Genomic DNA, 57671 nt, shown 5'->3' on the forward strand with positions numbered 1-57671 from the left:
GAGGCGGCGCGGGTAGCGGCTTCGGCGGCGGAGCGGCGGCGTAGCCAGCACCCGTTCCAGCGGCGGCCCCGACGGAGTGTTCGTCGAGGTCGCCGTTTTTGGCGCGAGGTCGTCGGTCTGCCTCCTCGATTCTGGCACGAATTTACGGGTATGGCACAGATTTTGCAGCAAGAGTAAGGCCGTGAATCGCAAGCAATAGCAAAACGCCTGGTCGCGAAAACGTCTCCGCCCAATTTCCCCAATCGCTTCTGCCCAACCCGTAAATTTGTGCCAGATTTTTCAAGGTCGAACCGTTGGTAGCCGATTGCATTTGTCGTTCGCAGGTGTGTGAAATTCAGGAACAGCTGGCTCTTTGTCTGCGTTATCGCATATCGCTGGCTCATCTCTAGTAGTGCGGGATTTCGGAAATCCCGTGGGTTAGCCTTCGAACATGGCTTCGCGCATATCTGTTGCGTGATCGATTCGATGTGGTTTCGGGCCACTACCAGTAAGGCGATTATCGCCGTCGAAGATGCCATGAGCAAGACGTAGGCCTATTCCGCGATAATCTTACGATCGGAACCTGCAAGGGCGTCGAAGCGGGCTTGCAGGTTCCGACCATGCATCCGCATCCTGGGCTTCGCCTCATGGTTCCGATCTCCTTGCGGAAGCGTTATCGTCCGGGAAACAGCAGCCGGCGTTCTGCGGCCAGATCGTTCACCGTTTCTATCTGCTTGGCGGTCTGACGTTGGACGGCTTCGATGAAGCGCTCGTCAAGCTGGGCGTTGAGACTCAACACGTCAGCTATGTCATCGAGGAACCCGTCGAGTGAGGACGAATCGTACCACGACAGGTCCTCCACGAGCGCCAGCTGCTGAGAAGGATAGGGGCGAAACGGATGGGCCTCCCACAAGTAGCGCCCATGCTCCAGCTCGTCCGTGGTCGCGCGGCTGTAAAACCCGCATCCGTTGTCGAACAGGGGTGCCACCCGATACCGATCGAGGGTCTCCACCTCGCGCATCAAGCCGAAGTTGTGCGTATGGCGGTCGAAGTTCGCCATAAGATGGTCGGCAACGATCATCTTGCTCACGGCGCGTCCGAGGTTCGACACGCCCAGCGCTTGCCCGGCTTCAAGGTATCCGCGATAGAGGTCGCGCCCCTCCGTCACTCCGGAGGCGGTAAGCACATCGGCTGCGGGGATGAGCTCGGTTTCGGACGTTATGAAGGTTGGGCACGTCGAATAGGCGCGCCCGTGCCGCTCGGTCAGCGAGTATGCAACGAAGTCTTCATCGTCCAGGAGCCGTGCGAGCAGCTTGGTTGCCAACAGCTCGTTGTACGGCTCGCGGTTCTCGTTGCCCGTTCCGCTTTTCACCAGGAGGTTCGTTCCGTCGCGGTGAATCCATGTCTTCGACAGCATGCCAGGCGTGGCGGTGTCGGGCGAGTGGGTTATGCGGGCGGTCGAGGTTCCTGCAGGGGCAGAGCCGCCGAGCAAGGTTTCGCCCAGCGCTTCTTCGTAACCGTTTTCGAAGTAATTGACGTCATGCCAGTCCACGTCGATATCAACGGGCTTGAACCAATACTGATCGGACAGATTGAGTCCCCAGGAATCGAACATGAGGTCGATGCCATGTCGGGCTGCCAGCTCGCGCAACACGGGGGCGAGGTTCGGACGCATATCGGGAATGGAGCGTGAGGCGATCCATGCAGCTAAATCGTATCGGTTCGGCGTTCGCTCTCGAAGGCCGATGCCTAATGGCTTCCAGGCGATTCCTTCGCGCGGCACGATATCGGCCGTTTCGCGCGTGCGTCGGTTGTACACGAAATCGAGCACCGGATGGTTGCGATTCATCAGCGTGAACGGGGCGAGGTTGCGCTCGTTCTTCTCGTTCATCTTCGGGCGGCCTGCGGTTCTGCCCCGCTCGGCTCGCTCGTGGACGGAGCGCTCGTCAAGCATCCAAGATCGTCCGAATCGCTGGGCCTCGAGATCTCCAGACGCTACAAGCGCGTTCACGCGTCTCATACTGATGCCCAAACGCTGCGCCGCTTCCTTGGTCGTGTACATGACTCCTCCCATCCGTTCATTTCCTAAAATTATACCAAACAAAGAATAAATAATTCTCAGATGCTGTAGAAAAAATATTCCTTAATCGGAACATTTTCTGGAGGTGCCTGACGGTCGTATGGAACACTTGCGCGGTTTTGTCCCGAAGGATTTGCTCCTTTCGTCGAATCGGTGACCCTTCGCCGGAAAGCTTCGCGCGCTTTAGCCGATTGGAGTACAATGGGCGAACGAATAAGGAACGAACCCGCACGTCAGGCTGGGGCCGGGCGCCATGCAAGAAGGGATGCGAACATGGCAGACATCACCGAAGTGGATTACATCTGGAAGAACGGGGAGATGATCCCCTGGGCCGAGGCTACCACGCATGTCTTGTCCCACTCGCTGCATTACGGCTCCGGCGTGTTCGAGGGCATCCGCTGCTACCAGAATCCCGAGACGAAGAAGAGCTACGTCTTCCGTCTGCGCGACCATATGGAGCGCCTGCATCGCAGCTGCAAGATCTCTCTGATCGACCTGCCGTACTCGGTGGACGAACTGTGCGACGCGACGATCGAGCTTATCCGCAAGAACAACCTGCCGTCGTGCTACATCCGTCCGATCGTGTACCGCGGCTACGGCGTGATGGGCGTCGATCCCACCGGCGCCCCCACCGACGTGGCTATCGCCGTGTGGCCGTGGGACACCTACCTGGGAGACGGTGCGCTCGACAACGGCGTGGCCGTGGGCGTGTCGTCGTGGCGCCAGCGTACGAACAACTCCATTCCGCCTGCGGTTAAAGCCACCGCTTCCTACATGAACTCTATCCTGGCTAAGCTCGAGGCGAAAGAGCACGGCTATGTTGAGGCCATCATGCTGAACGAGGCGGGGCTCGTGTGCGAGGGCACCGGCGAGAACCTCTTCGTCGTGCGCGACGGCATCTTGTCCACGCCGCCGCTGTCCGACGGACTGCTGGAGGGCATCACGCGCGACACGGTGCTGTGCCTGGCCGACGACCTGGAGATCCCCGCCATCGAGGAAAGCCTCACGCGCAGCGACCTCTACATCGCCGACGAGGTGTTCATGACCGGCTCCGCCGCCGAGCTCACGCCCATCGGCAGCGTCGACGGCCGTGTGGTGGGCAAGCCGGGCGAGATCACTCGCTTGCTGCAGGATCGTTTCTTCGCCGTGTGCTATGGCAACATCGAAGAGTACTCGGAATGGCTGACTGAGATCTAAGTCATAGGTTGGTATGTCGCGAAGCCCCCACCGTCCGCTGCTTGCGGCCGGCCGGAGGGCTTCGCTTTTTGAGCGAAGGAGCGCCTCTGTGAATCGAATCCTCACGTATGACAGCACGCTGCGAGACGGAGAGCAGTGCGAGGGCATCACGTTGTCGCTTGAGGACAAGCTGCGCATTGTCGAGCGCTTGGACGCGTTCGGCGTCGATTTCATCGAGGGCGGGTTTCCGGCATCGAACCCGAAAGACATCGCGTTCTTCCAGCGCGTGCAGGAGATGCCGCTTAAGCATGCGCGCATCGCGGCGTTCGGCTCAACGTGCAAGAAGGACGTCGCCGCCGAGGACGACCGCGGGCTGGCCGACCTCGTGGCCAGCGGCGCCCCGGTGGTCACCATCGTGGGCAAAACGTGGGACGAGCAGGTCACGCGCGCGCTGCTGACCACGCTCGACGAGAACCTGCGCATGATCCGCGATTCCGTGGCCTACCTCAAGGCGCAGGGTCTCACGGTGGTGTTCGACGCCGAACACTTCTTCGACGGCTACAAGGCGAACGCCGACTACGCGATGGCCTGCGTGCGCGCGGCAAGCGAGGCGGGCGCCGACTCCATCGACCTATGCGAGACGAACGGCGGCGCGCTGCCTCACGAGGTGGATGCCGTCGTGGCCGCGGTCGCGCGCGAGCTGCCCGGCCAGCAGCTGGGCATCCATTGCCACAACGATTCGGGCTGCGCTGTGGCGAACTCGCTTGCCGCTGTGCGCGCCGGCGCAACCCAGGTGCAGGGCACGGTGAACGGGTTCGGCGAACGCGTGGGCAATACCGACCTGCTCACCGTCATCGCCGACCTCGAGCTGAAGATGGGCTGCACGTGCGTGGGCGAGGAGCGGCTGCGCGACCTGACCAGCGTGGCGCAGTTCGTGGCCGAAACGTGCAACCTGTCGGTGCCGAACCATCATCCCTACACGGGCGCGTCGGCGTTCGCGCACAAGGGCGGCCTGCACGCCAGCGCCATCGCGCGCTTCCCCGAGGCCTACGAGCACACGCGTCCCGAGGCGGTGGGCAACACGCAGCGCATGCTGGTCAGCGAGCTGGCCGGCAAGGCATCGCTCATCGCGAAGGCGAAGAACTTGGGCATCGATCTGGCCCAGCACCCCGACAAGACGCAGGAGATCCTGGACGACATCAAGCGCCGCGAAGCGGTGGGCTACTCCTACGAGGTGGCCGACGGGTCGCTTGCGCTGCTGCTGCAATGGCATCTCGGCGCGTACCGGCCGCACTTCACGCTGGAGAGCTTCCGCGTCATCGTGGACGACCACGAGGACACCGGCGCGCTGGCGAAGGACGCCATGTCGGAAGCCACCATCAAGATCCACGTGGGCGACCAGCGCTTCGTGGCCACGGGCGAGGGCGCGGGTCCTGTCGGCGCGCTGGACAACGCGCTGCGCATGGCCATCGTGGCGTTCTATCCTGAGGTGGCCGACATCGAACTGGTGGACTACAAGGTGCGCATCCTCGACGAGAACGTGGGCACCGACGCCATCACGCGAGTCGTCATCACCACGCGTGACAAGCGCGGCAGCTGGGGCACGGTGGGCGTGTCGGAGAACATCATCGAAGCATCATGGAATGCGCTGGTCGACTCCATCGAGTACGGCCTGATGCGGATTGGGGAGTAGCATGAGCGATCTCAGAACGCCCGAAGTCGAAGACCTCCTGCGCGTGTTCGCGGCGCTCGACGACGAAGACGTGATCTTCTCCCTGCTGGAGGACTTGTTCACCATTCGCGAGATCAAGGAAACGTCCCAGCGCCTGGCCGTTGCGCGCCAGTTGGATGCCGGCAAGTCCTACTCCGCCATCGAAGAGGCCACCGGCGCGTCGGCCACCACCATTGCCCGCGTGTCGAAGTGCCTGAGCTACGGTGCCGGCGGCTACAACGCCGCTCTGAACGTCCTGGACGACGCCGAGAAGAAGCGCCGCTAGCGCATCGGTTCGCAGCCCGAAGAGCTCCGCTGCGGCTGCATACGGGACGGCGGGCTCCTCTGGTTTCTTACGCGAACGGCGTCTCCTGCTCGGCTTCGCGCAGCAGGGCGGCTCGGGCTTCCACCAGGTCGAGCAGTTCTTGCTGGGTGTGCACGCCCAGCTTGTGGTAGATGCTCGACGTGTGGCTTTTCACCGTCTCCTCCGACACCACCAGCTCCTCGCTGATGTGTTTGCGGTTGCGACCGCGCGCCAGCAGCGCGAGCGTGTCCGCTTCACGCGGCGTGATGCCGCTCTCGACCACGATCACCTGCACGGCGGCATCCAGGCTATCGTCCGAACGCGCGGTTCCGCCCGGTTGCGCGATGCCCCAGCCGGTGGTCAGGTTGAGGTTGCTCATCATCAGCAGCGCTGCCATCAACAGCACGAACGAGACCACCGTCGCCATCACCTGCATCCAGTAGCCGGCCTGCTCTTGTTGGACGAGTATGCTCGCGGTCGATCCTCCGATCAGCTGTCCCAGCATGAGGCAGCCTGTGGGCAGCGCCACCACCCAGGTGGCGGGCAGGTTGAACGTCTTGGTCAGGTAAGCGCACAGGCCCCACATGATGAGGTGCACGTAGCAGAACCCGACGAACTGCACCGACTGCCCAAGCGCCGGGATGGCGCCAAACAGCGCGATGAACAGCGCGCCGGTTGCCATGATGCCGAATCCCACCTGGTAGATCAGGTGGTTGAAGTCCATCTTCACGAACACGGCTGTCAGCAACAGCAGCAAGGCGGCCACGACGAAACTCAGCGCGTTCAGCAGCACGGTGTTCGACCCGTCCGCCTGCACCACGGCGCTGCCCAGCAGCACGCCCAGCGCGAGGCCGTGCAGCAGCGCCGTGACCAGGAACTTGTACGGGGTTCTCAGGGTGGCGTTCATGCCGTGGTCGAACAGCGTTTTGCGCGGGAAGCTGCGCATGGCCCGATACCAGCAGACGGAGAGCGGCACCGGGATCGCAACGAACAGCACCTGCCCGAACGCAAGCGGCAGAAACGACAGCAGGCAGATGAGCAACGCCGAAAGCAGCATGGCCACGATGCCGTGGAACAGCACCTCGCGCGGCCCCAGGTAGCCGAACACGCGCCCCCATTCGATGAGCAGGCACGCCGTGCCCAGTCCGATGCCGAGCGATCCCAGCGCGTACAGCGCGGCGCCCGTCGCCTGCGCGAGCGAGGCGTCGCACAGCTCGATCCACAGGTACGACAGCAGCGCCCCGCACGCCATGACGGCCGCGATGGCGCCGATGTACCAGCGTTGCCGGAACACGACGTTCGTTCGCTTGAACCACGCGCCCAGCGTGAAGTACGCGACGGCACTCACGCCGACCGGCCCGATCCACGAGGGGAACAGCAGCCCGGACTCCAAAGCGACGGAGGGGAAGAACAACGGCCCCTGGAAGGCCATGTTTACCCACGTCCAGTACAGCGTGAGCGCCGCCAGCAAGAACGGCCTCGCCGCGATGCTTTCCGCAAGCCGATGCAGCACGAGCGAGCGCTCGCGCTGTTCGTTGATGAGCGCATGGTGATTCATGACCGAGTCCCTCCCCTTGATCAAGCGCGTCTCACGGTACGCTTCGGTAGAACATCCGTCCTCCCCCGAGCCGGGGGAAACCGTCGTTTCGAGCCGCTTCCCCCGCTGACGGGGTGGCGTTCGCGTCGTTTCGCTCGCACACTGGCCCTTGACGGATCGCTTGCGAGCGTAGGCAACACAGCATAGCGCAAGGGGGGCTGATCCGCGCCGCTCGATGCGAGGGAACAAGGCGGCGAAGGGACGAATCATCAAGGAAGGGAGTTCGATATGTTCAAGAACACTGCGGGCGAGGGCGTGCGGATCGATATGTCGCGCCGTTCGTTTCTGACGGGCGTGGCCGGGGTGGGCGCCATCGCGGCGCTCGGCGGTTTGGCGGGATGCGCGCCGTCCCAGGAGAAGGCCGACACGTCCAACGCGAAGGCGGATGCGGCATCCGGCCCGAAGACCTACGACAAGGTGGACAAGACCTACGACACCGATCTGCTCATCGTGGGCGGCGGCGGCAGCGGCCTGGCCTGCGCGGTGCAGGCGGCGCTCAACAAGACGAACTTCATCCTCATCGAGAAAGGCTCCGAGCTGGGCGGCAACGCCAGCTTCGTCGAGGGCATGTTCGCCATCGAGTCGAAGATGGCCGAGGAGCAGGGCATCCACGTGACGCCGTCCGAGATCATCGAAGCCGAGCTCGAACGCGGCCAGCATCGTCAGAACGGCGCGCTGTGGATGGACCTCTGCACGAAGTCGGCCGAGAACATCGAGTGGTGCCTGGAGCAGGGCGTCATGTACAGCGGCGTCATCGACGAGTACAACGGCGGCCTGTACCCCACGTTCCACTGGTTCAAGGACGGCAAGTGCAAGATCGGCTACGTCGACCCCATGATCAAGCGCGTGGACGAGCTGGGCATCGAGGTGCACCTCAACACGGCGGCCACGTCGCTCATCCAGCAGGACGGCGCCATCGTGGGCGCGTATGCGGAAGGCGACGATGGCGTGGTGCAGTACAACTGCAAGGCGGTCGTGTTCGCCACCGGCGGCTTCGGCGGCAATCCCGAGCTCATCAAACAGCAGGGCTGGGACATCGAGAACCTGTTCGTGGTGGGTTCGTCCAACGCGGCGGGCGACGCGTACCGCATGGCGCTGGAGGTGGGCGCGAAGGACTTCATGAACGACTCCGCGCAGAGCATCCTGTACAACATCCCCGCGCTGCCGCCCATCGACTTCCACAAGGACGCGCTCAACCCTGTGAACGGCTACTTCGGCATCGCGGCGGGCGGGCCCGTGCTGTGGGTGAACGAGGACGGCGACCGCTACACGCGCGAGAACCTCACCGACGACAACCTCGTGCTGCAGTGCATTCCCGGCAAGGGCAACTTGGCGAACTACGCGGTGTTCGACCAGGGCATCTTCGACACGTTCTTCGGCACCACCGACGATGGCCGCGCCATGTTCGAGGACGCGGTGGCCGGCGACAAGACCGAGACGCTGTTCAAGGCCGACAGCATCAAGGGGTTGGCCGATGCGTGCGGCCTCGATGCCGACGCCCTGGCGAAGACGGTCGAGCGCTACAACGAGCTGGCGAAGAAGGGCAACGACGACGACTTCGGCAAGCCGGCCGAGAAGATGGTCGCCATCGAGAACGGGCCGTTCTACCTGGCCAAGCTGGGATACAGCTTCTTCTTCGAGGTGGGAGGCATCGCCACCGACAAGCAGCGCCGCGTGCTGGACGTCGACTCGAAGCCCATTCCCGGCCTGTACGCCATCGGCAACGACGGCAACATGTTGTACCGCCACGTGTACACCATCAACATGCCCGGCACCGCGTTCGGCAACCAGGTGAACTCGGGCCGCGAGGCTGCGAACAACGTTGCGGAGTTCCTGAAGGCGTAAATCCACTCTTTTCCGAAGCTGGGGCGCGGAATCTCTCCCTCCTCGCCGTCGTCCCGGCTTCGGAATTCTGCGTCTGGGCGCAAACGGGCACCCATGACAATTATGCGAGCAGAAAAGAGCCCCAGGCGGCGGAAGGATTTTCTGTCACCTGGGGTTTCTCTAGTTGCTCTGCGAGGGCGGCTGCCGTTTCGCCCTCCCGGATTGTCATGGGTGCCCGTTTGCGCCCACGACATGGGATTGCTGCGTCGGATTGTCATGGGTGCCGTTTTGCGTCCATGACATGGAACCTTGCGGCGCGCGGAATGGCTCGCGTCACCCGGCGACGGGCGCCGCGTCCTCGTCCGGCCTTGCGGGCGGTTTCGCGGCGCTTCCGTCGCTCGACCCGCTCGCCGGCAGCGCCACGGGATCGCCGTACTCGTCGATCGTCCCGTTCGCACGGCCCTCGATGTAGGCTGTGCGCGCCTTGCCGCGCCTAAACGTCACGGGCGCCTTCCCCGAGCTCAGCTGGTAGCAGTACCAGAACACGAACGGGATGCCGATGATGCCGTTCGCCATGCCCCACCAGTACATCACGTCGGGGCTGAACCATGCAGCCGAGTTCATGATGGTGGGGAACAGCAGCGGGAAGCAGCTGCGCAGCAAGAGGTGCGCGCCCAGCGTGTAGATGCGCCCGGTGATGTACAGCTCGGGACGGCGCATGATGATGGGGTACAGCTCGGCCGCAGCCAGGATGCAGCAGGTGGACGCGAAGAACTCGTGTCCTTCGGCGTACACGAAGCACGCGTTCCACGTGGTGTACAGGAAGTTCCACATGGGGACAGTGTAGGACAGGATCTCGCCGTGGCTGGACGTGTCGTACTTCCAGTACTTGTCGCCGAACGGCATGGTGACGCACAGGATGAAGCCGGCCAGCGCGTTCATCATGTTGCCCATCTGCATGTCGCGCAGCGTGGCCTCGGCAATGTTGCAGAACACGATGCCGTACAGCGTCCAGCGCACCCAGCGTTTACGCATGAGCCGCCAGAACGGCGTGTCCTTCTGCTGCACGGCGGCGATGCGGCCCAGACCTGCGAAGATGAGCGGCAGGATGACGGAGAGGTTTTTCGCCCACCGGAACCAATCGTCTCCGGGGATGTTGATGATCCATAGCGGAATGGTGACGAGCGACACCACCCACACCCACATGGACGTTCGATAGTGCCGTCGCATGAACTCGGTCAGCAGCATGAGCAGCACGGTGTACACGACCATCGATATGGGAGTGATCCAGACGGGCACGGTCATGAGAAACCCCTTTCCCCAGGTAGCGCTATTATTGTCAGTCTATCATCGGGGGTGGTGCCGCTTCTTTCACAAACGACCTCTTGATGTGAAAGACTTCCACGCCCGAGCTTCGTATACTCGCTTCAAGGCGCTGTGCGTCGTCGATGGGACGAGGGCCATGTGTCCGAACTGCCGCCAGGCAACGGCGGGAAACGAGGGAGCGAAGGGGGCTTCATCATGGGTATTCTGTACCAAGCGGCCGACCCGCTGTACTGGGTCATTTGGCTGTTCATTTTGTTCGCGCTTATGGCGTTCAACGAGTTGGGACGCACGTCGCTGTGGGCAGGCATCGCGCTGTTCGCGGTTGTTCCCATCGTGCTGACCGTCTTCGTGTGGCCCATCACGGCGGCTCCCGGCAACGAGTACGGCACGGGCACGTGGTTCAACTGGGTGAAGACATATTCGGCACTTGCCGGCTGCTTGGGCTTCATGGCGCTGCGCTTCGTGAAGTGGCGCGGCGCGGACGGCACGACGCACCACCTGTACGAGAAGCGCTGGGCGCTGTGCTTTCCGCCGCTCATCCTGGCCGTCAACATCGCCGAGGCCGTCGTTCGCGACTTTCAGGTGTTCAGCTTCGGCCTGTGGCAAGGCGGCGTGGTCGAGAACCTGTGGACTATGTCGGGTCCCTGGAACATCATGAACGGCATTGCCGGTATCCTCAACATCGTCACCATCTGCGGCTGGTTCGGCATCTTCATCTCGAAGGATTCGTCGAAGGACATGATCTGGCCCGACATGATCTGGGCGTGGATCATCGCCTACGACCTGTGGAACTTCGCCTATACGTACAACTGCATCTCCGACCACTCGGCCTACGCCGGCCTCGCGCTGCTGCTGGCGTGCACTATCCCCACGTTCTTCATCAAGAAGGGCGCCTGGTTGCAGCATCGCGCGCAGACGCTGGCGCTGTGGATCATGTTCGTGATGACCGTTCCGCAGTTCGCCGATGTGCTGGCGCCCATTCCCACCACGCACAACCCTACGGCGTTCTTCGCGGTCAGCTTCCTGGCGCTTGCGTCGAACGTGGCGTTGGCGGCGTACCAGTTCCGTAAGATCCGCAAGCTCAAGTTGAACCCGCTCAAGGACGAGCTGTACGCCGACACGAAGTCGTATCAGGAGCTCGAAGAGGCAAACCGCTAGAGAACCCCGTATAATGGACGCCAAGCGTAATCGTTGCGCGCGGCGTCCATGCGCGCCTGAACGCAGGAGGGCGCGATGCGGCTCGACAAAGAGAATCAGGGAATCCGCCCGCCGGGGCGCGAGCGTTCTGCGGTCGAAAGCAGGAGGCTCGGCGGCCCGGCGGGCGAGATCATGCTGGCGGCGCGCACGTTGTTCGAACGGCGCGGGGTGGGGAAGACCACGGTGAAGGACATCGCCGCCGAGGCGAACGTCACGCGCGAGCTGGTGTACTACTACTTCGAGAACAAGCAAGCCGTCATCGATGCGGTCATCGACGATTATGTGGAGGACCTCGTGGAAAGCGTGCTCGTGTGGAACGAGTCGCGCGTGTTCGGCGACACGGCAGGGTCGCTGCGGTCGTGCATCGCGGCGTTTCGCCGTGCACTGTACGACGCGAACGGGCTTCGGCCCATGATTCGCGTGTTGGAGGAGCTGGGCGTGCGCGACGCCTTCGACGTGCGCGCGGTGCGCGAGACGGTGGATTGCCTGAGCGGTCGGGTGCTGGTCGAATACGCCGAGTACCATCAGGTCGAGATCGAATTCGTATACGAGATGTTCTGCGTGGTGATCTTCGGGCTGGTAGGCCTCGTGAAGATCGACCCCGACATCAGCGACGAGGCTCTCATGAAGGTGGTGGAGCAGACGCTGCACCTCGACATGGAGCCGCTTGCGCTGGATGTCTCGGCCAAGCGGCAGGACAGCGCATCGGTTTAGGCACCCCCCCTGTTCTTTTAGATGACGCCAAAATCGTGTATTCATCTGCGACTACGTTCAGCGCGTGGAGATCGCGTGACCGTTACCCGGTCGTGCTATAGTTGTTGCGAATTCGTTGTTCGCTGCGGTGCCGAATCGTCAAAATACGAGCATGAGAGTCAAGCATGAGGCATACGCGGCGGATTCGAGGAGGTTTTGCATGACTGATTTCACGCGCGGCCTCGATCGCCGCACGTTTATATTTGGCGCGGCTGCCCTGGGTGCGGCCACGCTGTTGCGGCCGACGCTCGCTTTTGCCGAGCCCACGTCCGCAGACAAGTTCGCCGAGGCCGATTCCGTTCGCGCTCGCATCAACGAGATGCAGGAGCAGCTGACCATCGCCGGTGAGAACTATTACAAAGCGCTCGACGAGCACGAAGCGGCCGTCCAAGCCGTTGCCGACGCCCAGGCGCGCATCGACGAAGCGAACGCCCAGATCGCCGAGTTGCAGGACAAGCTGAGCAAGCGGGCGCGCAGTATGTATCGCAGCGGCCAGACCACGGCGCTCGACGTCATCTTGGGAGCCACGACGTTCGAGGAATTCGCCACAAGCTGGGATTTGCTGAACGATATCAACGACAACGATGCCGCGATGGTGCAGCAGACGAAAGACCTGCGCGCCGAGGTGGAGGCGGCGAAGATCGAACTCGAAAAGCAAGAGCGTATCGCTGCCGAAAAAGCCGAAGAGGCGGCGCGCATCAAAGCTGAGGCAGAGCAGACCATCCAAACGCTGGAAGCCACGCTGCAACAGCTTGACGCCGAGGCTCAGGCGCTGCTGGTCCAGGAACAGGAAGCGGCACGTGCTGCCGAAGCTGCCGCTGCGGCAGCCGAGGTCAAGCGCACGTACGCCTACAGCACGCCGAGCGCGTCCATCCCGTCCCAGGGCTCGGTGGTGGACTACGCGCTGTCGCGCATCGGCTGCCCCTACGTGTGGGGTGCCGCCGGTCCGAACGAATTCGACTGCTCCGGATTGGTGACGTGGGCATACGCTCAAGTGGGTATTTCGGTGCCCCATCAGACCGAGTCGATGTACTATGCCGCCGCCGCGCGTTTGCCGGTCTCCGAAGCGCAACCCGGCGATGTGCTGTGGATCAGCTACGGCGACGGGTACAACGGACATGCTGGCATCGCCTGCAATGCCGGGGGCACGCACTACGTTCACGCCCCCACGTTTGGCGCGCGCGTGCGCGATACCGATCCGCTGAGCTGGGCCGGGTTTACGCATGCGCTCCGATTCGCATAAGAAGGAGAACCAAGTGACCACGCTGTTTGTGAACGCGTGCATGCGCGGCGAGGCATCGCGCACGCTCGCGCTGTGCCGCGAATACCTGGAGCGCTTCGACGACGTCGTGGAGGTTGACGTTGCGGCGCTCGATCTCAAGCCGTTCGACGCCGATCGTGTGGCGTACCGTACGGAGAAGCAGAGGGCAGGGGAGTGGGACGATCCCATTTTCAGCCTATCGCGCCAGTTCGCGGAAGCCGACGACATCGTCATCGGTGTGCCGTACTGGGATCTTTCGTTTCCGGCTGCGTTTAAAACGTACCTTGAACATGTCAGCGTGTGCGAGTTGACGTTCCATTACACCGAGGACGCGCGCTGCGAGGGCATCTGCAAAGCGAAGCGCATCACGTACATCACCACGTGCGGCGGCTTCGTAGAGGGTGCAAACTTCGGTTACGAGTACATCGTTGGCATCGCCAAGATGTTCGGCATTCCCGAAGTCCGCTTCGTGGCGGCCGAGGGGCTGGACATCGTGGGCATCGACGTCCAGGAGCAGATGGACAAGGCTCGCGCCCAGATGGCGAAACTCGATTGAGCGAGTCCGGCAAAACCTATGCAGGGGGACCGACGGTTTCTCGTCGGTCCCGATTTTCGCATCCAGAGGGGTTCGATGACGGCTTGTCCATCATCGCGGTATCCATTATGGTGCAGCGCGCTCTCAACTGCGTGGATCCTCGACTTGTCGACCACGGGTTGCGGGTGGCCGCGGTGCTCGATGCCATGCTGGAAGCGAAGGGCGTGACCGATCCAACGCAGCGCCGCGCAGCGTACCTCGTGGCGTTGCTGCACGATGTAGGCGCCTATCGCACGGAGGAAATCGACCGTATGGTGGCGTTTGAAACGGAAAGCGTGTGGGAGCACTCGTTTTACGGATATCTGTTCTTCAAAGAGCTTACGCCGCTCGGCGCCTATGCGGACGTGATCCTGTACCACCACCTGCCTTACGATCGGTTCACCGACCAAGATCCGTACGTAAAATTCCTGGCCGGGGCCGTGCATGTGGCCGACCGGGTGGACGTGTTGCTGCTGGAGCGTCCTCAAGCGGATGTCGTCGAGGTAGAGCGTCTGCTGGCTGCATCGCGACCTGGCGCGTTCTCGCCCGAGGCGGTCGCCCTGTTTTTCGAGGCGCAGCGGCGTTTCGACGTGCTCGCTCGTCTGAGGAGCGGTGTGAAACAGCCTGACCGCTCGCATATCGTGGACGATCCGGACGGTACCGGTTCGGCGTCTTCGTTCCTCGACATGCTCGTGCATGTCATCGATTTTCGCAGCCGGCATACCGTCACCCACACGGTGACCACGGCATGGGTTGCCTATGAGTTGGCGTTGCGCCTGATCGGCGACCAGCGCGCGGCTGCTCGCGTGTACACGAGCGCGCTTGTGCACGATGTGGGCAAAATCGGCATTCCGCTGTCCATTTTGGAGAAGCCGGGGAAGCTCGATGACGAGGAAATGAAGGTCATGCGGACGCACGTGGAGCTGACCGAGGATATTCTCGAGGGTTGCATAGAGCCCGTGCTGTTGCAGGCGGCTGCCCGCCATCACGAGAAACTCGACGGATCGGGATATCCGCGCGGTCTTCATGCGGCTGAATTGTCCATGCCCGACCGCATCATAGCCGTGGCCGACATCGTGAGCGCGCTCGTGGGCACGCGTAGCTACAAGAAGGCGTATCCTAAGGAGAAGGTGCTCGAGCTGCTGGCCTGGCACGTCGAGACCGGCAAGATCGATTGCATCGTGGTCGAGACCATGACGCGCGACTACGATGCCATCATGTTGTCGGTCGCCGCAGCGTGCCAGCCAGTGGCTGCCGCGTATGAGCGCGTGCAGAGCGCTTATGCGCTGATGCTGGGAAAACTGAAAAGGTGGCAAGCTGAAAACGAGGGGAGAAGCGCATGAAGCGCCTGTTGATCGTAGTGGACTATCAGAACGATTTCGTGGACGGATCGCTGGGCTTTCCCGGTGCCGAGCTTCTGGAGGAGCCCATAGCCGCGAAAATCGAAGAGTACCGCAGCGCGGCCGACGTGATCGCGTTCACGTTCGACACGCATCGTTGCGACTATTTGGAAACCCAGGAAGGGCGCAACCTGCCGGTGGAGCACTGCATCGAGGGCGCGCCCGGACACGCGCTGTACGGGCGCATCGCCGAGCTCATCCGTCCGACGGACGAGGTGTTCGAGAAGCCTTCGTTCGGTTCGGCAGACTTGTTCGAATGGTTGCGCGCAGCGCAGCCGCCGTTCAAGAGCATCGAGCTGGTGGGCCTCGTGTCCAACATCTGCGTGATCTCGAACGCCGTGCTGGCGAAAGCGGCCTGCCCCGAGGTGCCCGTCATCGTGGACGCCGCCTGCACCGCTTCGTTCGACGACTCCCTCAACGAGAAGGCCCTCGACGTGCTGGAGGGCCTGCAGGTCCAAGTGACCAACCGCTAACCGAGGCTGCGGCGGCCGTCGGGCCGCCACAGCTGTCGGACTTTCGTTTACGCCAACGCCTCCACGTCGGCTTCCGTGACGGGGCTCTTGGATTCCAGCTTGCCGCCGGTGGCTGCCTGGATGCCGCAGATGCGCCCGGTCATGATGCAGTGCCCGGCCGACATGCCGCCCTGGTACATCGACCAGTCGGGGCTGCCGCACAGCTGGCCGGCGCTGAACCCGGTCACCCAGAGGTTCGGGATGACTTCGCCGTCCGTGCGAAGCGCCTGGTAGTTCTCGTTCACGGTGACGCCGGCGCACAGCGCGGACACGCGCACGTGCTTATGGATGCCCCAGAACGGCGCCTTCTCGATCTTCTTGAGGTACTTCGCCTGCTTGCCGAAGTCCGCATCGAACCCGGCGTCGACCATCTCGTTATAGCGCGCGACGGACTTCTTGAGCGCATCGGCGGGGATCTCCAGCTTCGCCGCAAGCTCGTCCAAGGTGTCGCAGCAATACGTGCCGATGAGGCTTTCGATGACGTTCGCGCCGCTTTCGGCCGAGCGGTCCATCTTCACGTCGGGCATGTACACCTGGATCTTTTCCTTGTCGGTGGGCTTGCCGCCCCACTCCGTGACCTGCTCGACGTAATCGTCGTCGAAGATCTGGGAATACCAACCCGGTTTCGGCTGGTTGCGCAGCACGCAGTTCACTTCCTCGAACACGCAGTCCTCGTTCATGAAGCGTTCGCCGTCCTCGTTCACGAACAGGAACGGCTCGTCGAACATGGGGCCGGAGTCGAAGTCGTGCATCATGTGGGAGTGGCCCACGGGCACGAACCCGGCGCCCACGGCCATGGACATGAGGATGCCGTCGCCGGTCTTGTTGCTCTGCTTGCGGTCGAACTCCTTCACGTCGGGGCAATAACGCTCCACGAGGCTCTGGTTGTTCTGGTAGTCGCCGGTGGACAGGATGACGCCCTTCGTGGCGTTGAACTTGATGTAGGAGCTGCCGCTTTTGCCGATCACGCCGGTCACGGTTCCTGATTCGTCGGTGACCAGCTGCACGCCCGGCGTCGAGTAGAAGAACTCCACGCCCTTGCTGGCGGCCAGCTCGGCCAAATGCTCCACCATCGTGCCGTTGTTGTACGGCTTCGGGCCGAACATGATGCTGCGGCGCGCGCATTTGCTGCCGTCCTCGTATTCGGTCACGGCCGTGGGACGCACCGTGTAAGGCGGGAAGCCCGCTTCGGCCGTGCGCACCTGCGTCCAGCGGATGGCCTCGCCCGAGTACTTGCAGTACGTCTCTGCCAGCTTGCGGTCGGCGCGCCAGCGGCAGTCCTCGAGGTAACCTTGCAGGTAGTTCATCACGCCCTGCTCGTCGCTTTGGTCGAGCAGCACGCCCGAGCAGGTGCCGCCCTGGGCGATGGGCTTCGACTCCTTCTGCAGCACGGCGACGGTCGCGCCCTCCTCGAGGGCGCTCAGCGCGGCGGGCACGCCGCCCGTTCCCGCGCCTACCACCACGACGTCGAACGTCTTCTCTTCGGCGATGTCGGTGATGGGCTCGACGATGACGGGCGATTCCTCGAAGTCGCTCGCCTGGAGCCCTTCGGGAAAGCTCGATGCCGCCTCTTCGACTTTGGCGTCGGAAGCGGCAGGCGCGCAGCCTGCAAGCCCTGCGCCCGTGGCGACGATGCCGGTTGCGAGCGCCCCCTTCAGAAAGTCTCGACGATTCAGTTCCATTGCTCCCTCTCCTTTCCTTGATGCTCGTGCGCGCTTGGATGCGGGCTTTGCGCCGCATGGGAGGGATGGGCGGCCCTCGGCCTGCATCCAAGCTTGTTCGAAGCTACCAAGCGAGGGCGGGTTTTTCCTCCTACAAACGGTATGAAGTTGCAGGCGGGGAGGCATCTCATCCTGGTTTTCTGATATAAACGTAGGCAGGGAGGAAGGGGTCTTATGGGTTCGATTCGTTCTCTTTTCGCGCGAACGCCCGGAATCGGCTGGGCGGTCGTCGGGTTGGCATGCGCGCTCATGGTGCTGGAAGTCCAGCGCATGCCCGTCGCCCGGTTCGTGAGCTTTTCCATGTTCGCGCCGCTTCCGTACGCCGTCGAGGCTGCGGCGATGCTGGCCATCGTCGTTCTGTACCGGGTGCGCGGCGCGCTGCGCGTGAGCGACCTTCGCGCGGTGCGGGTTACGGTCGCCCTCTTGTCGGCGGCGGCTACCTGGCTTCTTCTGTATTCCCCCTTGGCCGACGACGGCTTGGCGCTGGCCGCGCTCGTGTTGTACCGGGTGGCGACGGGGCTGCTGCTGGTCCTCTGGGGCGAGCGGCTCGTGCCGTTGGGCGCGCGTCGCACCGCCTGCGCATTCGCGGCCGCCTGCTTGCTGTCCGGGCTGCTGACCATGGTTCTCGCGCTGTTCTCGGGCGAGGTGGCGCGCGTGCTGCTGGGAGCGTTGCCGGTGGCGGCCGGCGGGCTGTTCGTGCTGTACCGGCCGCTGGTGGGCAAACGTCGGGCGAACGACGAGCTCGATCAGCCGCTTCCCCGCTTCGCCTGCTCGACTTTGAAAGACCGCGTCGTCGCGGTCAGCCTGGTCGCGCTGCCGCTTCTGTGCCGGGGCCCGATGGTCACGTCGCAGTCGTCGTGGATGGGGTTGCAGGGCGATGCCGTCATGGCGGCGTTCATCCAGGTGGCCATCGGGTGCGGCATCGTCGCTGCGGGGCTTATCGCCCTGCTCGTCGTGAAGCGCGTTTGGAACCGCAGCTTCATCCTGGTGTACGAGCTGTTCGTGCTTCCCGTGACGTTCGTGTCGTTCTACACGTCGCAGGCCTCGGGGGATCTGTGGTTCTTGCACATGCTCATCGTGGATTCCACGTACAAGGTGACGTTGTTCTACGTCATGATGACGCCGTTTCTGTTCCCGAAGGGCGCGCGTAAGGGGAACTCGTCCACGCCTTTGCTGTGCTCGTTCGCCTTCATGATAGCCATCAGGGCCTTGTTCGTCGGGCTTCATGCGTCCCTGTCCGCGTCGCTGTACGCGAGCTTGACGGTGGTGGTCGTGCTGGCGACGTTCGCGGCGGGAGGGGCTTTGTCGTTTTTGATCATGCAGCGGCAGGCGACGCGGCGGGAAGCGGGCGAGGCCGCCGCGGCCGAAGCGGTTCGCGCGGGGCTCGAAGAGCGTTGCGCCGCCGTCGCCGCCCGCTTCGACCTGACGCCGCGCGAGCGCGAGATACTCGTGCTGCTGGCGCAGAACTACCGTGCGCCCTACATCGCCGAGAAGCTGGTGGTGAGCCAGTCCACGGTGAAGACGCACATGCGCAACCTGTACGGCAAGCTGGACGTCCACTCGCAAGCCGAGCTGCTTCTCGGGCTGGACGAGGAAGCCCAGAGCATCACGACCGACTAGCGTCGGCGGGCGAAGGCTTCCAGCACGAGTTGGGCGCGGGTGCCGATGGGGGTTTCGTTCTCCGCGAGGAAACGGGGGACGTCGGCGATGGGCAGCAAGAACGGCTCGATGAACTCCGCCGGCTCAGGCTGCGCGTCGGCCACCTTCTCCACCTGGGCGAACACGACGTGCACGGTTTCGTCGGTGAGACCGGTGGACGAGTAGCCCGCTTGCGGCAGCGGGTCGAGCGCGGGCGCGTCGGCATCGGCGCGCAGGGCGTAGCCCGTTTCCTCGCGGAGTTCGCGGTCGACGCAGGTTGCGAGGTCCTCGCCCGGCTCCATGAGGCCGGCCGGGAACGCGATGCACCAGCTGTTCAGCGGATAGCGAAACTCGCGGATGAGCAGCAGCTCTCCCGTCGCGGTTTGTGGCACGATGCACACGGCGTCGGCCGCGCACGCCCGACCTGCGGCATTGCCTTCCAGCTCGGCGCGGTAGGCTTCGAGGCTCTTGCGCGACGCGCTTTCGTACTCGTACGTCGAGCCGTCGGGCATAGTGTAGGCCAGCACGTACTTCTTGATCCATCCGTCGGAAACCTGGCGGATGTTGGAAAGCTGGGGAACGGCTTGCATGGGAAAGCTCCTGTTCTTGGGTGCGGTTGTGTTACGGCATGGTTCTGGCTGCCGTGCGTTCGGATCGAGCGCACATCTCAAGCGCGCGTCATGCCTTGCGTTTCATGATACTGCCAGTTGCTGTTGTTGTCGGAAGAGGATACGTCTTCTTCTGACGTTGGTGGAGGTTGAGAAGCCCAAAGGAAAAGCTTCTCGGGAGGAAGTCGCTGAACTTGCCATCCGGGCGTTTTCGCGATGCTCAAAGAATGGGACCGAGCGCGAAGCCTCATTGCCGACCGTCGGTCGAATCTATTCAGCATTTGAGGCTGTTGGTGAGGGGGGCAACCATCGAACGGTTATTTTAAGGATGCTACACTGTGCTTCATATCGTTCCGCGACAAAGGGGAGTGTCATGGACATTGAAATTCTAAAAGAGTTCGTTTTCCTATCGAAGGGGCTTAACGTTACGAAGGCTTCTCGCGAGCTCAATATGGCGCAGTCGACTTTGAGCAGCCATATCATAAAGCTTGAAAGGGACCTAGGATGTTCTTTGGTGGAAAGGGATGGCAGTCCTCGCTTGACGCTTGCGGGTCGTGAGTTCTTGGAAGTGGCCTCCGAGATCGTGTGCCTCTACGACGGTTTCAAGGAGAGGGGCGTGGTGCAAAGGGGTCGGGAAGATGCCGTGATCACGGTATGGGCTCCGCAGCGCAGAGAAGGTTTCGTTATAGCATTGTTGGATGCGGTTATAGGGTTTAAGGGGAAGTATCCGCAGGCGATAGTTGACGTGCAGGATACGCATGGAGGAGATACGCTTGACGAGCTGAGGAAGGGTGTTCTCGACTGCGGGTATTATTGCAATGCGGTTGCAGATCCTAGCTTGGAAGAGGATTTTCAGCTGGTTCCATTGCTGGATGAAGAGTTCATCATATGGATGGATAAGGATTCGCCGCTTCGCGATTGTGATTCGCTGACTCCGTGCGATTTGGAAGGCTACCAGCTTCCAGTTCCGGTCGGTATGGGGACCCACAGCGTTCATTTGCAAACGATGTACGAAGAACTGTTCTCTCTTTATGGGGCAAAGGCAAATGTAAAACCTCGTTATTGCCGCTCTGTAGATGATTTTTTCCTTTCGAAGATCAACAGGGACGATTTGATCATCCTCAATCGCGGGTCGCAGATCATTGAAGCGATGAATGAGGCGAACGGGAAAGTTATGGGCCGATTCAATCCTCCTATCTACTCTACGGGATATCTGGTCTTTCGGAGCGAAGACAACAGCGATATGGTCGAGTGTTTTAAAAGCCACGTGCTCGCCTTTTACGAAGAGGCCAAGATTTCTTCTCTGTCAAATGAGGCGTTCAAGGATTAGCAGGCATTTTGTCGTCTTGGAGCTAGATAGCTATCCAGGTGGAATAGGTACTACAACCTGCAATGGCGGGTATCGTAAAATGCGATTGCATCGGACGTGTTTCTTGCGAAAAGCAACCTGAAAACCTCGTTTTTACCATTGAGCTTCAACCAGGTATTCTCGATATGCAGGAGGAAGGCCTGCTTACGTCAAGGAAGGTGTCAGGTGCGTTTTGCGCCTTTCGCTTCCGGAAAGCGAGGGGATCATGGAGCTAGATCGTCGTAGTTTTTTGAAAGGTGCAGCCATAACAGGCGGTGCCGCAGCTTTGTTTGGGGTGGCAGGGTGCGGTCCTGTGGCTACGGAAGCCGTCGACTCGAACGGCGAAGCGCGGAGTGAAGCCGATCCTATCCTGCCGCTGGATCCGCCGGCTTCATGGGATCGCGAAGTGGATCTGGTTGTGGTGGGAACGGGCGGTGGTGGCCTTGCCGCAACTACTTTGGCGGCCGAAAGCGGCTCGAGCGTGATCGCAGTCGAAAAGGAGGGAACAGTCGGCGGTGCCACGCGTCATGCGTTGGGCTATGTGATTTTTGCCGGAGGATCGAAGCTTCAAAACGAATTGGGAGCCGCTTGGCCTGGGCCGGAATTTGATCCCGTTGCATCCGTAAACGAGCTCGGGCCTTATTATCAGTACTCCCTCAACGTTCCTATGTATGCGAATGTCCTTGTAGCAGGAGCTGAGTGCATTGATTGGATGATGGAGCATAAAGACGTTCCGTTAGTTGGGGTTCCTCGCGTGTATTTCGATAAAGAGGTTGCCGAGGGTAGGCAAAATGCCGTCTTGGGCATGAACGGTACCGTTAACGCTATGGAAGCGGCCGCTCTGGCCGCTGGTGCAGAAATTATGCTCAATACCAAATGCGAAACTTTGGTCGTTGAGGATGGCGTCGTTGTGGGCATCATGGCAAAGGACGCCGATGGAAACGAGATCTACGCCAAAGGTGCGAAAGGCGTTGTGCTGTGCGGGGGCGGCTTTGGCATGAACAGGGATCTTTTGAAACGCTATATTCCGTCTTGCTATGAGCAAGCGCTGCAGGGCGGTCCCATGCCGTTCCATACGGGAGATACATTCCGCATGGGGTTGGGTGCGGGGGCCGATTATGCGGGATTGAATTCGTTTAGCTGCTGGGAAGGGGGATTGGATGAGTACTACGGAGATGGAGACGGTTCCTACTGGCATTATTTCTGGAATGGGCCTCGCCAATTGTTGACCAACCCCTGGCTCATGTTGGATAAGCAGTGCAACCGCGCGCCATACTTCGGAGGCTATGACTTCCAGGAAGAATATATCAATCAAGGTTTCAGCAACGGTGAAGTGACGAATGCTTCGGCGTGGATGTCCCTTGTGGGACATGGAGCCTATGCCGTTCTTGATGATAACTATGAAGAGACTCTCAAGATCATTTGCAACAAAAAGGCGACCGATAAGTCTAGGGTTCCTATCGAAAAGGATGGAACGCTTATAGAGAACAACCTTGTGTCGGACGACTGGAGGCAGGAGGTTCTTGATGCGATCGATCGCGGGGCTATTAAGAAAGCTGATACGCTCGAAGAACTTGCTGAGAAGGTCGGACTGGATCCCGACAGGTTCGTAGCGGCGGTTAAGCGATGGAATGAGGTTTGCGAAACGGGGGAGGATACCGACCTTGCCGTTCCTTACAATTCCGAGTGGCTTGTTCCTTTGAAAAAGCCGCCTTATTATTGTGCGAAGATCGGAGCCATGATCGGGAAAACGCTATGCGGATTGCGTGTCGACGAGAACATGCATGTTCTCGATGCCGACGGAAATCAGATCCCAGGCCTCTATGCAAACTTTCTTACCGCTGGCGGTATCGCGGGCGAAAATAGCTATGGTTCCCAGTGGACCAACACCAGTCTTATGGGAGCAAATGGTTTGAGCTGGTGCAGCGGTTATCTTGCTGCCAAATCTGCCCTTGCGGGTAAATAGATTCTTGGGATGGTGGCCAAGCGATGTTGTTTCGCTTGGCCACCACTATGGTCGGGACAAATGAGGATGAGCGTTTTACCGAAGAGACTGCTGGCTTTGCGAACGAGGAGGTTCCGTCATGGAGTTTCGGAACGATTGCGACGTGTATCGAGACCGATCTGTGCGTGCTTCCTGGAAGGTTCCAGCGTTTTGCTGTAACGATTGGGGCGCTCTGAAGCTTTTGGAGATATGCTCGGCTTTTGGCTTCGAGCGACCTTTTGATCTCGTGTACGGGGCTCCCCATTGTTCTTGGTCTGGTGGGCGCCCTTCGGCAGTGAGGTCTCCTTTGGACGGAGGTCTGATAGACGCGTATTTCTCCGCTTATGCCCAATTCGGTGTACGATGCGCCTTGACTTTTTCAAAATTAGCTGTGGATGAGAAAGATTACGATAACGAGTACAATAACATGCTTCTCGATTACGTTGAAAAGTACGATGGCCAGGTCATCCTTTTCGATGATGGCCTTGCTCGCTACATAAAGCGCTCGCGACCTCGCATTGCGATTGTCGCGTCGCTCAATAAAGCGATGTGCAATTTACAAGATAGCCGTGAATCGGAGTCGGATTACTACAGAGATCTTTTTCGCCTTTACGATGAAGTTGTGGTTAGAAGCGAGTATGTGCTTCGCGATGGCTGGCTGGACGATCTGCGCGATAGACGCGATTCGGTAGAAATTATTGTGAACCAGTTTTGCGTTCCTGATTGCAAACATGCTTTCAGTCATATCAGCGAGCTCGAGGAGTGGAGTCATCGAGGTTGTTGTGGCGAGGGGCGCCCTTGCTATCATTTGGAAACCGCATCCTGCATCGAGAGTCGTCTTTCCGAGAATCTTTTCATTTCCAATAGGAGGATTTCTGAATTATGCTCTGCCGGCTTTACGCATATGAAAATCGCAGGGCGAAATTCTCCTCTGCCGCTCTTCCTGGACACTCTGGCAGAGTATATTTTTGAACCGACGGGTGTTATTTCTCATATTAAACGGGCTATCGTTCGCGATTTCAAGAAGGAATCCATGATGGGTTTCGAGGCTCTCTTTCCCTTCAGCATTCCAAAAAGCGTCCTGAAAGGCTTATGATCGGAGGTCTTGTTTTTTTTGGGGTATCGCGATGATGGCCAACGAACTCCTTTGCTGCCGCCGGCTGAGGCAAGAGGCAGGGCGCTTTGCATGCATTTAAGGTGCTGTTCGCGAACGAATTGATGCGTGATAGCGCGCGAGCGCTTAGAAGCCGAAGACCTCGCCGACGTTGGCGGCGATGCAGAGGTCGGCTTGGCGGTCGCGCGGGGTGGGGGTGCGGTTGACGATGACGAGGCGGCGCCCTGTGAAGAAGTCGATGAGGCCGGCCGCCGGGTACACGGCCAGCGACGTTCCCGCCACCACCAGCAGGTCGGCCTGCGCGATGGCATTCACGGCGCCGTGCACCGTGCGTTCGTTCAGGGGCTCCTCGTACAGCACGACGTCGGGTTTGACGATGCCGCCGCAGGCGGGGCATCGCGGCACGCTGTCGTCGGACTGCGCGCGAAGGGCCAGCAGGTTGTCTACCGAGTAGGCTGCGCCGCACGCCATGCAGAAGTTGCGCAGCACGCTGCCGTGCAGTTCGAGCACGTTCTTGCTGCCCGCTTTTTGATGGAGGCCGTCGATGTTCTGCGTCACCACGGCGGCCAGCGTGCCCGCTTGCTCGAGTTCGGCCAGCTTGCGATGCGTGCGGTTCGGCTGCGCGTCGAGCGCCAGCATGCGGTCGCAGTAGAAGTCGAAGAACGCGCTGGGGTTGGCGTCGAAGAAGCTGCGGCTGACCATCTGCTCGGGAGGATAGGGGTACTTCTGCGCGTACAGGCCGTCCGGGCTGCGGAAATCGGGGATGCCGCTCTCGGTGGACACGCCTGCGCCGCCGAAGAACACCAGGCCGCCCGGCGGCGTGTCGGCCACCCAGCTGCGGAACGTTTCGATAGCGCGCACGGTTTCGTCCATAGCTCCTCCTGTCGGTTTCGACCCATGATACCACGCTTCTTGCGTCCGGATGTTTCACGTGAAACATGCGTTCTGATCGGCCTGTTTTGCTCTTGAACGCCTGTCATCCCGAGCGCAGACGACGAAGCGTGCCTTTGGGTGAAAACAAGGAAGGCGGCCACGGTGGCCGCCTTCCGGTGCGCTTGCGTTTCGCGAAGGATTAACCCTCGATGGAGATGGTCTTCTTCTCCTCGAGCTTGGGCTGCTCCTGCTTCTTCGGCACGGCGATCTTCAGCACGCCGTCCTCGAACTTCGCCTTGATGTCGTCTTCCTCGATGTCGTCGCCCACGTAGAACGTGCGGCTGCACTTGCCGCTGAAGCGCTCCTTGCGGACGTACGTGCCCTCTTCGTCCTTGTCCTCGGACTCGGACTGGGTCTGCGCCGTGATGGTGAGGTAGCCGTCCTTCAGCTCGGCCTGGACGTCGTCCTTCTTGAAGCCCGGCAGGTCGATGGTCAGCTCGAATCCTGCGTCGGTCTCCTTGATGTCGGTGCGCATGAGCGTGGGCGACATCTTCTGCATGGGAGCCGAGGCGGCGTTGAAGAACGCGTCGAAGGGGTCGGTCATCAGCTCGCTCAACAGGTTGCGGTTCCTGCGCATGGGTACCATCATTGCCATGTTCGATCATCTCCTCTAGTCGTGCGGGGAGGCGGTGGTTCCGGGTGCGCCGAAACGCCGCCTTGCTTGGTATGCCTGGTATTCTACGACGCGTTTTAGCACTCTACAACCGAGAGTGCTAAATGGTTACTTTTTCGTTATGTAGGAGCGGGGGCTTGCCGCGCGGCCGTCCTCTTCGGTGGCGCCTAAGACGAGGTCCATCATCTCCTGACGATTGCCGATGCCGAGTTTCGCGTAGATGTGGGCGATGTGCGTTTTCACCGTGTTCTCGGCAAGCACCAGTTCTTCCTGGATGAGGGTTCGCGTTCTTCCCTGAGCGAGGAGGATGAATATCTCCGTTTCGCGGGGCGAAAGCTTGTTCGCGACTGCGATGTCTTCGCATCGAACCGCGATGGCGCGTGATACGTGCTCTCCCGTGAGATCGCCGCTTGAAGGGTGCGCAGTCGTGGGTTCGGGATTGCCCGCTGCGCTTTCCTTCTCCGTCGACTCCAGGCGCCTTGCCCCGATCCATTCGCTGAGAATGGCGGCGATCGTGAGGGAGTACGCGGCGCCCAGCATGATCATGCTGCTGAAAGCCACTCCGCTGCCCAGCAAGGCGACCCACAGCACGGAGCTGAGCGCGTAGACGGCTGCTGCAACGCCCATCACTCGGTACGAGGGCATGGTAAGCGCATCGATGGCGGTGACCACGACGATCCAGAACAGCACGTGCGCACACGAGTCGTCCAGCCGCATAAGGGCGTCCAGCAGAGCGGCGGGTATCCCAGGGGCGGCGTTTTGGGACACCACGAGAAACAGACCGCCGATGACGATGATGAACGCTGGCTGAAACCTCAAATCGAGGCGCCATCCGGTTGTCTTCACCAGCGTGGCGAGTGCGAAGAGGGCAAGAAACGCTGTTGAGACGAGGGAGAAGACGACCTCTGCCGCGATCCCTTGCGCTGCGACGGCCTCGCTGCCCCATAATCCGATCGAACTGAACGACCGTACGGTCGCAAGTAGCAGCGCAGCTGCAGCGATAAGCACCAGCAGGCTTCTTCGACCCTCTCTTCCCGCCGGCAGCACGGCGCGCCGAGGTTGAGCCGCGAGCGCTTCCATCCTTGCTCCGGGGAGGTCGGCGCGCCGGGTTATATTCTGGGCGGATTCGGTAGGCGCAGAGCTCCGGGCGGCTTTGAATAGCGCGGCGGAAACGAGCGGCAGCGCGATGGTGACGGCGATCTGCCAGATGGGAGGCACCGCATAGCGGGCGATGGGAAGCACGAGCGTTTCCATACCCAATGCCGCCACGATGCACCAAGCGGTGCAGGCGAAAGTCTGCGTTCTGGCTAGCAGCAAATAGAATCGCGAGGCGATCCAGAAATAGCCCGCGCCGAACATGATCAGGCCGGCGATGGCAAGGAAAATAGGGTCGAAGAGGCTTTGATTGGAGGCGAGGGCGAAACTCGCGGTGCCTATCGAGGATGCAAGCGGTAGAACGTAGGAGAAAGGTTGGTCGCGTTCGCGGAGCCATCGGGGGCCTACTGCGAACGCAACTCCCACGATGAGTATGCCCAGCAGGAAGAAGATACGCGGATTGACGGCGGGATCGAGGTCGTGCAGGGAGGAGGGGAACCCTCCGGTATGCCCGGCCAGCGTGCACCAGAGCAGGTTCGTGCTTAGTCCCAAGGAGGCAAGAACTGCGCTGCGGTTGACGCGCACGCCGGCGGGTGTTTCCATGATCGATCCCCCTGTTTCTCTTCCCGGCGCGGTTGCGAGCAGATATTCGAAAGTCCTCTGAACAGCTGGCCATTATATACGATTCTCACGATAGGCGAAAACCCGGCGCGCCTCTATCAACCAAACCGGGGGATACCCGTTCGAGCCCTTCGTCATATTCACCCGGATACGTCGATGGCGGTGGACATCCCGTGCTTCTACCATCTTCCGGGTGTGCGGCGTGCGCGCCTGTTCCAGGTTGGAAGGAGGGGCAAGCGATAAGGCGGAACTGCCGCACGCACGACAAGAGAGGATGGAGGAGAGATCATGAGAAACATGCGACTGAAGGCCGCGCTTGGAATGGCGGGGGTGTTGGCGATGACTGCAGCTTGTTGCGTGGTCGGTCCGGCGCTTGCGGCCGATTCTGCGTCGACTGCAGACGAAATAGTGCGCGGAGGGGAGCCGGACGGCGATGTTCAGTATCCCGGCAAAGAGTATATCGTCGAGAATTACGACAAGTGGGACAAGATCGCCGAGGAGTACGCGCCCGAGATCATCCGATATTCGAATGGGCAGCTGGTTCAGCGTACCCCGACCGAGTACGAGTGCCCCCATTGGATGCAGCAAAGCTGGACCATTTCGTACAACACGTACTACCTCGACGCGGACAACCGAGGGTGCAATTCGTGCCATGCTGATATGAATGCGATGATCGAGAACATGGAGTACAAGCATGCCACGATCGACAACAAAGCGCTCGAGACGTACAGCGACGTGAACCAGTGCATCTCGTGCCATCGTGACAACGGCGACGATTTCGGCCGTCTCATACATGCCATCCACTACAACGAGCGCAGCGGGAACAAGTTCGCCGAGGGCTCGAACGGCACGTGTCAATCGTGTCACGACGCGACTGCGGATGGCAACGGCATGCAGCTGTGGGACAACGTGAAGCATGAGGCGCTGCAAGGCATCAACAAGGTTGAAAACGTGCAGGGCGAGTTCGCATCCACCCAGGACAAGGTGCAGACGCAAGACGAGCTGTACAGCTACGACTTCGTTCACGGCTATTACGACCATATGCGTTACGCATGCGGGCCTAACGGGCTTGACATCGACCTGCCCCAGAGCATGTTCGACGAGTGGGAGTTCACGGTCGACGGGAACGTGAACGCGCCCTACACGAAGAAGCTGCCCGAGCTGGTGGCCGAAGCTGAAGCCGCTGGCGTGGTGGTCACGAAGCCCTCGAAGATGGTGTGCGAGCTGAATCCGATCGGCGGCGGCGGAATCGGCCAGGCCGAGATCACCGGTATCCCGGTCAGCTGGCTCATCGAGAAGGCTGGCGGCTACACCGAAGACACCAACAGCGTGCGCGTCATTCGCGCAGACGGGTCTTCGCGCAGCGGGTTCGACCTCTCGGTCTTGGACAAAGGGTATCTGGTGTACAAGATCGATGGCGAATACCTCAGCGCACGTCACGGCTTCCCGGTCATGCATTGGCAGGAGACCTACGATGCCCAGATCTTCTCGAAGCAGATCAACGGCTACCACGTGTCGTCCGATGTCATGAAAGAGCGTGTGTGCGGCCAGGTCAACCAAGAGGATGCCCATGTGAACCGTCCCAACGTGACGGTGTGCGGCGTGCCCGAAGGTCTCATCATCCAGAACGGCAAGCCGTTCACGTTCAACGGCTATGCCGACGCGTTCGACCATCCCATGAAGACGGTGGAATTCTCCATGGACGGCGGCGAGACGTGGACGTCGTTCGACGTGGGAGACGTCGATCCGGCGAAATGGCTGTGGTGGAGCTTCACGTTCACGCCCGAGAAAGAAGGAGCGTACGTGCTGAGCGTGCGCGGCACGGACGTCGACGGCGAAGTGAGCTACCGCAACCACGAGGTGCTGGTGAACGCGAAGGACGAGATGCCGTCCGAAGACGAGATCACCGAGATAGGGAAGATCGTCGATCCGGCCATGGCCAACGGCGATGCTTCCGGCGATCAGCAGTAAGCGAGGATGATAGACATGACGCAACGAAATACCCGAATGTTCGCCGGTGTTGCCGGAGCTGCGCTGCTGCTCACCGGGTCGGGCTTGGCGCTGAACGCTTTGAATCCGAACAGCGCCGATGCATCCGATGCGGCGAGCGGGATGACGCACTCGTTCAACGAGAACGTGGTTGAGGCTTCGTGGGTGAACGTCGACGACGGCTCGTACGTACGGGTGCCGAACGTGCAGGGAAGCTTTGTATTCAACCAATTGGGAACGACCCCGAACGACGAGCTGTTCAACGTATTCGGTGCTGCTTTGACCTCGATGTGCTCTAAACCTGCGGTCGAGCTCGAAGCGCAGACGGGCGGCGTGGCCAATTTCTACGTGAACGTAGGGGGTCATATCAAGAAGAACTTCACGGTGGATGTAAGCGAGTTGTCCGAAGATGCCAGCGAGGAGGCGCTCATGGCGTGCTCGTGCGCTACCGGCTCTCCGTTCGGACAGGCTGCGGTGCTCGGCGTGCCGCTGGCGTCCATCGTGGAAATGGCCGATTTGGAGGAAGGCGTGAACACCGTGACGGCGTACGGCGCCGACGGGTTCGGCCAGCCTTTGCCGCTGCGCTACGCTTTGGAGCATGATGCGATGCTCGTCTACCAGGTGAACGGCCAGGAGCTTACGTCGGCGACGGACGGTTCCAGCATGCAGCTGTGGATGCCCGAGACGGTAGCGCGGTACTTCACGCGCAACATCACCGACATCGAGCTGACGCGCGAAGACGTCGAACCCGATGTGCAGCAGGTCGATCCGTGCTACCGCAACAAGATCAACATCATGAACTACGCCGGCGGATGCACGTTCGTCGCAGGCGACGAGATCACGTTCGAGGGCGTTGCCGACGATCTGGGAAGCCCGATCGAGGCTATCGAGTTTTCGTTCGACGGCGGCGCTACTTGGACGTCGTGCGCGACCGAGGGAGCAACCGCGGACAAATGGGTGAATTGGCAGTTCTCCACTTCGTTCGAGGATGCAGGAGACTATCGTATGACGGTGCGTGCCAAAACTGCAGACGGCATGGTTTCGCCGCTTGCGGCGACGCTGTTGTTCCAGGTCTCGTAAGAGGGCTTATCGGAGGGCGCGCAATCCGGGCGCGCCCTCTTTTTCGGGCGTCCGCTTGCAGTTTGGCAATGGTTTTATGGGTCGCGTGAAGGCCGGCGTATGATCTATACTTGCCATTCGATCGGTTGATGCAAGGAAGGAGCTTGTCATGACCGTTATCGGCCTCATATCCGACACGCATGGACGGTTGCCCGACGAGGCGCTCGCGGCCATGGCGGACGTTGACCATATCATCCATGCGGGCGACATCGGCGGCCCCGAGATCCTGCATGCGCTCGAGGCGTTGGCGCCGACCACGGCGGTGCTGGGCAACAACGACTTCGACGAGTACGGCTCGCGCGTGGGCCGTTTCGCGCATCCGGTGATCGACGGGGTGCGCTTCCTCGTGGCGCACTATCCGCGCGACGTGCAAATCGGGTTCAACGGCTGCGCGGGTCTGGCGGCGGGCGATCCCATCCCGCAGGTGTGCGTCCACGGGCACACGCATGTTCCCGAGCTGGTGTACGGACCCGAGGCGCGTCCGGCATCGTACGTCGTCTGCCCCGGCGCGCCGTTCCGGCCTCGCGGCGGGTTTCCGAAGTGCACGGGTCGCATGCTGGTGGATGATGGGCGCGTGCTGGGCGTGCGCATCGCGTCGTTGGACGGGCAGACCGTGTTCGAGGTGGGCGAGGGCGCGTAAAGCAAAAGCCCGGTGCATTCCATACGCATTGTCGCTGAAAGCCTCGTTTTCAGGCGCGATTCCGCGGCTTTCGGGCGACAATGCGTGAGAGCCATCCATGTTTTCTTGCAAACGAGTGCTTTAAGCGGGACATCGAGGAAAGCTGCCGGGGATGCGAACGGGCGCCCGGCAGGGGCGCCCGTTCAGGGGAGGGAGGGAATGTCGAACGCGCTGTCAGCTGGCGAGCGCCGTGCTCGGGGCTGCTGCTCGATGGTGCAGCAGCGCGCGCCGCATGCGCAGCACAACGTAGGCGCCCACTGCCACAGAGTACACGACCAAGCTGACGGTGGCCGTCTCGCGCCCTGCAAATGCGGAAGGCGCTAGCAGCAATACGAGGTGCACGTACGTGAGCAGGTAGAACGGGTAGGCGAGACGTTGCACCCCTTTCCAGCGCGCGGCGCTCATGCGGCGCTTCACCACCTGGAACGAGGTGACCAGCAGGATGGCCATCAGAAGAACCAGCAATGCCGCCAGCGCTAGCGAGAACCCAAGGTTCCCATTAAGCGCCGAGCCCAGCCGCGGTACGTACGACACCCCGTAAAACGCCAGGTGACCCAGCGCGAAGATGCAGCCAAGGATGGAGAGCTGGCGGCGGATGGGCATGAGCCGCGCCCGCAACGGCGAGCTCTCGTCGAGCACGCCCACGAACATCACGATGGTGAACAGCACGAACGCAAGCGCGCATCGCTGCATAAGCGGCATGAAGTACGGCCACATCCCGCCCGCAGTGTTCGTGGTCGTTCCGAACCAGTACAAGCCCACCAGCGCAAGCGCGACGATGTAGAAGGGTACGGGATGTCGCTTCAGCGGTTTCGCAAGAATCCCGATAAGGACGATGCAGCAAACAAGCGCGATCAAGAACCTCATACCAGCCCCCTTCTGTAGTCGCAATATTGTCATAGTATCATAGTATAGGCTGAACAGCCTTGACGATCTTGCGTAGAGTACACTCGGGTTCTATTCGATATATTATCCTTAAACTAGATGCATTTGAACAGGTATTTTGCGTTGACTGTCATATATCATGGTGATAGTATGACCGCAATAGCTATCATACTAGGATATGACGGTTATGCTCATGCATGGGTCGACGGTGAATTGTTGGGGGACAATCTCGGACGGGCTTGTTTCCCGAATGCGATCTAGAGGGGGTTACGCGTGGATACCACATTGACACGGCGAAGTTTCGTAAAGTGGGGAACCGCAACGGTTGGTGCAACAGCGCTTGTTGGATTTACCGGATGCGCACCCGGCGGCGGCAAGGCCGAAGATGCTTCCGAGGGGACTCAGCAGAAAGCGGGCGAGTGGCTCAACGCTCCTTGTTACAACAACTGCAGCTGCGGCTCTTCTCGCTGTCTGAACCGGGTGTACGTCGAGGACGGCGTCCCATTGAAAATTCGCACCGACGAGGAATCGGAAGACATGTTCGCCATGCCGCAGCGCCGTTCTTGCTTGCGTGGTCGTGCAAAAATCAGTGAGGTGCTCTCGCCGGCTCGCATCAAGTACCCAATGAAGCGCAAGAATTTCCGCTTGGACAATCCTCAAGGAGAGCTACGCGGCAAGGACGAGTGGGAGCGTATCAGCTGGGATGAAGCACTTGATCTCGTGGCCGAGGGCATCAAAAAGATGTACGACCAGTACGGTCCGACGGGCATACTCTGTGGCGCGTCCAGCAACATCGGCGACGGGTACTACGATCAGAACGTGTGCCTGCTGAACGCCCTGGGAGGCTCGGTGCATGCGGAAGCTGGCACGGTGTCTTTCGGCTCCTGGTCGGTTGTTGACACCCATATGATCGGTGGCTTCGGCATGTCCAACACGCCGCATCACCTGCAGTTGATCACCAGCGACCTCCATGTGCTGTTCGGATGCAACTGGGCGGCCAACAAGGCCGGCAATCACGCGTTATATCTGGAAGAATGCCGCAAGCGCGGCGCCAAGGTCATCGTCATCGATCCGTGGCTGAGCCAAACCTCACAGATGGTTGCTGACGAATGGATTCCCATTCTGCCCGGCTCGGATACGGCGCTGGTCATCGCCATTTGCTACGAGTGGATCAACGCAGGAACGTACGATCAAGAATTTCTCGATACGTACTGCATCGGATTCGACGGCGATCATATGCCCGAAGGTGCCCCTGAAAACGCCTCTTGGAAAGATTACGTCATGGGCACCGGGTACGATATGACGCCGAAAACCCCTGAATGGGCCGAGAAGATCTGCGGCGTGCCCGCTGATACCATTCGCTCGCTTGCCGCCGAAATCGCGTCGGTGGACAAGGTTGATTTCAACTGCGCGCAGTCCGCATCCAAGATTCCCGCGGGCGAGCAGTTCGTCCAGAGCTTCTACACGATGGCACTCATGCACGGCGGCATCGGCACCCCGGGGCATTACTTCGGCTGGTCGGGCGTGAAGGAATTCATGAGCAGCGGCATCAGCACGGGCGCCTATTGCCCGGTCACCGCCGACCCTGCCAACCCCTTGGCTCCTGCGGGCTCGCCGGTGTACATGTACTATCCCATCCCGTCCTTCCCGACGCTGGAAGACCCTGATAGTTGGCTGAATTTGGAGCCTTCGGAATGCTGGCGTTCTATTCTCTCCGGAGAATACGGTCGCGATTGCTGGCCGACGGGAAAGCGTAAGGTCGACATTCACGCAGCCTACTTCGGCGGCCATATGAGCACCTTGAACCAGATCCCCGACACCATGAACGGCATCAAAGCAGTTCGTGCGATGGATTTCGTCTGGGGTGTCAACCCGTTCTTCGACTCGACGCGCCAGTACTGCGACGTGCTGCTTCCCTGCGCGACGTTCTGGGAGAAGCCCAACAAGGCGTTCGGTGGAGATTACGCTTCCGCGCTGTGGTTCGACAAGATCATCGATCCTCTGTACGAGGCGAAATGCGAAAGCTGGATCGCCGAGGAATTGGCAACGCGCTTGGGGCTCGACCCTAAGGTGGTCAACACCTTGAGCGATGCTGAGCGTACGTACGCGACCGTGCGCGATGCAACCTACATGGACGGCACGACGTTCGAGTCTTCGACGCTTCTGACCATCAAGCAGGAAGAAATCGACCAGTTCTTCCCCGGCGTCGAAGGCACCCCCCAAGAGGGTAAGTTCACGTTCCAGGAATTCCGCGAGAAGGGCATCTTGAAGGCGGAGCTTTCCGAGGATATGTTCATTCCCGAGCCCTATATGGCCTTTATAGCCGATCCGGAAGGAAGTCCGCTCAAGACGGCTTCCGGCAAGTTCGAGATCTACTGCGAGACGGCTGCCTACATGATCAACTCGGTGGGTTACTCTACCATCGCCCCCATCGGCATGTACCAGATCGGCGACCCCGAGCAGGGTGCCGGTACGCAGACCGACGAGTACCCGCTGCTGCTTTGGACGCCTCACTCGCTGCGTCGTGCTCACTCGGTGAACGACAATGTGGTGTCCTTGCGCGAAGCATTTCCCCAAGAATGTTTCATCAGTGAGGTTGATGCCAGGGAGCGCGACATCAAGAACGGTGATACCGTGCTGATGACCAGCCCTCACGGAAAGGTGCTGCGTCCGGCGAAGGTGATCCCGACGCTGGTGCCGGGTGCGGTTGCCATCCAGGATGGTGCTTGGTTCCAGATCGACGAAGAAACGGGAATCGATCTGGGAGGATGCCCGAATGTGTTGCAGGCTCCGAAATCGTCGGGTGGAGGATGCCAAGCGTGGACGGGTACGTTGGTGCAGGTGGAGAAGTATACAGGCGATCTGACACTCGAACCTGACAAGAATCGGCCGATCGTCATGCCGGTTGGCGTGGAATAAGGGAGGTGCATCATGGCTCAGTACGCGTTTCACTTTGATTCCAACAAATGCACCGGCTGCAAGACATGCCAGGTGGCGTGCAAAGAAACCTACAAGCTGCCGGTGAACAACCTGTACCGCAAGGTGCTCAACTACCAGGGCGGCACCTGGGAACTCAACGAAGCGGGCAGCTACGTGCCCAACGGCGTGTTCGGCTACTTCGTCTCCATGGCGTGCAACCACTGCGTCGATCCGGCGTGCGTGGCGAACTGTCCGACGGGCGCCATGCAGAAGGACGAGGAAACCGGCATCGTGTGGACCGATCACGAGGTGTGCATCGGCTGCAAGACGTGCCAGACCGTGTGCCCTTACGATGCGCCGACGTACGACGACGAAGCGGGCTACATGTTGAAGTGCGACATGTGCAAGGCCGAGCTGGAAGCGGGCGGGAGCAAGCCCCTCTGCGTCACCGGCTGCCCTATGCGCGCGCTCGATTTCGGCACGCGCGAGGACATGATCGCGAAGTACGGCGAGGGCGACGTCGAGGTGGAGCCCCTGCCGAAGGACACGACTCATCCGAACCTCATCATGAACCCGCATCGCGATGCCCAGAAGTCGGGCAGCGGCACCGGCGCGCTCGTGAACCTGGAAGAGGAGATCTAACGGCATCAGGCTGGGCGGCCGCTTCGTCGGCCGTCCAGCTGTTTCGGAGGGGAAAGGGGAAACGATGAACGCACCGTACAACCAGGACGTGCTTGCGGCTGCGGAGGCGTGCTTCGCGCAGGCGTCCCAGCTGCTGTACTGCGAGCCGGATGCCGAGGTCGTCGCCGACCAGGTGGCGGAGCGGCCGTTCCAGAACGCGCCGTTCGGCATGGACGATGCCGATGTGCGCGAAGGCATGGCGCTGATGGACGCTTGGTGCGTCGCCGCCGCGGCTGACGAAGCGGGCTTCGACGAACGCGTGGCCGCGCTTCGGCGCGAGTGGCTGCGGCTGTTCGTGGGTGCCGGAACGCCCGATGCGCCCAGCTGGGAGTCGTTCTACCGCGATCCGAACAGCCAGCTGTTCAGCGCGCGCACGCTGGAAGTGCGCGAGCGGTACCGTCGCCACGGGTTGCAGATCGAGCGGCTGTATGCGGAGCCCGATGACCATCTGGGGCTCATGCTGGGTTTCGTCGGCCATCTGATCGGGCTCGAAGCCGAGGCCCTCGCGGTCGGCGACGGTGCGGCGGCGGGCGAAGCGGCCGACGAGCAGGAGTCGTTCCTGGTCGAGCACGTGCTGCCCTGGCTTGCGGCCTGGCGCTACAGCGTCGATGCGCATGCGTCGTCCGACTACTTCCGCGGGGCAGGCGCGTTCGTGTTCGGGCTGTGCGCGCGCTACGCACAGCGCTTCGGCGTGGCGTTCGACCGCGAAGGGCAGGTGTTCAAGCGGAAGTAGCTAGGCATCGGGCGGTCGAAGCCCTATCATGAACTGAGCGTCTGGCGAGAGGGGGACGAGATGCTCGGGACGCTTGTGGTGCTGTACCTGTTCCTAGGAGGATGCGGAGCCGGCGTTATGTTCGTGACGGCGGCCTGGTCGCTTGCGTTTCACCGGACGCGCACGCGCACGCAGGAGCAAACGGCGGCGTTCGGCGATTTGAAGGCCCGGTGCTACGGCATCGGGTTCGTCATGCTGTGCTTGGCGGCGCTGTGCCTGCTGCTCGATCTGGGGCGCCCCGAGTTGGCGTTCTTGCTGTTCACGCGGCCCACGCTGTCGATACTGTCGTTCGGCTCGTTCACGCTGCTGGCCAGCATCCTGGTCAGCGGGTTTCTGGCGGTGGCGAACCTCATGTACGTGCCGTTCGTCCGTGCCGGGGCGCGCAAGGCGGCCGAAGCGGCGTGCTTGGCGGTGTCGCTGTGCATGATGGCGTACACCGGCGTGTACGTGGGGTGGATCGAGGCGGTTGCGCTGTGGAACAACGCGGCCACGCCTGCGCTGTTCGCGTTGTCGTCGCTGTCGGCGGGCGTCTCGACGGTGTTCGTGATCGCGCCGTTCGTGCGCGATGTGACGCGCTTGAGCGGATGGATGCTGCTGCTCCATCGCGTCCATCTGGCGGTGCTGGTGCTGGAGTTGGTGATGCTGGCGGGGTTCGTGGCGTTCGGGTTCTCCAACCCCTTCGCGCGCGAATCGCTGGCGATCCTGTTCGACCCGAGCGGGCTGGGCCCGTGGTTCGTCGTGGGGCTGGTGGGCTTGGGGCTGTTGGTTCCCTTGGCCGTCGAAGTGTTCGTCACGGTGACGAAGCGGTTGGTTCGCGCGCTGCCGGTGGACCTGCTGTGCATCGCGGGAGGGCTGGTGCTGCGATTCTGCGTTGTTTGGTCGGGGATGCATTGAAGATGCGCGGTTGCCGCCGCTGTACAAGCTGGTTATCTTGTACAATGCGGAACGGATGATCCCTCAGAAAGAATAAGGAAGTGGCATGGCGTTATTCGAGATAGACGAGTCGTCGGGGCTGCCCGTGTGGGTGCAGCTGCGCAACCGGTTCGTCTACTTGATCAAGACCGGCCACTACCAGCCCGGGGATCAGCTGCCCAGCGTCCGCACGCTTGCCGCCGAAGCCGCCATCAACTACAACACGGTGAGCAAGGTGTACATCAACCTCGAGCACGACGGGTATGTGGAATCGGTTCGAGGCCGCGGCGTGTTCGTCCGCGATATCGGCAAGCTGGCCGCCGACGACGTGCAGTCCATCGCCGATACGGAAATCGAGGAGAGCATCAAGCGGTGCCTCGCGTTGGGCATGACGCTTGATGAAATCATGTTGAGGATGATCGACGTCGCCCATCGCGTCCAGCAGGACGCGGAAGGGGGCGCGAGCATGAGACGGGGCTTGTATGAAAAATCGCAAAGGAAAGAATCAAACTGACGCGCCGGCCGCCAAGCCGTTTTCCATCGAGCAGTACAACTCGCGCACCGATCGGCGCACGTCGCAGAACGGCTCGCTCATGTTCTCGGCGTTCGTGTTCGTTGTGGCGCTCGTGCTGGCCATCGCGGCGGGCTACCTGATCACAGGAGCCTTCACCGTGTGGGTGGTGCTGGTCGGTTTCGCGCTGGCATGCCTTGCCGAGATGTCCATCCACATCGCCATGCAGTGGGAGAAGGTGGTGGTGCTGCGGTTCGGCAAGTTCAGCCGTTCGAAGGGCCCCGGCCTGTACTTCACCATCCCCTTCATCGAGCAGACTGCCCTCAAGGCTGACCAGCGCATCATGGTCACCGGGTTCGGCGCCGAGGAGACGCTGACCAGCGACCTCGTTCCCATCAACGTGGACGCCGTGCTGTTCTGGATGGTGTGGGACGCCGAAAAGGCGTGTCTCGAGGTGGAGAACTACTACAACTCCGTGTCGCTGGTGGCGCAGACCGCGCTGCGCGACGCCATCGGCCGCGCCAGCGTGTCGGAGGTGGCCATCCGCCGCAACCAGCTGGATCAGGAGTTGCAGGAGGTCATCGAAGAGCGCACGTCGCTATGGGGCATCACCGTGCTGTCGGTGGAGATCCGCGACATCGTGATTCCCCAGGAGCTGCAAGAGGTCATGTCCACCGAGGCCCAGGCCGAGCGCGAGAAGAACGCCCGCATGGTGTTGGCCGAGGTGGAGAAGGACATCTCCTCCATGTTGGTGGACGCCGCGCACGTGTACGAGGAGAACGAGGTGGCCCTGCGCCTGCGCACGATGCACCTGCTGTACGAGAGTGTGAAGGGTTCCGGCGGCACCGTGGTCATCCCGAGCGCCTACAGCGAAGGCTTCAGCGACGCCGCCCTGAAGAACATGGCCGACTCCCTGAAAACCCCGAAGTAGAGCACCGCAGCGCGTTGTTGCAGAGGCATTATCGGCCCAAAGACACGGTTTTCGCGCGAATTCCTTGTCTTTGGGCCGATAATGTTTGCGGGAATACGCACGGCGGAATCTCGCTTCTAGCAATTCACCTGGGTGAGTTCGCCGGTGTCGGAATCCATGATGAAGCCGATCACGCGCACGTGGGGCGGCATGACGGGGTGGTTCGCCACCATGTCGACGCTCTTGCGCACGGCTTCCTCGGTGTCGCCGAAGCCGGCCAGCCATTTGTCGAAGTCGATGCCGCAGTGCCGCGCGAACTCGATGCGTTCGGCCGACACCCCGAGGCGCTCCATGTTCGCCACCATCTCCTTGCCGCTCATGTGCTGCGCGCCGCAGTTCGTGTGGGCCACGATCATGATGTCCTCCACGCCCAGCTCGCACACCGCGATCAGCAGCGAGCGCATGACGCTGCCGAAGGGGTGTGCCACCTCGGCGCCGGCTACCTTGATGATCTTCGCGTCGCCGTTCTTCAGCCCTAGCGCCGCCAGCAGCAGCGCGGTGAGGCGCGTGTCCATGCACGAGACGATGGCCAGCTTCTTGTCGGGGTACTTGTCGGTGGCGTAGCGCTCGAATTCGCGGCGCTCCACGAACGCGCGGTTGTGCGCGAGTATGCCGTCGATGGTGGGGGAGATGTTCGCCTGCTGCTGATCCATGAGAGCCTTCTTTCATCCGAAGCCCCTATGATAGCGCAACCCGCTCTCACGCAATGTGCGAACGAATGTTTCACGTGAAACATTCGATGAAGACGGAGGCCGCAGACGTGGAAACGGCCGCCCGAGGGCGGCCGTTTCTGGCAGATGGAAAAGCTTGGTGCGTCGGTTTAGAACGCGCGGAAGGAGGCCTTCGGGCAGAAGCAGATGGGGCACTTCTCGAAGTTCTCGCCCTTGTGGATGTAACCGCAGATGGGGCACAGGTAGAACTTGTCGTCGTCGGGAGCGTCGATGTCGTTGTACGCCGCCAGGTAGCGCTCGGCGTGCACGGACTCGGCCAGCTTGGCGCGGGTGAACACCTGCACGGCCTTGGTGTTGCCCTCTTCCTGAGCCTTCTTGATGAAGGCCGGGTACATGTCGGACGTCTCGAAGATCTCGCCCTGAGCGCCCATGATGAGGTTCAGGTCGGTCTGGATGCCCTCGGCCTCAGGGGCGGCCGGCTTCTCGAAGCCCGGCTCCATCTCGGCGACGAGCGCGTACTCGAGGCCGATGTGGATCTGCTCGGCAGCGGACGTTGCCTCGAACAGGCGAGCGATCTGCTCGTAGCCCTGCTCCTTGGCAGCCTGGGCGAACGCGGCGTACTTGGCGGAAGCGCCGGTCTCGCCGCCGATGGCGGCCTTCAGGTTCTCGAGCGTGGTGCCGACTTCGCAGGTGCCGAAGCCGTCCATGTTCGTGGTGTTCTCGGCGGTGGGGATCTCGGAACGTACCTTCATGGGTGATACTCCTTCTCGTCTTACGTTTTCGTCTGTGCACTCTTATTGAGAATTAATCTCAATAAGTAGAATACTCCGAAGCCGAACGAGACGCAAGGGGGTAATCGATGGCCGTCGGGTATTTCGCGAAACGTCCACAAAAGCGTCCGCGGCAAGCGAGAGGGGCGATGGAAGACGCCGCCCCTCTCGTCTTGGCGAGGAAAAGAGGCGCTCTTGCAAAACAGGAGCGCCTCTTCGGTTTGCTCGGGCTTGTGCGGTGCAGCTTCGCTTACTCGCTTCTCAGCGCTTCCACCGGGTCTTTCCTGCTGGCGGCGCTGGAGGGGATGAGGCCGGCCAGGAACGTGAGGAACACGCTGATGGCCACCAGGATGACGGCGGCCTGCCACGGCAGCGAGGCCACGTTCGCCACGTCGAACAGCGAGTAGACGATGGCGTTGGCGGGTATGCAGGCCAGCATGGTCAGGCCGATGCCGATGACGCCGGCCGTGAAGCCCACGATGATGGTCTCGGCGTTGAACACGCGGCTGATGTCGCCCTTGCTGGCGCCGATGGAGCGCAGGATGCCGATCTCCTTCTTGCGTTCCAGCACCGAAATGTAGGTGATGACGCCGATCATGATGGACGACACCACCAGCGAGATGGCCACGAACGCCACCAGCACGTAGCTGATCATGTTCACGATGTCGGTGACCGAGGCCATGAGCGTGCCCACGAAGTCGGTGTAGGTGATCACCTTGTCGTCTTCGCCGTCGGCGGTCATGCGGTCGTTGTAGGCGTCGAGGATGCCGATGACCTTCTCTTTGCTCTCGAAGTCGATGGGGTAGATGTCGATGCCGCTCGGCTTGTTGAAGTCGGCGTAGCCCAGCTTCTTCAGGTTGTTGTCGTAGGAGGCGTCCTCCTTGCCCATCATCGACATCATGAGCTCGGTGAGGTCGTTCTCGTCCATGTTCATCTGGAACGCGTTGGCGAAGGCCGACTCATCGATGCTCATGGCGTTAGACATGTTCGCGGCGATCTGGTTCATGGACTGCTGCATGGCAGCGGACACCTGCGTTTCCAGCGCGGTCTGCATCTGCTGCATGTACGCGCCCAGCACGTTTTGCATGTACGAGCTCATGGCCGTGGTGATGGACGCCTGCAGCTGGCTCTCAAGCGCCTGCGCCATGGCGGGGACGGCTTGCTGCATCTTTGCCGACAGCTGCTGCTGCAGCTGGGTTTGCAGGGCTTCGGTGGCCTGCTTCATGTCGATGGATCCCATGATGGCATCGGCGATCTTCTTCTGGACCTCCTCGCTTTCGAGGTAGGCTTTCGCTCCGTCTTCCATGGTGGGAACCTTACCTTGCGCGACCTGTTCCTGCGCCCAGTTCGCGTACCACGGGTTGAACCCTGCCATGATGTCTTCCATGGCCGCCTGCATCTTCGCCGAATCCATGGTCGGCTGCACATCGCCCAGGTCCAGCTTGATGTCGCTGAAATCGACCAGGTTGCTCATGTCGATGCTGCTGGGATCGATGGCGATGGACGAGCCGTCGAACGCCGGCAACGATCCCATGTCCAGCGACAGCCCCGACAGGTCCAGCGACATGCCTGACAATCCGCTGGTCAGCGCGCTCTCGTCGAACTTGAACGCCGCCTGGATGGCATCGCCGTCGATGGTGAACAGCGACTGCATATCGAAGCCCTCGCCGTCGTCTTCCTCGCCGAACGGCTTGTCGGTGAACACGTTGGTGTCGGGATGGGCCAGCTGGTCCTTCACGATGGTGCTGCTGGCGGCCTGCTCGATCACGTAGTCGGTCAGCGTGGAGGGGTAGTTGATGCCCGAGCTCAGCATGGTGGCGGTGGCGTCTTCGCGCGGCTGCACGATGCCGACGATCTTCACGTCCTCGCCGTTGTTCACCAGGTTGCGCATGTAGTCGGTGTCGTCCGTCTTGTCTTTCCACACGTTGAACTCGTCGTCGTGCACGTAGTAGTCCGTGGCCTGCACCAGCTTGAACGTGATGCCCAGGATGTCGTCGTAGGTGGGCTGCTCGATGTTGTCGGGCGCGGTCACCTCTTCTTCGGCCGCGAACTTCTTAACCATGTCGTCGAACTCGTTGGCGTCGCGCAGACCCAGCGTGTACAGCATGAAATCGCTGATGTTGCCGTTGCCTGTGAGCACGAGCACCACCTCGTTGTGGTTCTCGGGCCAGTGTCCTGCTTTCACGTCGTACTGGCTCTCGTACAGGTTCGGGTCGCTGGGCATCTCGTAGAACACGTCGGTGCTCATCGACATGGACATGAGGCTGTTCGAGGATGCCGTTGAGCCCAGGCCCAGCGCGGACAGCGACTTGTCGGGGTTCACCTGGCGAAGCTTATCGGTGTTGGAGCTGTATATCTGCGGAGCCACGTTGTAGGTGTATTCGATGGCGTTCGTGTACTGGTCGATGTCGCTCTGACCGCTGTCCAGGTACTCCTTCAGCGACGCCAGATCGTTCGAGCCGATGCTGGAGAACATGTTGGTGACCATCTCGGTGACGCCTACTTTGTCCTGGTCGCCGTCGCCTTCGGCTTCCCCCGTGTTGCCGCCTGCCCCGGTGGCCGCGCCCAGCATCATGGAGGTCATGTCGAAGCCGGTGCTCTGGATTTGCAGCGGGTACTCCGATAGCGTCTCCTCTTCGACGGACTTGATATAGTTGTTCACGCCGTTGGCCAACGACAGGATGGCGGCGATGCCGATGATGCCGATAGAGCCCGCGAACGCCGTCATCAGCGTGCGGCCCTTCTTCGTCATGAGGTTCTTGAACGACAGCGAAAGCGCCGTGAGGAACGACATCTTCGTGCGGCGCGCGGGCTTCTCGCTCACGCGCATGTCCTCGGCGGTGGGCTCGTAGGGGTCGGTGTCGGAGCGGATGACGCCGTCGGTGAGCGTGACGATGCGCGTTGCGTAGTCTTCGGCCAGCTCGGGGTTGTGCGTGACCATGATGACCAGGCGGTCGTTCGCGATCTCGGTGAGCAGGTCCATGATCTGGACGCTGGTTTTGGAGTCGAGGGCGCCGGTGGGCTCGTCGGCCAGCAGGATCTCGGGATCGTTGATCAGGGCGCGCGCGATGGCGACGCGCTGCATCTGGCCGCCGGACAGCTGGCTGGGCTTCTTGTTCACGTGATCGCCCAGGCCCACCTTCTGCAGCGCGGCCACCGCGCGGTCGTGGCGTTCGGCGCGCGACACGCCCGACAGCGTCAGCGCCAGCTCCACGTTGGACAGCACCGTCTGGTGGGGGATGAGGTTGTAGCTTTGGAACACGAAGCCGATGCGGTTGTTGCGGTAGGCGTCCCAGTCCTTGTCTTTATACTGTTCGGTGGAGATGCCATCGATGATGAGGTTCCCCGAGTCGTAGTGGTCGAGGCCGCCCACGATGTTGAGCAGCGTGGTCTTGCCCGAGCCGGAGGGCCCCAGGATGGCCACGAACTCGTTGTCGCGGAACGACACCGACACGTTGTCGAGCGCGGTCTGGGTGAAGTCGGCCGTCGTGTACGACTTGCAGATGTTGAGCAGTTGCAGCATGGGGTGCCTTTCGGTGCGTTCCTCGCGAGGAGGCGAAACGCAGGTGTTACGCAATGGTTGATGCTTCGTTAATCATGGTTGATTTTCCTGCTTTCCCTTCTTGGGAAAGAGCAATCTTCACCGAGTTTACCGAACGGTTACTTTTGGGTTCGCGCCCGCTTGCTTACGATTTGCGGGAGATTGCGCTTTCGGGGTTTCGCTGGCGCTGGGCTTGGCGATAATGGGGCGGAATAAGAAAACGGCGGCGAAAGGACGCATGACATGGAACGCGACGTGGCATGGAAGAAATACGACGAAGCCGACCTCGAGGCGCTGGAGCATCTGGCTGCCGAGTACATCGACTTCATCTCGGACAACAAGACCGAGCGCGAGTGCGCGGCTTCGGCCGTCGCGCTGGCGGAAGAGCACGGCTACCTGCCGCTTGACCAGGCGGTGCGCGAAGGGCGCACGCTCAAGGCCGGCGACAAGGTGTGGGCGCAGGCGCACGGCAAGGCGCTCATCCTGGCGCATCTCGGGCAGAAGCCGTTGGAGCAGGGGCTCAACATCCTGGGCGCGCACATCGACAGCCCGCGCCTCGACCTCAAGCAGAACCCGCTGTACGAGTCGAACGGGTTCACGCTGTTCGATACGCATTATTACGGCGGCATCAAGAACTACCAGTGGGTCACGCTGCCGCTGGCGCTGCACGGCGTGATCGCGAAGAAAGACGGCACCGTGGTGGACGTCCAGGTGGGCGACGACCCGGACGATCCGGTGTTCTGCGTCACCGACCTGCTGGTCCACCTGGCCGGCAAGCAGATGGCGAAGAAGGCCAACGAGGTGGTGGAGGGCGAGGACCTGGACATCCTCATGGGCAACCGCCCTTTGACCTGCGGAGGCGGGAGCCTCGACGGCACCCAGTCGCTCGGCAGTCCTGGCTCGCACGGACGGTCCGCTGGACTGTCCGGCTCGTGCGGAACTCGCTTGGTGGGCGCCGCCGAGGCTCCCGGGGAATCTGCAGTGGACGGCGATCCGACCGAGGATGTCCAGGCTCCTGCTGGTAAAGAAGAAGAGAAGGAGCCCGTCAAGGCGTTCGCGCTTAAGCTGCTGGCTGAGAAGTACGGCATCGAGGAAGAGGACTTCCTGTCGGCCGAGATCGAGGTCGTGCCCGCTGGACGCGCCCGCGACCTGGGATTCGACCGCAGCATGGTGATCGGCTACGGGCAGGACGATCGCGTGTGCGCCTACACGTCGCTCGTGGCGCAGCTCGCGCTCGCCGAGACGCCGGAGAAGACGGCCGTGTGCGTGCTGGTGGACAAGGAAGAGATCGGCAGCGTGGGCGCAACCGGCATGGCGTCGCAGTTCTTCGAGAACGCCATGGCCGAGATCATGGAGCTTGCCGGCGAGGGCGGCCCGCTGCCGCTGCGCCGCGCGCTAGCGGCGTCCAGCATGCTGTCGTCCGACGTGTCGGCCGGCTTCGACCCCGCCTACGCCAGCGCGTTCGAGGCGAAGAACTCCGCGTTTTTGGGGCGCGGCCTGGTGTTCAACAAGTACACGGGCAGCCGCGGCAAGAGCGGCTCCAACGATGCGAACGCCGAGTACGTGGCGCGCATCCGCCGCGTCATGGATGACGCCGGCGTGTCGTTCCAGACCGCTGAGCTGGGCAAGGTCGACGTGGGAGGCGGCGGGACCATCGCCTATATTCCTGCCAAGTACGGTATGGACGTCATCGACTCGGGCGTGGCCGTGCTGTCGATGCACTCCCCGTGGGAGGTCGCCAGCAAAGCCGACATCTACGAGGCCTTCAAAGGCTACGAAGCGTTCCTGAAAAACGCGTAGGGACGCCCTGCGGGCAACGAAGCATCAGAATCGCGAACGGGGGCGGGGCGCATCGAGCGCCCCGCCCCCGTTCCGTCCGCGCACCCGCCGCCCGTCTCGCTATGCTTGCTCTTACGAGCGTCTCCGCTCGATGCGGTTGACGTACCAGTCTCCTGCTGCCTGGATGATCTGAACCAGCACCACCAGCACCGCGATGCACGCGATCATGATTCCCATGTTGTAACGCTGGTAGCCGTAGCGATACGCGAGGTCGCCCAGGCCTCCGCCTCCCACAAGACCTGCCATGGCCGAGAATCCCAGCAGCGAGATGGCGGTGATCGTAATGTCTTTCACCAGCGGCACGTGCGCTTCCGGCAGCACGATGCAGAACATCGTTCTCAGCTTGCCGGCTCCGCTGGCGAACGCGGCCTCGATCATGCCCTTGTCGACTTCGGCCAACGACGCCTCGCTCAGCCGCGCGAAGAAGGCCACCGCCGCGACGGCCAAGGGGATCACCACCGCCTCGGTGCCGATTTTGGTGCCCACTACCAAGGCCGACAGCGGCAGCAGGAAGATGAGCAGAATCAAAAACGGGATGGAGCGCACCACGTTCACCGTCGCGCCCAGCACCTTGTTGAGCAAGGGGCTGTTTATGAACAGGTGCGTGCTGGAAGCGTAGAGCAAAATGCCCAGCGCGCCGCCAGCCACGATGGCGATGACCAGCGCGATGCTGCACATGAACGCGGTCTCTCCCAGCGTTTTGCCCACCTCGAGTAGAATCTCGCTGATGTTATCCGGCATGCTTCAACACCTCCAGATGCTCGACCTGCCCTCTCAGATGCGCGGTCGCTCGGTCGATTTGGTCGTTGGCGCCCTCGGCTCGCACGTACAAAATGCCGAAGGGCTTCTCGTTGATGTACTCGATCTTGCCGTGCAGGATGGAAAGGCGCACGTCGAACAGCTTCCCTGCATCGAATAGCACGGGTTCGGTGGCGTTTTCTCCCGCGTAGGTGAGCTTGATGATAGAGCCGTTTTGCTCGAACGCGCCGCTTGGCAGGGCGAAGTTCTGGGAGTGCCGCACCAGGCCTCGCAGCATCTCGGACTGCGGGTTGGAGAACACCTCGTAGGTTTCGCCTTGCTCCACCACGCGTCCGCCGTCCATCACTGCGATGCGGTCGCAGATGCCTTTCACCACGTCAAGCTCGTGGGTGATGACCACGATGGTCACGCCAAGTTGCTGGTTCACGCGTTTCAGCACGTCGAGCACCGATTTTGTGGTTTCGAGATCGAGCGCGCTGGTGGGCTCGTCGCACAGGAGGATGCGCGTGTTGGCGGCCAGTGCGCGTGCGATGGCCACGCGCTGCTTCTGTCCGCCGCTCAGCGTTTGGGGGTACGCGTCGCGCTTCTCCTCCAGGTTCACGAACTCCAGCAGCTCGACGACGCGCTCCTCGATGTCCTGCTTGCTCCAACGGGCGCACTTCAAAGGAAAGGCAACGTTGTCGTAGACGGTCTTGGCATTCCATAGGTTGAAGTGCTGGAAGATCATGCCGATGCCGCAGCGCGTTTCGCGCAAACGGGCGCCGGTCTGCCCTACGATGGATGCGCCGTCGATCACGATATCTCCCGACGTGGGCTTTTGCAGGAGGTTGATGGTGCGCACAAGCGTCGACTTGCCGGCACCGCTCGACCCGATGATGCCGAACACCTCGCCTTCCAGGATGGTCAGGCTCACGTCGTCGACGGCCGCGGTGGCGGAAGCCCCGTCTCGGGAAAACTCGACCTGGATGTTCTTCAGCTCTATCATGGAACGACCTTCCTTTGCGACGATTGCCTAGTACGAGCTGGGCTTGCCGAAGCCGGCGAAGATGTTGTCGGGGTCGTCGATGACGCTTTTGAACGCATCGGATTGCACGATTCCTTTCACAGCCTGGGCGAATTCGGCGTCGGCATCGGCGCCCTGCACGGCGATGACGTTGTAGTATCCCTCGGACAGCTGCTCGACGTAAGCCGCGTCGGCAAGGTCGAGGCCGGCGCCGATGGCGTAGTTGCCGTTGATCACCGCGACGTCCACGCTGTCCAGCACGGTGGGCAGCACTTCAGCGTTGACCTGCTGGAAGGAAAGGCCACGCGGGTTCTCCGCGATGTTGTTCACCCCTGCTTTCGCGGGGTCGACGGAGGCATCCAGCGTGATGAGGCCCGCCTGCTGCAGCACGCGCAGCGCTCGCGACAGGTTGGTGTCGTCATTGGGAATGGCGACGGTTGCGTTCGGGGGCAGTTGATCGAGCGAGCCGGCTTTGCCCAGGAACACGCCCATGGCGGCGGTGGGCACCTCGACGATGGATGCGAGGTCGAGGTTGTGCTGTTTGGAGAAGCTCTCCAAATAGGTCGCATGCTGGAACAGGTTGAGGTCGATCTCGCCGTCGGCCAGAGCATTGTTCGGCTGCACGTAGTCGGAGAATTCGACGTACTTAACCGAGTAGCCCTGCTCGGTCAGAGAGGGTTCGATGGCCTGCTCGAACATGTCTTGATAGGGTCCTGCGCACACGCCGACTCGGATAGTTTCGGCATTGGAGCCGCCGGTCGACGTACAGCCGGGCAGGATGAGCAGGGCGACGGCCAAGCAGGCGACAAGGGCTGCGGCGGCGCGGCGGGCTCGCGACGAGCGCGATCCGGCGGGGGTTTCATGTGAAGCGGTGCGGATAGTCATGGGTTTGGTCCTTTGTCTCGATGAGGGGTGCTAAGGGTAAAAAAAGAAGCCATAGGCTTCCCGTCTTCGCATGCAATGCTCTCGGCGCGCTTATGGCAGCGGGAGAACTGAATGCAGATGAAGGCAGGCACCAGGGCGCGTGGGTTGGGGCGATTGCATTCGCATGAGCACGGGCTCTCCTCTCTTCAGTGGGGTGAAAGCATTATCAACGGATGCCTAGATTGAAACAAGGGGTTTGGTCATTCGTAGTTTTGGACAGCAGTCATCTGATAAACAGATAACTCGGTTAACGGTAAAGTCGTCTACGCAGGTAAAGGGCGGGCAGGTGCACGGTTAGGGCAGGCCGTGCACCGTGCGCTGCCGAACTGCCAATTGGCTTCATTGCCGTCTTCCGCTACACTGCTCGCATTGTTTTTTGCGCGTCCGGACTGTTCAGTCTGGGCGCTTTCGATAAGCGAGGACGTATGGTACGTGAGAAATTCGGATCCCGTTTAGGGTTCATCCTGATCAGCGCGGGATGCGCCATCGGGCTGGGGAACGTGTGGCGCTTCCCTTACATCGTGGGGCAGTACGGGGGCGCGGCATTCGTGCTTTTGTATTTGCTGTTCTTGGTGGTGTTCGCGCTGCCCATTCTCGTGATGGAGTTCGCGGTGGGCCGGGCGAGCCAGAAGGGCGTCGCGCGCAGCTTCGACGAGCTGGAGCCGGCCGGGTCGAAATGGCATCGGTTCAAGTGGGCGGCCCTTGCGGGCAATTACCTGCTGATGATGTTCTACACCACGGTTGCCGGATGGATGCTGGCGTTCATGGCGTTCAGCGGCGCGGGCACGTTCGAGGGCCTGGACGCCGGCGCCGTCGAAGGGGTGTTCAACGGGCTTCTGGCCGACCCGCTTATGATGGTCGCGTTCATGCTGGTCGTAGTGCTGATAGGCGTGTTAGTGACGCGGGCCGGCTTGCGCAACGGCGTGGAGCGCATTACGAAGACGATGATGGCCGCCCTGTTCGCCGTCCTTGCCGTGCTGGTGGTGCGCGCGGTCACGCTTCCGGGCGCCGAAGAGGGCCTGTCGTTCTATCTCATGCCCGATTTCGCGAAGCTGTTCGAAGGCGGGTGGGGGACGTTCGTCGATGCCGTGTTCGCGGCTATGGGCCAGGCGTTCTTCACGGTGTCGGTGGGCGTGGGGTCCATGTCCATCTTCGGCAGCTACATCGATAAACGCTACCGCCTTACGGGCGAGGCGCTGCGCGTCGCGGGGCTGGACACGCTCGTGGCCATCATGGCGGGCCTCATCATCTTCCCGGCGTGCTTCGCGTTCGGGGTGGAGCCGGGCAGCGGCCCCGGCCTGGTGTTCATCACGCTTCCCAGCGTGTTCAGCCAGATGCCGGTGGGGCAGCTGTGGGGCACGCTGTTCTTCCTGTTCATGAGCTTCGCCGCGCTGTCCACGGTGGTGGCGGTGTTCGAGAACATCATGAGCTTCAGCATGGACGAGTGGGGCTGGTCGCGCAACCGCGCTTGCCTGGTGAACGGCATCGCGCTGGCGCTGTTGTCGCTGCCGTGCGTACTGGGCTTCAACGTGTGGGCGGGCGTGGAGGTGCCGGGTATCGGCAATATCCAGGCCATCGAGGACTTCCTCATGTCGAACAACGTGCTGCCGCTGGGCGCTCTGGTGTTCCTGCTGTTCTGCACGTCCAAGCGGGGCTGGGGTTGGGATGCGTTTCTGCGCGAGGCCGACACGGGCGAGGGCACGCGCTTTCCTCGCTGGGCTCGCGGCTACGTGCGCTTCGCGCTGCCCGTGCTCATCCTGGCGGTGTTCGTGGCCGGCTACGTACCCATCGTGCAAACCTGGCTGGGGCTGGGGTAGGCCCGCGGCGCCGGAGGGAGGGCGCCGCGGGCCGAGCGGAGCGGGGAGAAGTCTAAAGGTTTCGGTGCAACTTAGATCTCGCCCTTCACGGTTTCTGCCATGAGGTAGCCGTAGTTCATGGCGGCGTCGAAGCCCATCGCGTAGGGTCGGCCGTCCTTCTCCTCGATGGATCCGCATACGTCGCCCGCCGCGTACAGTCCGGCGACGGCTTCGCCCGAGTCGCTCAGCACGTGTCCTTCGGTGTCGATGGCCAAACCGCCCGTGGTCAGGTAGAACGTGGGGATGCAGGACACTACCCAAACGCCATCATGCGTGTCGAGGTAGGGCAGCTTCTTGCGTCCGAACTCGTCTTCCTCGCCGGCGAGCGCGTGGGCGTTATGCGTATCGAGAGTGGCAGCGAGGTCGGTCAGCCCCAGCTCCTCGGCAGCAGCCTCCACGGAATCGTAGTGCACCATGTCGCCGCGGTGCTCGAGGCATTTGTAGGTATCCATGGCGTACAGCTCGTTCTTGTTCGTGGTGATGCGGCCCGCTTCGTCGGTGACGTAGAAGAACTTCCCCCCGTTCGTTTCATCGAGAAGCGCCCGCCCAAGCACGCCGTGGTTATCCGACATGATATTGCCGAACTGCTTGCCCGACGCGTTCACGAGGATGCCTGGCGTGGTCTGGTACAAGAAGGCGATCTCGAAGTTCGATCCGGCCTGGTTCGTGGTGGACAGGAATGCGCCTAGGTCGCGACCCATGCACTCGATAGCGCCTCCCGCCTTCTGTCCCAGCTCGATGCCATCGCCGGTGGAGCCGGGTGCGCAATTGAACTTGAAGTCGGCGTACTGAGGGTAGTGCTCCTTGATCATGTCCGGGTTGGCCGCGAACCCTCCCGACGTGAGGCATACGGCCTTCGCTGTGACGGTCCAGGTAGAGCCGTCACGCCCTTCAGCTTTGAGCCCGGTCACGCGACCGTCGGCATCCTGCACGAGTTCGGTCACCTTCGTCGCGTATACGATCTGTCCGCCAAGCGCACCGATGCGATCGACCAGGTAGTCCTTCGCGTATCCGCAGCCGCCCATGTAGCAGCCGGGAGCCAAATACGGCGTCACGCCGTACGCCTTGTTCACGCCCAAGCTGTAGAAGCCCACGCCGATGCCGTGCATCCAATCCACCAGTTGTCCGGAGTTCGAGTACATGGCCGTTTGGTACGGCATCGCGCCGTCGAAGCGGTCGTTTTCGGGAACGAGGTACTTCTGCATGACTGCCAACATAGCTTGCTTGTTGTACATGGGATTGTCGTCGGCCCTGCCGAGCGCGTAGTTCGCTTGCAGCTGCGATTCGGCGGCGGCGACGCCCGAGTACGTCATGGGCATGGAGCCGCCGGCAATGTCCTGCTTCTCGAAGAGCACCACCGTTTTCCCGGCTTCCAGCAGTCGCGTCGCTGCAACGAGGCCTGCGGTGCCGGCGCCCATGAACGCCACGTCCACGTCGGCGGTCTGCGCGGCGCCGCCGCTGGGGGTTGCGGCGCCTAGGCGGAAGTCCTTCGGATTACCGCCGGCGTTCGTGATGGCGTCGGCTACAGCGCTTTGCACGGCCATCGATGTGGTGGTGGCACCGGTGACTGTGTCCACGTCGATGTTCTTGGCTTCGAGAATCCTCGTTGCCATCATCGGAGCGGCCGTGGATCCGATGCCGATGGTGTCGTCGCAGCGCAGCACGCTGATGCCTGCGATGTCGCCGCCCGCGACGGTCACCTGCACGAACAGGTCGTCGTCGTGGCCCATAGCCGAGCCTATCCATTTGCCGTCGGTGAAGCTGTCGGGCACGCTTTTCTTCTCCGGTTTGGCGTCTTTCGCCGAGTCGTTGCTCGCCTGTTGCGGCGTCGCGCATCCCGCTAGACCGCCCAGTGCGGCGACGCCGCCGAATGCGAGCGACCCCTTGAGAAAGTCCCTGCGATTGAGTTCCATAGTGTTGCTCCCTCCTCGATTGGTCGGCGTGGCTTCGTGATCGCCGTGCCTCGCCGAAATGAACAACGCGAGTATCGCCAGGCGAGGTTGTCGGAGTCGACCCCGATTATCGGTGCATGTATCGAAACGGACGGTTTCCGCCTCGCCCATTTTCGGTTATTTTTTGCATCGTGCCTGGTCAATGTCATTCGTATATGAAGGCTGCAGATGGTTTTCCATTCGACGCCCCCGTCGCCGCGCGCAAGACAAGGTACAATGCGTTCGGGAGGAAATCGCGTGACAAGCAAGCATGCAGGCATAGCCCTTGGGGCGCTCGGTTTCGGTCTGTGCAAGACCGCGATTTCGGTTGCCTACATTACGGCGATGGGCTCGGTGTCCTCTACTGTCGGATTCGTGTCCGAGCTTGATTTCATGTTCGCGATGAACGCGATTTCGTTTGCGACGGCGCTTGCGATCATCGCGCTCGTGCGCGCAGGACGGCTTCGTCCGGGTGCGCTATCGCAAGTTCCGGCTGTGATCGCGTTGCTCGTCGGGTTCTTTTTGAGCGCTACCGGCGTAATGGCGGGGCTGCCGTTCGCGGCGACGGCCGTGTTCTACGGCGTGCTGTGCGGGTTCGCGCTCACGGTGCTCAATGCTGCATGGCTCGAGGCGTTCGTTGCGGAGCCCGATGCCGCTTACGGCGTCTACCAAATCGTGGGTGGGCTGATCGTTCAATGCGTGCTGGTGTCGGTGCTACCGCTTTTGGGGTCGCTTGCGGCAAGCGTGCTCTCCATTGTGGCGGTGGTCGTTTCGGCCTGCCTGCTCGTGCGACTCAAGCGCATGCTCTCGTTTGCCGAGCGCGACGAGCTTCTTCCGGCGAACCGCGGCGATCGCCTCTCGTTGCTGCAGGCGTTCTTATGCCTGTTCGTGCTCGTGGGCGTTGTGGGCATCCTGCACACCACGGTACTGGGCTCGCAGTCCGAGAGCATCGTAGGCGATGTGAACATGTGGATGCCGCTGGTGGCGGCCACGGCGATCACCGCGTTGGTGGCAGGGCTCACCATGCGACATCCCGATCCCACGGCCGTCTACAAGGGTTGTCTGCCCGCGATGCTGGCGATCCTCTCGTTGCTGCCGTTTTTCGGCGAAGCGCTCGGCGGGCTGGCCGGTCTCGTCATGATCACGTGCTACGACGTGTGCGGCATGGTGTTCCTGCTGTTCATAGTCGATCGTGCACGCACGTTGCGCATGTCGAGCTATGTGCTGTCAAGCGTGTACCTGGGCGGCTCGGGTCTGTTCTTGGTGATCGGCCTGTCCATAGGCGGCGTTCTGGGCGCGCTCAGCGCCGATTACGGGCTGTCGTTGTTGACGCTGCTCGCGTTCGCGGCCATCTACCCGTTGGCCATCGTGCTGGTGGTCGCGTTGCGCCGCGCGCATCCGCAGGACGCTTCCCATGCTACGGCGAGCGAACGCGAGGCGGGTGCGCCAAGCGCGGGCTCCGTTCCTACCGTCGATGACGCGCTGGGTGCTGGCGTCGATGCCGTTGCGGCGCGGTTCGAGCTGACGCCGCGCGAACGCGAGATATTGGGCTACTTAGCGCGCGGTCGCTCGGCCAGGTTCATCGCCGAGACGTTGATCATTTCGGAGAACACCGTATGGGCACACATCAAGCGCGTCTACGCGAAAACAGGCGTCCATTCCAAGCAAGAGCTTATGAGCGTCGTCGAGCGACAAGGGAGAAACGGGAAAGACGGGTAGAAAGCCTCAAGGACGACGGAGAGGGGCCGGCGTTGGCGTCAAGCCGTGCGCGCAAAGCGTCGCATCGGCAACGGAACGCTCTGAGTGAAGGCGCAAGAAGCGCGGCCGCGTCGGCTCGAGCAACGTACCGCATATTTTTCTCCATATTCCTTGGGGATTGCTCGCGTGAGCGGGGTTTGCGTGGCTATAATAGCGGGTAACACCTGAGTAACGGATGCACGGCGAAGCGATATGCGCCTCGCGGCACCCCGACACCGCACCGACCGCAGATGGAGGAGTTCATGGCATACTATTTCGACGAGCCGTCCCGAACCTTTAACGAGTACCTGCTCGTTCCCGGCTATTCTTCGGCCCAGTGCATTCCCGCCGAAGTCAGCCTGAAGACGCCGCTCGTGAAGTTCAAGCGCGGCGAAGAGCCCGCCATCTCGTTGAACATCCCCATGGTGTCCGCCATCATGCAGGCCGTGTCCGACGACGGCATGGCCATCGCGCTTGCTACCGAAGGCGGCCTGTCGTTCGTGTACGGCTCCCAGACCATCGAGGACCAGGCCGCTATGGTCGCTCGCGTCAAGGACTACAAGGCCGGCTTCGTCACCAGCGACGCGAACCTCTCTCCCGAGATGACGCTGGCCGACGTGGTAGCCCTCAAGGAGGAGCACGGTCACTCCACCATGCCCGTCACCGCCGACGGTTCGGCGCACGGCAAGCTGGTGGGCGTGGTCACCGATCGTGACTACCGTTTGTCCCGTATGTCCATGGACGCGAAGGTGGCCGACTTCATGACCCCGCGCGAGAAGATGATCGTGGCTCCGGCCGACACCAGCCTCAAGGTTGCCAACGACATCATCTGGGACAACAAGCTGAACTCCCTGCCCGTGGTGGACGACGACGATTGCCTCATGTACCTGGTGTTCCGCAAGGACTACGACTCTCATAAGTCGAATCCCAACGAGATGTTGGACGCGCACAAGCGCTACATGGTGGGCGCGGGCATCAACACGCGCGACTACGCCGAGCGCGTGCCGGCGCTGGTGGAGGCCGGTGCCGACGTGCTGTGCATCGACAGCTCCGAGGGTTATTCCGACTGGCAGAAGTTCACCATCGAGTGGATCCGCGAGCACTACGGCGACGACGTGAAGGTGGGCGCCGGCAACGTGGTCGATGCCGAGGGCTTCCGCTTCCTGGCCGACGCGGGCGCCGACTTCATCAAGGTGGGCATCGGCGGCGGCTCCATCTGCATCACGCGCGAGCAGAAGGGCATCGGCCGCGGCCAGGCCACCGCTACCATCGAGGTGGCGAAGGCGCGCGACGAGTACTTCGAGGAGACGGGCGTGTACATTCCCATCTGCTCCGACGGCGGCATCGTGTACGACCATCATCTGACGCTGGCTTTGGCCATGGGCTCCGACTTCGTCATGCTGGGCCGCTACTTCGCCCGCTTCGACGAGAGTCCCACGAACAAGGTGAACATCAACGGCTCCTACATGAAGGAGTACTGGGGCGAGGGTTCGGCCCGCGCGCGCAACTGGCAGCGCTACGACCTGGGCGGCGACAAGAAGGGCATGTCGTTCGAGGAGGGCGTCGACAGCTACGTGCCGTACGCCGGCTCGCTGAAGGACAACGTCGACCTCACGCTGTCGAAGGTGAAGTCCACGATGTGCAACTGCGGCGCGCTGACCATCCCCGAGCTGCAGGAGAAGGCGAAGCTGACCATCGTCTCGTCCACGTCCATCGTCGAGGGCGGCGCACACGACGTGGTGCTGAAGGACAAGACCCCCTACGTGAGCAGCAGCATCCACTAAACCTGTCTGCTCGGAACACGCACTGGAAACGCCGCCCGGACGAACGGGCGGCGTTTTTTGTGTGCACGAGGGATGGGGGCTTTGAGGGTGCCCGAGCGCGTTGGGCCGTGAGGGGCGGGAGCGCACGCGAGTCGCGATGAGAACGCGTTGAGCTGCGATGCTCCGGGGCTTCGAGGACAGGCGTGCGCAGGGCCGCGAGGGGGTGGCACAAGTGTTTCACGTGAAACACTTGTGCTAAAGGTGCGGCTCTACGGTGGGGTCGGCGCCGATGATGGCGTGGAGTTCGTCGATGTAGCGCAGCAGCAGGTCGCTCGGGCGGCGCTCGTTGTGCATGATGTAGCCCACCTGCATCGTCTCGTCCGCGTCCAACGGAATGCTGGCGATGCCCGAGTGCATCTCGGCCGACAGCACGCCGGTGGACAGGGTGTAGCCGTTGTAGCTGGTCAGCAGGTTGGTGAGCGTGCCGCGGTCGGAGATGCGGATGTTGCGCTTGTGTGGCAGGTGGCTGAGCGGCTCTTCGGAATAGTAGAACGAGTTCGTGGTGCCCTGTTCGAACGAGTAGCGCGGATAGTCGGCCAGGTCGTCGGGTCGCAGCAGCGCCTTTCCCGCCAGCGGGTGGTGTTCGCCCACGAACACGTGCACGCGCGCGTCGAACAGGGGAGCGTAGGCCACGTCGGCGTCGTCGAACGCCTTCTGCAGCACGCGCCGGTTGAAGTCGTCGGTGTACAGGATGCCCACTTCGCTGCGGAACGTGCGCACGTCGTCGATGATCTCGGCCGTGGTGCTTTCGCGCAGGATGAACTCGTACTCCTCGCCCTTGCAGCCTTCCACTACGTTCACGAACGCCTGCACGCTGAACGCGTAGTGCTGCGTGGACACGGCCAGCCGCAGGTGGGTGGAGCCTTTATCGGCGTAGCGCATCTCCAGCATGTCGGCCTGCTCGATCACCTGGCGCGCGTAGCCCAGAAGCTCGGTGCCGTCGTTCGTCAGCGTCACGCCGCGGTTGCTGCGCGTGAACACGGTGATGCCCAGCTCCTGCTCAAGCTCCTTGATGGCGGTCGAGAGGTTCGACTGCGACGCGTACAGGTTCTGCGCTGCCGCGTTGATGGAGCCGTACTCCGCGATGGCGATGAGGTAGCGCAGCTGCTGCAAGGTCATGGTGGCTCCATCCTGTCGTGGAAAGCGAGCGAACGCAAGCCGCCCGCCCCGTCATCCTGAGCGGGTGCAAGCCGCCCACTCTGTTGAGCGGAGCGGCGAAGCCGCGAAGTCGAAGGATCCCGTGCGGCGTCAGCCGCGAACCCTTCGTCCCTGCTCGACGTTCTTCCTCCTATTGTACCCAGTTATCTGCTCCATCGATAGCAAACCATCAAAACATCGAATGACCCGAAAGGTTGTGTTTGAGTCGCGTTCGTGGTTTCATGCAATACGCTGCATTGCGCGCATAAACCCTGGTAGCGAACGAATGTTTCATGTGAAACATTCGCGATGCTTAACTCGGCGGGGCCAAGCGCGCAGGGTGGGCGCCGGAGCGCAAGCGCGCGGCTCGCATGTGCGAACGCGCCCGGAACGTGCAGGCGCGCAAAAGCTTGCGGGCTCACGGCCCGCAGCGGCGACACGAGAAGCGAAACGCAAACGAACAAGGAGCAACCATGGCGAAGGACATCCCCTACGATCAGAAGTACTATGATCCGGAGATCGAATGCATGCCGCGGCCGGAGCTTGAGGCGCTGCAGCTTGAGCGCCTGAAGGACATGGTGGCCTACGCATACGACAACACAGTGTACTACAAGCGCGCGTTCGACGAGGCCGGCGTGAAGCCGGGCGACATCGAATCGCTCGACGACATCGCGAAGTTCCCCTTCTGCGACAAGAAGACGGAGCGCGAGACGCAGCATGTGGGCAGCTTCTTCGGCGAGATGTGCTCCGTGCCCGAGGAAGAGGTCATCTTCATGGCCACCTCGTCTGGCTCGACGGGCGTGCCCACGGTCAGCCCCTTCACGCAGGAGGACTTCGACCTGTGGCAGGACACCGAGGCTCGTTTGTTCTGGCA

Annotated in this window: 45 protein-coding genes (1 of these 45 running past the window's edge); 28 read left to right on the forward strand and 17 right to left on the reverse strand. The window is 61.7% G+C overall.

All coding sequences use genetic code 11. From position 1 onward, the window contains the following. Positions 1 to 652 precede the first annotated feature (652 nt). Complete coding sequence (locus HMPREF1023_RS09185; RefSeq protein WP_227101014.1) at positions 653 to 2041, reverse strand: helix-turn-helix domain-containing protein; 1389 nt, start codon at positions 2039 to 2041, stop codon at positions 653 to 655. A gap of 291 nt (positions 2042 to 2332) precedes the next feature. Here HMPREF1023_RS09185 and HMPREF1023_RS09190 point away from each other — a divergent pair, with 291 nt between their 5' ends. From HMPREF1023_RS09190 to HMPREF1023_RS09200, 3 genes are all read left to right on the forward strand, one after another. Continuing rightward, a complete protein-coding gene (locus tag HMPREF1023_RS09190; RefSeq protein WP_009305975.1) occupies positions 2333 to 3256 on the forward strand; it encodes a branched-chain amino acid transaminase in 924 nt (307 codons plus the stop codon). Between the two features lie 88 nt (positions 3257 to 3344). Next, positions 3345 to 4928, forward strand: coding sequence for a citramalate synthase (cimA, locus tag HMPREF1023_RS09195; protein ID WP_009305976.1), 1584 nt, complete (start codon positions 3345 to 3347; stop codon positions 4926 to 4928). A 1-nt stretch (position 4929) separates the two neighbouring features. Further along, positions 4930 to 5232 carry a YerC/YecD family TrpR-related protein gene (locus HMPREF1023_RS09200; RefSeq protein WP_009305977.1) on the forward strand — a complete coding sequence of 101 codons (303 nt, stop codon included), beginning with the start codon at positions 4930 to 4932 and terminating at the stop codon, positions 5230 to 5232. A gap of 67 nt (positions 5233 to 5299) precedes the next feature. Here the strand turns inward: HMPREF1023_RS09200 and HMPREF1023_RS09205 are convergent, their stop codons facing one another. Next, the gene (locus HMPREF1023_RS09205; RefSeq protein ID WP_009305978.1) at positions 5300 to 6808 is read right to left on the reverse strand and encodes a response regulator transcription factor; all 1509 of its coding nucleotides are present in this window, start codon (positions 6806 to 6808) and stop codon (positions 5300 to 5302) included. A gap of 267 nt (positions 6809 to 7075) precedes the next feature. Here HMPREF1023_RS09205 and HMPREF1023_RS09210 point away from each other — a divergent pair, with 267 nt between their 5' ends. After that, the gene (locus tag HMPREF1023_RS09210; protein ID WP_009305979.1) at positions 7076 to 8692 is read left to right on the forward strand and encodes an FAD-dependent oxidoreductase; all 1617 of its coding nucleotides are present in this window, start codon (positions 7076 to 7078) and stop codon (positions 8690 to 8692) included. A 312-nt stretch (positions 8693 to 9004) separates the two neighbouring features. Here the strand turns inward: HMPREF1023_RS09210 and HMPREF1023_RS09215 are convergent, their stop codons facing one another. Then, entirely contained in the window at positions 9005 to 9976 is a 972-nt protein-coding gene (locus tag HMPREF1023_RS09215; protein WP_009305980.1) for a hypothetical protein, read from the reverse strand. A 216-nt stretch (positions 9977 to 10192) separates the two neighbouring features. On the opposite strand from HMPREF1023_RS09215, the gene HMPREF1023_RS09220 reads away from it, so the two are divergent. The 6 genes from HMPREF1023_RS09220 (at position 10193) to HMPREF1023_RS09245 (ending at position 15655) form a co-directional block, all read left to right on the forward strand. Continuing rightward, positions 10193 to 11155: a DUF5692 family protein gene (locus HMPREF1023_RS09220; RefSeq protein ID WP_009305981.1), complete on the forward strand. Its 963-nt coding sequence runs from the start codon at positions 10193 to 10195 to the stop codon at positions 11153 to 11155. A 75-nt stretch (positions 11156 to 11230) separates the two neighbouring features. Beyond that, the gene (locus HMPREF1023_RS09225; protein WP_009305982.1) at positions 11231 to 11908 is read left to right on the forward strand and encodes a TetR/AcrR family transcriptional regulator; all 678 of its coding nucleotides are present in this window, start codon (positions 11231 to 11233) and stop codon (positions 11906 to 11908) included. 199 nt (positions 11909 to 12107) lie between these two features. Continuing rightward, complete coding sequence (locus HMPREF1023_RS09230; RefSeq protein WP_009305983.1) at positions 12108 to 13190, forward strand: C40 family peptidase; 1083 nt, start codon at positions 12108 to 12110, stop codon at positions 13188 to 13190. A gap of 13 nt (positions 13191 to 13203) precedes the next feature. Beyond that, entirely contained in the window at positions 13204 to 13764 is a 561-nt protein-coding gene (locus HMPREF1023_RS09235; RefSeq protein ID WP_009305984.1) for an NAD(P)H-dependent oxidoreductase, read from the forward strand. An 83-nt stretch (positions 13765 to 13847) separates the two neighbouring features. After that, positions 13848 to 15125, forward strand: coding sequence for an HD-GYP domain-containing protein (locus tag HMPREF1023_RS09240; RefSeq protein ID WP_009608177.1), 1278 nt, complete (start codon positions 13848 to 13850; stop codon positions 15123 to 15125). Beyond that, positions 15122 to 15655 carry a cysteine hydrolase family protein gene (locus HMPREF1023_RS09245; protein ID WP_009305986.1) on the forward strand — a complete coding sequence of 178 codons (534 nt, stop codon included), beginning with the start codon at positions 15122 to 15124 and terminating at the stop codon, positions 15653 to 15655. The genes HMPREF1023_RS09240 and HMPREF1023_RS09245 overlap by 4 nt, the downstream gene beginning before the upstream one ends. Positions 15656 to 15702: 47 nt before the next feature. Here HMPREF1023_RS09245 and HMPREF1023_RS09250 read toward each other — a convergent pair whose 3' ends face one another. Further along, positions 15703 to 17376, reverse strand: a complete 1674-nt coding sequence (locus HMPREF1023_RS09250) for an FAD-dependent oxidoreductase (RefSeq protein WP_009305987.1) — start codon at positions 17374 to 17376, stop codon at positions 15703 to 15705. A 213-nt stretch (positions 17377 to 17589) separates the two neighbouring features. Here HMPREF1023_RS09250 and HMPREF1023_RS09255 point away from each other — a divergent pair, with 213 nt between their 5' ends. After that, positions 17590 to 19035 (forward strand): helix-turn-helix transcriptional regulator, encoded by a 1446-nt coding sequence (locus HMPREF1023_RS09255; protein WP_009305988.1) that lies wholly within the window; start codon positions 17590 to 17592, stop codon positions 19033 to 19035. Here the strand turns inward: HMPREF1023_RS09255 and HMPREF1023_RS09260 are convergent. Further along, complete coding sequence (locus HMPREF1023_RS09260; protein WP_009305989.1) at positions 19032 to 19643, reverse strand: NUDIX hydrolase; 612 nt, start codon at positions 19641 to 19643, stop codon at positions 19032 to 19034. The genes HMPREF1023_RS09255 and HMPREF1023_RS09260 overlap by 4 nt on opposite strands. Before the next feature lie 391 nt (positions 19644 to 20034). On the opposite strand from HMPREF1023_RS09260, the gene HMPREF1023_RS09265 reads away from it, so the two are divergent. From HMPREF1023_RS09265 to HMPREF1023_RS09280, 3 genes are all read left to right on the forward strand, one after another. Beyond that, on the forward strand, positions 20035 to 20991 hold the full coding sequence (locus HMPREF1023_RS09265; RefSeq protein ID WP_009305990.1) for a LysR family transcriptional regulator: 957 nt from the start codon (positions 20035 to 20037) through the stop codon (positions 20989 to 20991). A gap of 244 nt (positions 20992 to 21235) precedes the next feature. Then, entirely contained in the window at positions 21236 to 22975 is a 1740-nt protein-coding gene (locus tag HMPREF1023_RS09270; RefSeq protein ID WP_021410054.1) for an FAD-binding protein, read from the forward strand. A gap of 118 nt (positions 22976 to 23093) precedes the next feature. Further along, positions 23094 to 24089 carry a hypothetical protein gene (locus HMPREF1023_RS09280; protein ID WP_139019513.1) on the forward strand — a complete coding sequence of 332 codons (996 nt, stop codon included), beginning with the start codon at positions 23094 to 23096 and terminating at the stop codon, positions 24087 to 24089. Positions 24090 to 24233: 144 nt separating this feature from the next. Here HMPREF1023_RS09280 and HMPREF1023_RS09285 read toward each other — a convergent pair whose 3' ends face one another. The 3 genes from HMPREF1023_RS09285 to HMPREF1023_RS09295 form a co-directional block, all read right to left on the reverse strand. Further along, the gene (locus tag HMPREF1023_RS09285; protein WP_009305993.1) at positions 24234 to 24980 is read right to left on the reverse strand and encodes an NAD-dependent protein deacylase; all 747 of its coding nucleotides are present in this window, start codon (positions 24978 to 24980) and stop codon (positions 24234 to 24236) included. Between the two features lie 199 nt (positions 24981 to 25179). Beyond that, the gene (locus tag HMPREF1023_RS09290; RefSeq protein ID WP_009305994.1) at positions 25180 to 25635 is read right to left on the reverse strand and encodes an Hsp20/alpha crystallin family protein; all 456 of its coding nucleotides are present in this window, start codon (positions 25633 to 25635) and stop codon (positions 25180 to 25182) included. A 126-nt stretch (positions 25636 to 25761) separates the two neighbouring features. After that, positions 25762 to 27351 carry a helix-turn-helix transcriptional regulator gene (locus HMPREF1023_RS09295; RefSeq protein ID WP_009305995.1) on the reverse strand — a complete coding sequence of 530 codons (1590 nt, stop codon included), beginning with the start codon at positions 27349 to 27351 and terminating at the stop codon, positions 25762 to 25764. Positions 27352 to 27657: 306 nt separating this feature from the next. Here HMPREF1023_RS09295 and HMPREF1023_RS09300 point away from each other — a divergent pair, with 306 nt between their 5' ends. From HMPREF1023_RS09300 to HMPREF1023_RS09310, 3 genes are all read left to right on the forward strand, one after another. Further along, positions 27658 to 29340: a molybdopterin-dependent oxidoreductase gene (locus HMPREF1023_RS09300; RefSeq protein ID WP_009305996.1), complete on the forward strand. Its 1683-nt coding sequence runs from the start codon at positions 27658 to 27660 to the stop codon at positions 29338 to 29340. A gap of 15 nt (positions 29341 to 29355) precedes the next feature. Beyond that, positions 29356 to 30438: a molybdopterin-dependent oxidoreductase gene (locus HMPREF1023_RS09305; RefSeq protein WP_035576716.1), complete on the forward strand. Its 1083-nt coding sequence runs from the start codon at positions 29356 to 29358 to the stop codon at positions 30436 to 30438. A 148-nt stretch (positions 30439 to 30586) separates the two neighbouring features. Further along, on the forward strand, positions 30587 to 31117 hold the full coding sequence (locus HMPREF1023_RS09310) for a metallophosphoesterase family protein (RefSeq protein ID WP_009305998.1): 531 nt from the start codon (positions 30587 to 30589) through the stop codon (positions 31115 to 31117). Positions 31118 to 31330: 213 nt separating this feature from the next. Here HMPREF1023_RS09310 and HMPREF1023_RS09315 read toward each other — a convergent pair whose 3' ends face one another. Further along, positions 31331 to 32023: a ferric reductase-like transmembrane domain-containing protein gene (locus HMPREF1023_RS09315; RefSeq protein WP_009305999.1), complete on the reverse strand. Its 693-nt coding sequence runs from the start codon at positions 32021 to 32023 to the stop codon at positions 31331 to 31333. A 291-nt stretch (positions 32024 to 32314) separates the two neighbouring features. Here HMPREF1023_RS09315 and HMPREF1023_RS09320 point away from each other — a divergent pair, with 291 nt between their 5' ends. The 6 genes from HMPREF1023_RS09320 (at position 32315) to HMPREF1023_RS09345 (ending at position 38767) form a co-directional block, all read left to right on the forward strand. After that, positions 32315 to 34960: a molybdopterin-dependent oxidoreductase gene (locus HMPREF1023_RS09320; protein ID WP_009306000.1), complete on the forward strand. Its 2646-nt coding sequence runs from the start codon at positions 32315 to 32317 to the stop codon at positions 34958 to 34960. Positions 34961 to 34972: 12 nt separating this feature from the next. Next, on the forward strand, positions 34973 to 35602 hold the full coding sequence (locus tag HMPREF1023_RS09325; protein ID WP_009306001.1) for a 4Fe-4S dicluster domain-containing protein: 630 nt from the start codon (positions 34973 to 34975) through the stop codon (positions 35600 to 35602). 64 nt (positions 35603 to 35666) lie between these two features. Further along, positions 35667 to 36374 carry a molecular chaperone gene (locus HMPREF1023_RS09330; protein ID WP_009306002.1) on the forward strand — a complete coding sequence of 236 codons (708 nt, stop codon included), beginning with the start codon at positions 35667 to 35669 and terminating at the stop codon, positions 36372 to 36374. 60 nt (positions 36375 to 36434) lie between these two features. After that, entirely contained in the window at positions 36435 to 37307 is an 873-nt protein-coding gene (nrfD, locus tag HMPREF1023_RS09335; protein ID WP_009306003.1) for an NrfD/PsrC family molybdoenzyme membrane anchor subunit, read from the forward strand. Between the two features lie 85 nt (positions 37308 to 37392). Beyond that, positions 37393 to 37839 carry a GntR family transcriptional regulator gene (locus HMPREF1023_RS09340; RefSeq protein WP_009306004.1) on the forward strand — a complete coding sequence of 149 codons (447 nt, stop codon included), beginning with the start codon at positions 37393 to 37395 and terminating at the stop codon, positions 37837 to 37839. Continuing rightward, a complete protein-coding gene (locus tag HMPREF1023_RS09345) occupies positions 37808 to 38767 on the forward strand; it encodes a slipin family protein (RefSeq protein WP_009306005.1) in 960 nt (319 codons plus the stop codon). Before HMPREF1023_RS09340 ends, HMPREF1023_RS09345 begins: the two co-directional genes overlap by 32 nt. Before the next feature lie 116 nt (positions 38768 to 38883). On the opposite strand, the gene HMPREF1023_RS09350 is transcribed toward HMPREF1023_RS09345, so the two are convergent. From HMPREF1023_RS09350 to HMPREF1023_RS09360, 3 genes are all read right to left on the reverse strand, one after another. Next, positions 38884 to 39459 carry a carbonic anhydrase gene (locus tag HMPREF1023_RS09350; RefSeq protein WP_009306006.1) on the reverse strand — a complete coding sequence of 192 codons (576 nt, stop codon included), beginning with the start codon at positions 39457 to 39459 and terminating at the stop codon, positions 38884 to 38886. A gap of 167 nt (positions 39460 to 39626) precedes the next feature. Next, positions 39627 to 40229: a nigerythrin gene (gene ngr, locus HMPREF1023_RS09355; protein WP_009306007.1), complete on the reverse strand. Its 603-nt coding sequence runs from the start codon at positions 40227 to 40229 to the stop codon at positions 39627 to 39629. A gap of 268 nt (positions 40230 to 40497) precedes the next feature. Next, the gene (locus tag HMPREF1023_RS09360) at positions 40498 to 43770 is read right to left on the reverse strand and encodes an ABC transporter ATP-binding protein/permease (RefSeq protein ID WP_009306008.1); all 3273 of its coding nucleotides are present in this window, start codon (positions 43768 to 43770) and stop codon (positions 40498 to 40500) included. A 261-nt stretch (positions 43771 to 44031) separates the two neighbouring features. Here HMPREF1023_RS09360 and HMPREF1023_RS09365 point away from each other — a divergent pair, with 261 nt between their 5' ends. Continuing rightward, the gene (locus HMPREF1023_RS09365; protein ID WP_009306009.1) at positions 44032 to 45588 is read left to right on the forward strand and encodes an aminopeptidase 1; all 1557 of its coding nucleotides are present in this window, start codon (positions 44032 to 44034) and stop codon (positions 45586 to 45588) included. A gap of 111 nt (positions 45589 to 45699) precedes the next feature. Here HMPREF1023_RS09365 and HMPREF1023_RS09370 read toward each other — a convergent pair whose 3' ends face one another. From HMPREF1023_RS09370 to HMPREF1023_RS09380, 3 genes are read right to left on the reverse strand one after another with little or no spacing between them, the layout of a single operon-like run. After that, positions 45700 to 46368 carry a methionine ABC transporter permease gene (locus tag HMPREF1023_RS09370; protein WP_009306010.1) on the reverse strand — a complete coding sequence of 223 codons (669 nt, stop codon included), beginning with the start codon at positions 46366 to 46368 and terminating at the stop codon, positions 45700 to 45702. Beyond that, complete coding sequence (locus HMPREF1023_RS09375; protein WP_009306011.1) at positions 46358 to 47371, reverse strand: methionine ABC transporter ATP-binding protein; 1014 nt, start codon at positions 47369 to 47371, stop codon at positions 46358 to 46360. Before HMPREF1023_RS09375 ends, HMPREF1023_RS09370 begins: the two co-directional genes overlap by 11 nt. A gap of 27 nt (positions 47372 to 47398) precedes the next feature. After that, the gene (locus HMPREF1023_RS09380) at positions 47399 to 48274 is read right to left on the reverse strand and encodes a MetQ/NlpA family ABC transporter substrate-binding protein (RefSeq protein ID WP_009608184.1); all 876 of its coding nucleotides are present in this window, start codon (positions 48272 to 48274) and stop codon (positions 47399 to 47401) included. A gap of 464 nt (positions 48275 to 48738) precedes the next feature. Here HMPREF1023_RS09380 and HMPREF1023_RS09385 point away from each other — a divergent pair, with 464 nt between their 5' ends. After that, positions 48739 to 50130: a sodium-dependent transporter gene (locus HMPREF1023_RS09385; protein ID WP_009306013.1), complete on the forward strand. Its 1392-nt coding sequence runs from the start codon at positions 48739 to 48741 to the stop codon at positions 50128 to 50130. A 71-nt stretch (positions 50131 to 50201) separates the two neighbouring features. On the opposite strand, the gene HMPREF1023_RS09390 is transcribed toward HMPREF1023_RS09385, so the two are convergent. After that, positions 50202 to 52082: an FAD-binding protein gene (locus HMPREF1023_RS09390; protein WP_009306014.1), complete on the reverse strand. Its 1881-nt coding sequence runs from the start codon at positions 52080 to 52082 to the stop codon at positions 50202 to 50204. A 276-nt stretch (positions 52083 to 52358) separates the two neighbouring features. On the opposite strand from HMPREF1023_RS09390, the gene HMPREF1023_RS09395 reads away from it, so the two are divergent. Further along, a complete protein-coding gene (locus HMPREF1023_RS09395; RefSeq protein ID WP_035578781.1) occupies positions 52359 to 53819 on the forward strand; it encodes a LuxR family transcriptional regulator in 1461 nt (486 codons plus the stop codon). Positions 53820 to 54100: 281 nt separating this feature from the next. Next, positions 54101 to 55621 carry an IMP dehydrogenase gene (locus HMPREF1023_RS09400; RefSeq protein ID WP_009306016.1) on the forward strand — a complete coding sequence of 507 codons (1521 nt, stop codon included), beginning with the start codon at positions 54101 to 54103 and terminating at the stop codon, positions 55619 to 55621. A 234-nt stretch (positions 55622 to 55855) separates the two neighbouring features. Here HMPREF1023_RS09400 and HMPREF1023_RS09405 read toward each other — a convergent pair whose 3' ends face one another. After that, on the reverse strand, positions 55856 to 56779 hold the full coding sequence (locus HMPREF1023_RS09405) for a LysR family transcriptional regulator (RefSeq protein WP_009306017.1): 924 nt from the start codon (positions 56777 to 56779) through the stop codon (positions 55856 to 55858). 491 nt (positions 56780 to 57270) lie between these two features. On the opposite strand from HMPREF1023_RS09405, the gene HMPREF1023_RS09410 reads away from it, so the two are divergent. Further along, positions 57271 to 57671 carry the start of a phenylacetate--CoA ligase family protein gene (locus tag HMPREF1023_RS09410; protein WP_009306018.1) on the forward strand. 943 nt of this gene lie beyond the right edge of the window, so the window shows 401 of its 1344 coding nt (coding positions 1-401); its start codon is at positions 57271 to 57273; the stop codon falls past the right edge of the window.

The organism is Eggerthella sp. 1_3_56FAA (assembly GCF_000185625.1).
Classification (GTDB): Bacteria; Actinomycetota; Coriobacteriia; order Coriobacteriales; family Eggerthellaceae; genus Eggerthella; species Eggerthella lenta.

Coding starts and splice junctions, on each gene's coding strand:
- HMPREF1023_RS09185 (WP_227101014.1), bottom strand. CDS start 2,041: ATGTACACGACCAAGGAAGCGGCGCAGCGTTTGGGCATCAGTATGAGA.
- HMPREF1023_RS09190 (WP_009305975.1), top strand. CDS start 2,333: ATGGCAGACATCACCGAAGTGGATTACATCTGGAAGAACGGGGAGATG.
- HMPREF1023_RS09200 (WP_009305977.1), top strand. CDS start 4,930: ATGAGCGATCTCAGAACGCCCGAAGTCGAAGACCTCCTGCGCGTGTTC.
- HMPREF1023_RS09205 (WP_009305978.1), bottom strand. CDS start 6,808: ATGAATCACCATGCGCTCATCAACGAACAGCGCGAGCGCTCGCTCGTG.
- HMPREF1023_RS09210 (WP_009305979.1), top strand. CDS start 7,076: ATGTTCAAGAACACTGCGGGCGAGGGCGTGCGGATCGATATGTCGCGC.
- HMPREF1023_RS09215 (WP_009305980.1), bottom strand. CDS start 9,976: ATGACCGTGCCCGTCTGGATCACTCCCATATCGATGGTCGTGTACACC.
- HMPREF1023_RS09220 (WP_009305981.1), top strand. CDS start 10,193: ATGGGTATTCTGTACCAAGCGGCCGACCCGCTGTACTGGGTCATTTGG.
- HMPREF1023_RS09225 (WP_009305982.1), top strand. CDS start 11,231: ATGCGGCTCGACAAAGAGAATCAGGGAATCCGCCCGCCGGGGCGCGAG.
- HMPREF1023_RS09230 (WP_009305983.1), top strand. CDS start 12,108: ATGACTGATTTCACGCGCGGCCTCGATCGCCGCACGTTTATATTTGGC.
- HMPREF1023_RS09245 (WP_009305986.1), top strand. CDS start 15,122: ATGAAGCGCCTGTTGATCGTAGTGGACTATCAGAACGATTTCGTGGAC.
- HMPREF1023_RS09250 (WP_009305987.1), bottom strand. CDS start 17,376: ATGGAACTGAATCGTCGAGACTTTCTGAAGGGGGCGCTCGCAACCGGC.
- HMPREF1023_RS09255 (WP_009305988.1), top strand. CDS start 17,590: ATGGGTTCGATTCGTTCTCTTTTCGCGCGAACGCCCGGAATCGGCTGG.
- HMPREF1023_RS09260 (WP_009305989.1), bottom strand. CDS start 19,643: ATGCAAGCCGTTCCCCAGCTTTCCAACATCCGCCAGGTTTCCGACGGA.
- HMPREF1023_RS09265 (WP_009305990.1), top strand. CDS start 20,035: ATGGACATTGAAATTCTAAAAGAGTTCGTTTTCCTATCGAAGGGGCTT.
- HMPREF1023_RS09270 (WP_021410054.1), top strand. CDS start 21,236: ATGGAGCTAGATCGTCGTAGTTTTTTGAAAGGTGCAGCCATAACAGGC.
- HMPREF1023_RS09280 (WP_139019513.1), top strand. CDS start 23,094: ATGGAGTTTCGGAACGATTGCGACGTGTATCGAGACCGATCTGTGCGT.
- HMPREF1023_RS09285 (WP_009305993.1), bottom strand. CDS start 24,980: ATGGACGAAACCGTGCGCGCTATCGAAACGTTCCGCAGCTGGGTGGCC.
- HMPREF1023_RS09290 (WP_009305994.1), bottom strand. CDS start 25,635: ATGGCAATGATGGTACCCATGCGCAGGAACCGCAACCTGTTGAGCGAG.
- HMPREF1023_RS09295 (WP_009305995.1), bottom strand. CDS start 27,351: ATGGAAACACCCGCCGGCGTGCGCGTCAACCGCAGCGCAGTTCTTGCC.
- HMPREF1023_RS09300 (WP_009305996.1), top strand. CDS start 27,658: ATGAGAAACATGCGACTGAAGGCCGCGCTTGGAATGGCGGGGGTGTTG.
- HMPREF1023_RS09305 (WP_035576716.1), top strand. CDS start 29,356: ATGACGCAACGAAATACCCGAATGTTCGCCGGTGTTGCCGGAGCTGCG.
- HMPREF1023_RS09310 (WP_009305998.1), top strand. CDS start 30,587: ATGACCGTTATCGGCCTCATATCCGACACGCATGGACGGTTGCCCGAC.
- HMPREF1023_RS09315 (WP_009305999.1), bottom strand. CDS start 32,023: ATGAGGTTCTTGATCGCGCTTGTTTGCTGCATCGTCCTTATCGGGATT.
- HMPREF1023_RS09325 (WP_009306001.1), top strand. CDS start 34,973: ATGGCTCAGTACGCGTTTCACTTTGATTCCAACAAATGCACCGGCTGC.
- HMPREF1023_RS09330 (WP_009306002.1), top strand. CDS start 35,667: ATGAACGCACCGTACAACCAGGACGTGCTTGCGGCTGCGGAGGCGTGC.
- nrfD (WP_009306003.1), top strand. CDS start 36,435: ATGCTCGGGACGCTTGTGGTGCTGTACCTGTTCCTAGGAGGATGCGGA.
- HMPREF1023_RS09340 (WP_009306004.1), top strand. CDS start 37,393: ATGGCGTTATTCGAGATAGACGAGTCGTCGGGGCTGCCCGTGTGGGTG.
- HMPREF1023_RS09345 (WP_009306005.1), top strand. CDS start 37,808: ATGAAAAATCGCAAAGGAAAGAATCAAACTGACGCGCCGGCCGCCAAG.
- HMPREF1023_RS09350 (WP_009306006.1), bottom strand. CDS start 39,459: ATGGATCAGCAGCAGGCGAACATCTCCCCCACCATCGACGGCATACTC.
- ngr (WP_009306007.1), bottom strand. CDS start 40,229: ATGAAGGTACGTTCCGAGATCCCCACCGCCGAGAACACCACGAACATG.
- HMPREF1023_RS09360 (WP_009306008.1), bottom strand. CDS start 43,770: ATGCTGCAACTGCTCAACATCTGCAAGTCGTACACGACGGCCGACTTC.
- HMPREF1023_RS09365 (WP_009306009.1), top strand. CDS start 44,032: ATGGAACGCGACGTGGCATGGAAGAAATACGACGAAGCCGACCTCGAG.
- HMPREF1023_RS09370 (WP_009306010.1), bottom strand. CDS start 46,368: ATGCCGGATAACATCAGCGAGATTCTACTCGAGGTGGGCAAAACGCTG.
- HMPREF1023_RS09375 (WP_009306011.1), bottom strand. CDS start 47,371: ATGATAGAGCTGAAGAACATCCAGGTCGAGTTTTCCCGAGACGGGGCT.
- HMPREF1023_RS09380 (WP_009608184.1), bottom strand. CDS start 48,274: ATGACTATCCGCACCGCTTCACATGAAACCCCCGCCGGATCGCGCTCG.
- HMPREF1023_RS09385 (WP_009306013.1), top strand. CDS start 48,739: ATGGTACGTGAGAAATTCGGATCCCGTTTAGGGTTCATCCTGATCAGC.
- HMPREF1023_RS09390 (WP_009306014.1), bottom strand. CDS start 52,082: ATGGAACTCAATCGCAGGGACTTTCTCAAGGGGTCGCTCGCATTCGGC.
- HMPREF1023_RS09400 (WP_009306016.1), top strand. CDS start 54,101: ATGGCATACTATTTCGACGAGCCGTCCCGAACCTTTAACGAGTACCTG.
- HMPREF1023_RS09405 (WP_009306017.1), bottom strand. CDS start 56,779: ATGACCTTGCAGCAGCTGCGCTACCTCATCGCCATCGCGGAGTACGGC.